Origin of the sequence: Nocardia sp. NPDC052316, from assembly GCF_044547795.1 — a bacterium.
Classification (GTDB): Bacteria; Actinomycetota; Actinomycetes; order Mycobacteriales; family Mycobacteriaceae; genus Nocardia.
On record NZ_JBIUBB010000008.1, the window covers coordinates 56758 to 114050 of the forward strand.

The following is a 57293-nucleotide window of genomic DNA, read 5'->3' on the forward strand; positions in this document are numbered from 1 at the left end:
GGATCCGGCGCATCGAGGTAGGCGGCGGCCAGCTTCGCCAACCGATCGACCCGCTGCTGCATAACCGCTTCCAGCAGATCGAATTTCGTCGGAAAGTGCCGATAAACCGTGCCCGCCCCGACGCCGGCCCGCCGAGCCACCTCGGCCAGCGACACCGACGGGCCGTGTTCGGCGAACGCTCGCTGCGCGGCTGCCAGCACCAGCGCCCGGTTTCGCCTGGCGTCGGCCCGCGCGGCAGGGCTCGGCGCAGCGGGGCTCGACGCTGCGGGGTTCGGCGCTGCGGGGTTCGACGCGGCAGGGTTCGACGCGGCAGGGTTCGACGCGGCAGGGTTCGACGCGGCAGGACTCAGCGCGGCAGGGCTCGACACCCCAGGAGTCGACACCGCGCGACTCAACACGGCTGGACTCGACACCCCAGGAGTCGACGCCGCAGAGTCGATGCCACAGGGCTCGACGCGGCTGGACTCGACGCCGCACGACTCCACTCCGCTCGACTCAACGCCACAGGACCCGACACCGCTCGACTCACCGCCGCTCGACTCGACGCTACGGGACCCGACACCGCTCGACTCACCGCCGCCGGAGTCGACGCCACAGGACTCAACGCGGCAATACTGGCCGCCGCAGGGGTCGACGCCGCACGACTCCACGCGGCTGGCCTCGATACCGCCGGAGTCGACGCCGCCGGGCTCGGCGCAGCAGTGCTAGGCGCAGCAGGGCTCGGCGCAGGACGCGCGACCGCTCGGCTCGCCGTCACACGACTCGCCGCATCCTCGACGCGGGCACTCATTTCGTTACGCCCTTCCCTTGTCTGACCTGGCGAACCGGGTCTCAGCGCCCGTATGGTCCGAAATGCGGGTCGCTCGACCCGATTCTATCGACAGAGAAGGCACGCATGTCCCCTCAGCACAACCTCGTCCTGGTCACCGGAGCCACCGGAAAGCAGGGTGGCGCGACCGCCCACAGGCTGCTTGCCGACGGCACGGCGGTGCGGGCGCTGGTCCGCGACCCGCACGCCCCCGCCGCCGAGGCCCTGGCCGCGGCCGGTGCGGAGCTCGCGGTCGGCGACTTCGACACCCCCGACACGCTGGCCGCCGCGCTCGCCGGTGCCACAGCACTTTTCGCGGTGCCGCCCGCCGTTTACGACCCGCAGGGCTGGGATGTCGACCGTGAAGCGCGGCGCGGCATCGCACTGGTCGACGCGGCGCGCCGGGCCGGGGTCGAGCAGATCGTGTTCACCGGCATCGCCTCGTTCAACTCCGACGATTCCTGGGGTGCGGACGGCAAGTCCCGCATCGAGGAGGCCGTCGCAGCCTCCGGCACCCGCTACACGCTGCTGCGCCCGGTCCGCTTCATGGAGAACTACCTCATGCGCGGTATGCCGATCGACGGCATCGTCGACGGCGTCCACCGGCACCTGTTCCCGGCGGACCGACCGCTGAAAGTCATTGCGCTGGCGGACATCGCCGACATTGCCGCCCTGGCGTTCGCCGACCCCGACCGCTTCCACGGCCGAACACTCGAGCTCGCGGGCGACGCCCTCACCCCACCGGACGCCGCCGCAGCGATCGCCGAGGCGACCGGCTACCCCGTCCGCTATCAGGAACTCGACGAATCAGCCGCCGCCGAGCTCGGTCCGATGATCGCGCACACCTGGCGTCTCGTGCGCGCCACCGGCGGCTGGCACGCGGACATCGCGGCCACCCGCGAAATCCACCCCGGCCTGCGCACGTTCGACACTTGGCTCGCCGAAACCGGTGCCGCGCAGATCAAATCCCTCCTGGACCAGGTGGGCGCATCGCGTTGACCGCAGGCCGCCGACGTACCACCGATCGGCCGAAAAGGCGGAACGCTGGGGCTACGCCGCACCCACCGGCGCGAGGTTCTCCCCGCGCATCCGCTGCGAGATGACCTGGGTGATGCCGTCGCCGCGCATGCTGACACCGTAGAGCGCGTCGGCGATCTCCATGGTCGGCTTCTGGTGGGTGATGACGATCAGCTGGCTCTTCTCCCGCAGCTGCTCGAACAGCCCGATGAGGCGGCGCAGGTTGGTGTCGTCCAGCGCGGCCTCGACCTCGTCCATCACATAGAACGGGGACGGCCGAGCCCGGAAGATGGCCACCAGCAAGGCGACTGCGGTGAGCGACTTCTCGCCGCCGGAGAGCAGCGAAAGCCGCTTGACCTTCTTGCCGGGCGGCCTGGCCTCCACTTCGATGCCGGTGGTGAGCATGTCGGACGGGTCGGTGAGCAGCAGCCTGCCCTCGCCGCCGGGGAACAGTTTCGAGAACACGCCGACGAACTCCCGCTCGACGTCCTCCCACGCCTCGGTGAACACCTGCAGGATCCGGGCGTCCACCTCGGCGACCACCTCGAGCAGGTCCTTGCGCGCGTTCTTGACGTCTTCGAGCTGGGTGGCCAGGAAGTTGTAGCGCTCCTCTAGTGCCGCGAATTCTTCCAGCGCAAGCGGATTCACTTTGCCGAGGGTCGCGAGGTCCTTCTCGGCGCGTTTGGCGCGACGCTCCTGGGTTGGCCGGTCGTAGGGCATCGGCGCGGGCGCGGTGACCTGTTCACCGCGCTCCTTGGCCTGCTCGTACTCCTGCCACTCCAGGTCCGACGGCGGCAGCGGCACGTCGGGGCCGTACTCGGCGATCAAATCGTTGAGCGCGATGCCGAACTGTTCGGAGATGGTCGTCTCGAGCTGTTCGATGCGCAGCGCCGCTTGGGCTTTCGCCACTTCGTCGCGGTGCACCGCGTCGGTGAGCTGGGCCAGCTGGGTGGACAGGGCGCGCACCCGCTCCTTGACCTGCTCGACCTGAGCGGCGGCTTCGCCACGGCGGCGGACCAGGTCGTCGCGCCGGGTACCCGCCTCGGCGACCACTTTCTCCAGTTCCGCGGCGACCCGAGCGCCGGACTCCGCAACCGCGGCGGCGACCTCGGCGGCTTTCTTGCGCGAGGCCTGGGCACGTTCGGCGCGGGCCCGTGTCTCGCGCTCGGCGCGGGCCGCCCGGCGCAGCGAATCCGCCTTGCCGCGAACCGATTCCGCGCGCTCCTCCGCGGTGCGCACGGAAAGACGCGCCTCCACCTCCATCGACCGCGCCTCGGCCAGCGCGGCGGCGGCCTCCTCGCGTTCGCGGCCCGCCGACTCGGTGCCCGCGGTGGCGCCGTCGGAGTCGATCTCGGATTGCTCGAGCTCGGCATTGCGCAGCCGGTCCTCGAGCTCGGCGAGCGAGGCGAGCGCTTCCTCCCGGTTGGTCTCGGTCTCCGTGCGTTGCGCGAGCAGCCGTTCGCTGTCGGCCTGCGCGGTGCGGGCCGCGTGGCCGAGCCTGCCGAGTCGGTCGTAGATGGCGACCAGCGACTGGTCGGATTCGTGCAAGGCGAGCAGCGCCTGGTCGACGGCGTCCTTGCGATCGGCCTGTTCGGCGAGCGCGCCGGACAGCGCCGCCTCGAGCTCCTCGGCGCGCCGCTGTGCCGCGACGAGATCGGCTTTGGCGTTGTCGATGTCGGCCTGGATCTCCAGCTGACTCGGTGCGCGGTCGGATCCGCCGAGCAGCCAACCGGTTCCGGTGAGGTCGCCGTCGCGGGTGACCACCCGCACGTCCGGTCGAGCCGCGACCACGGCCCTTGCGGTGGCCAGGTCGTCGGCGACGGCGATCCCGGCGGTCAATGCCGTGATCGCGCCGCGCACGCTGTCCGGGCACTCCACCACGTCGGTGAGCCAGCGCGCCGCACCCGGCAGCGGACCGAGCTGCGGTCGAGAAACATTGTCGGCACCGAATACGAGTGCGGCGCGCCCACCGTCGGCGTCCTTCAACGCGCGGATGGCGTCGTGCGCCGACTCGCCGGTGTCCGCGGCGACGGCATCCGCGAGCGGGCCGAGCGCGGCGGCGACCGCGGCCTCGAACCCGCCGTGCACCCGCAGCAGTCCGGACAGCGGCCCGAGCAGACCCTGCGACCGATGCTCCACCAGCCAGGCGGCACCGTCGCGGCGGGCCAGCCCCATGCCGAGCGCCTCGATCCGCGCCGTCAGCGACGCGACCCGCTTGCTCGCCTCTCGGTCCTGTTCACGCAGTTCGGTCACGCGCTGATCGGCCAGCGCGAGCGCCTGCACCGCGTGCTCGTGCTGAGCGTCCAGGCCTGCCTCGCCGGCATCCAGTTCGCTGAGTTCGGCCTGCACCGCATCGAATTCGGTCTGCGCGGCCTCGCCGCGGTTCCTGGCGTCGCCGATCGCCGTCGTCAGCCGGGCGATCTCGCCGTCGAAGGACTGTGCCCTGGTGCGCAACGTGTCGACCTTGCCGACCAGCCGCGCGACACCTTCGCGCCGGTCCGCGATGGCCCGCACCGCGGCCAGGTGCGCCTGCTCGGCGGCCTTGGCGGAGTGCTCGCGTTCGGCCAGCGCGTCGCGGGCCGCCTCCAGCGTCTCGGTCGCGATCTCGACCGCCTCGCGCAGCTCGGCCTCCTCGGCCTCCACCCGCTCGGCTTCGGCCTCCAGCTGCTCCGGGTCGCGCCCGCTGCCGACCGGGGTCTCGGTGTCGAGGTGGCGGGCGCGGTCCTGCGCGATCCGGATGGTCGCGTTGACCCGCTCGGCCAGCGCGGAGAGCTGGAACCAGATCTGGGCGGCGGCCTCGGCGCTCGGCGTCAGCCGGGACAGCTGGAATTCCTGCTGCGCCAGTGCGGCATTGGCGGCGTCGAGTTCGCTCTGCACGTTGATGTGCTGCTCGCGCGCGTAGGCCTCCTTGCTCTGCTGGCTCTCCAGCTCGCCGCGGCGGGTCACCAGGTCGTCGGCGGCCAGGCGCAGGCGCGCGTCGCGCAGGTCGGCCTGCACGGTCTGCGCGCGCCGGGCCACCTCGGCCTGCCTGCCGAGCGGTTTGAGTTGGCGGCGCAGTTCGGTGGTGAGGTCGGTGAGGCGGGCCAGGTTGGCCTGCATGGCCTCGAGCTTGCGGACGGCCTTCTCTTTGCGCTTGCGGTGCTTGAGCACGCCCGCGGCCTCTTCGATGAACGCGCGCCGGTCTTCCGGGCGCGACTCCAGAATGGCCGAGAGCTGCCCTTGCCCGACGATGACGTGCATCTCGCGGCCGATGCCGGAGTCGCTGAGCAGTTCCTGCACATCCATCAGCCGGCAGGAGCTGCCGTTGATCTCGTATTCGCCGGCGCCGTCGCGGAACATCCGCCGGGTGATGGACACCTCGGCGTAGTCGATGGGCAGCGCGCCGTCGGAGTTGTCGATGGTGAGGGTGACCTCGGCGCGGCCGAGCGGCGCCCGTCCCGCGGTGCCCGCGAAGATCACGTCCTGCATCTTGCCGCCGCGCAGGGCCTTCGCACCCTGCTCACCCATGACCCAGGTCAACGCGTCGACCACATTGGACTTGCCGGAGCCGTTCGGACCGACCACGCAGGTGATCCCCGGCTCCAACCGCAGCGTCGTCGCGGACGCGAAGGACTTGAAGCCCTTCAACGTCAGGCTCTTGAGATGCAAGTTCGACGACCTTTCCGTTTTCGTCGGTTCCGCAAGCTGCCCGTTGCCGGGCCCGTCGCGCACGCCGCCCCGTTCCGCCTGATCAACAGCGGCGGGCGACCAGTCATGGTATCCATCGAGTGCCGAGCACCGCGGACGCGGGACGGCCCCCGTGGCCGCGCGGCGGTTCGGCGACCCACGTAGGTTATCGAGTCATCGCGCGATATCCCGTATTTCAATGTGCCCGAAGTTTGCCGAGGCGCCGCCCCTAGTGTCTACCGCACCCGATCCGATGCCGCGACCGACGCGCCCACCACATGCGGGACCATAGCGCGCGCGGGCAGCGCCCGTGCCGCCGACAGGTAACGAATGCGGGCACGTTGTTCGACCTCAGCGGAACCTTTACACCAATAGACCGACCGACTCGCCGCACGCCCTGCCGCGCGGCGGCGTCGCCGCATACGATCCAGTCTGATTCGCCAGCGGGAATGTTTGGAGCGCCTCACCGATGCCAGCCCCAGCCGGGACCAGTACGGCGTTCCGGCTTGCCCGCATCGCGCTGCTGCTGCTCGGTAGCCTGCTGTTCCTCTATGCGTGTGAGAACAGCAAGAGCGCGCTGCTGGCGGACAAGTGGGTTGAGGTCGCTATCGCGGGCACGCTGTTGGCCGCCGGGCTGGGGGTGGCGTGGTTCGAGGTCAAGTTGACCGACTATCTCGATGAGGATGCGGACGAGATTCGACCGGTGCGGGCCGAAAGCCGTACGGGGCGGGCGGAGGTACGTGGGGGGCGCGCCAATGATCGTGCGGTGACCAAAGATCGTGCGGGGACCAAACGCCGTACGGGGGCGCACGGTCGCGCGGGGGCGAAGGGGCGCTCCGTGGCGGGCAAGGATCGCGCTGAAAACCGGGAGTTCCTTGTCGAATCCGAGGGGTGGTCGATGCGCGCCAAGATCGCTCGTTCCGGTGATCTCATCTTCCACGGTCATGATCTGGGCGGCACCTATTCCGCCTACGAGTGGATGTGGATCTTCCACCCCGATACCTTTTCCGAGATCCGGGCCGCCCTCGGCGACGACGAAGGGGAAATCCTGGAACTCCTCGAAGAGGTTGTCCCGCAGCTGGATCGGCACGGCAGACACGACCCCGGCGCTTGGCTGCGCGCACACGACATTCCGGCTACCTATCGCGAGAAGGGTGTCAGCGCCACTCAGGAGACCCGGGAACTCCCGATCCTGCAGCCCGGTCTCCCCCAACCGGCGCCCCGGCGCGACGCGCCTATCTCCGCGCGAGGGAACCGCAACGACGTGCCGCCCAGTCGCGAGTACCGCCATGTCGCACCGGTATTCGACGAAGATTCCGTCGCGCCGGGCGTACCGGCGCGCGCAGGGCGAGACGCTTTCGCACCCGCCGGATTTCAGGATGAAGACGCCGGACCCGGCTGGCCACAGCGATATCCGGAGCCCGCGCACTCGCGGTGGCAGGTCGAGGCAAGCGCACCGTATGACGACATTGCGCCCACACCCAGTGCGGAACCCGCACGGTGGCGTTCCTCGGCTCCCACTCCACGCGAAGACTTCGAGTCGGTCCGGCCGCTGTACGAGGACCCGGAACCAGCGCGCGCACCGTGGAATTCCGGGGCCGCCGCATATTCGCCCAGAGAAGACCACGCGCCCGCCAGGACGCCTTATGGGCTGCCGGAACCAGCTGGCACCCAGCGGAATTCCGGTGTCGACCCGTATTCGCCTCGCGAAGGCTACGAGCCCGTGCGGTCACGGCACGGGCAGTCGGAACCTGCACGCGCGCAGTGGAATTCCAGCCTCGCGGCGTATCCGTCTCAAGAAGATTTCCAAGCCGCCCGGTCACCTTACGGGGAACCAGAACCCGCCCGCACACAATGGCATTCCGCCGCACCGACATATTCGCCGCGTGAAGACTTCGCGCCCGCGGCATCTCCGTACGCGGCTGCGGCACGGTGGCAGGAGGATCCCGCACCGTCCTACGACAATCCGGCGCTGCCCTACGAGAATCTTGCACCGTCCTACCGTGATCCCGCGCCGTCTTATGGCAATTCCGCGTTGCCCCCTGAGAGCCCAGCATCGCCTTACGCGGATCCCACATCGCTTTACGCGAACTCCGCAGCGCCTTACGCGGATCCCGCATCGCTTTACGAGAATTCCGCAGTGCCTTACCAGAATTCCGCAGTGTCTTACGACGACCCCGCACCGCACTGGCCGACCCGGGAAGCTACGGCGCGCCCCCCACTCGAGCGGCGCAACTCCAAACGCCATCAGCATGCGCAGCCGGACAACGAATGGCCGCGCCACGACGCCGAACCCGCGCGGTCGCCGTATGAGGACCCGGCTGCTGCCCGGGCGCGGCGGGAACGTCTCGACGCGATCCAGGCGCAACTGGAGCAACCCTCGTTCGCGCCGGCGGAGCGGCCGTATCCCAGGGAAACCGCTCAGCCCCACTATGATTCGCGGCACAGGGCAGCGGACAACCCACTGCCGCTGCAGCGCAGAGGCAGTTCGCCCCTGCCGGACGATTACCCGGCCGCCCCGCGGTACGAGCCGCTTTCGCCGTCCCGGCAACGGCCTGCGGCGGATGCCGAGCCGTCCTGGCCCGCGCGATCCATGCCCCGTCAGCGGCAGGCGCCGCCCGAGCCGCGGCCGCGCGACGACTACTCCCACTGGGCGGATCAGTCGCCCGCCGAGTACGACGAGCCGCCCGCGCGCCGACACCGCCGGTCGAGCCAGTCACCGGATTCCGCGGGCACCGGTCGTCACGCGCAATCGCACAGCGCAACGCCGCGTTGGCCGTAGGCGCGACGACCCAACCGACCTGGCCACAACTCGGGCGGCTCCGATCAACTCACCTAACCAGGCTCAGGTGGGCCGACGGCACGCATCTCAGATGACCAGACTCGGCTCGGCCGACCGCGCTCACCTCAGGCGACCAGGCTCAGTTCGGATGACCGCACTCACCTCAGATGACCCCGCCCAACTGAGGTGAGCACAGTCGATTCGAGCGATCGCGCTCAGCGCAGGGAACGCGAGCACCGACCCGACTCGAACCCGGTCAGCATGCGGAACACCAGAACCGCGCCCCACGGCCCGATCACCCAGATCGGCCACGGGTAGGTGAATTCGCCAACGCTCAGCGAGATAGCACCCCAGATAAGCAGGACGAGCACGCTGACGCCGAGCCAGCTGCTGCCTTCGATCTTCTGCCAGATAGGGATGCGAGACCTCGAATCCGCTTTCCCCGCAGTCTCTCTCGGCAGCTTGGGCAGATCCGACAGCACCAGCTGCAGATCGTCCGTGGTCGTGGTCGCATAGACCTTCGCCGCGCGCTCGTCGTACTCGGCGAGGTCGATCCTGCCGTCCTCCAGGTGCCTGGCGAGCAAGCGCACCACCTTCTCACGTTCGGCGTTCGAGGCGCGAGTGCTGGGCGAGATGTCCATACCGAAGTTCCTTATCGACGGTTCCACCCTCCACAGTGGAATATATTCAAGCATGAACCCTCCACTGTGGAATGTCAACCCTTCGGGCGTTCGAGGCCACCCGGCGGTGGTGCCGCTGTGCCGAGCGCGGCAGTATGGACGGTGCTCAGCTCGCGGGCGCACAAGGTCCGCGTCGACGAAATCTCCTAGGAGGCATAGGTGTCGGAAACCGTGCGCGGTGTCATCGCCCGCAGCAAAGGCGCGCCGGTCGAGATCGTCGACGTGGTGGTCCCCGATCCCGGCCCGCACGACGTGGTGGTGCGGGTGCAGGCCTGCGGCGTCTGCCACACCGACCTGCATTACCGCGAGGGCGGCATCAACGACGAGTTCCCGTTCCTGCTCGGGCACGAGGCCGCGGGCCTCGTCGAAACCGTCGGCGAGGCGGTCACCCACGTCGAGGTCGGCGACTACGTGGTCCTGAACTGGCGTGCCGTCTGCGGCGAGTGTCGCGCCTGTAAGCGCGGCCGTCCCTGGTACTGCTTCGCGAGCAACAACGCGAGCAAGAAGATGACCCTCACCGACGGCACCGAACTGAGCCCCGCGCTCGGCATCGGCGCCTTCGTCGACAAGACGCTGGTGCACGAAGGACAGTGCACCAAGGTCGATCCCGCCGCCGACCCCGCGGTCGCCGGCCTGCTCGGCTGCGGCGTGATGGCCGGCATCGGCGCGGCGATGAACACCGGCAACGTGTCCCGCGGCGACACCGTCGCGGTGATCGGCTGCGGCGGTGTCGGCGATGCCGCCATCGCCGGCGCGCGGCTGGCCGGCGCGAAGACCATCATCGCGGTCGACCGGGACAAGCAGAAGCTGGACTGGGCCACCGATTTCGGCGCCACCCACACCGTCGACGCGACCAGCGAGGACGTGGTCGAGAAGATCCAGGAGTACACCGACGGCTTCGGCGCCGACGTCGTCATCGAGGCGGTCGGCCGCCCGGAAACCTGGAAGCAGGCGTTCTACGCCCGCGATCTCGCGGGCACCGTGGTACTGGTCGGCGTCCCCACGCCGGACATGACGCTCGACCTGCCGCTCATCGACCTGTTCTCCCGCGGCGGCGCGCTGAAGTCCTCCTGGTACGGCGACTGCCTGCCCGAGCGCGACTTCCCCACCCTGGTCGACCTGCACCTGCAAGGCCGCCTGCCGCTGGAACGCTTTGTCACCGAACGCATCTCCCTCGACCAGGTGGAGGCGGCGTTCGCCGCGATGCACTCCGGCGATGTGCTCCGCTCGGTGGTGGTCCTGTGACGAACATCGACCGCGTCGTCACCTCCGGCACCTTCTCCCTCGACGGCGGCACCTGGGATGTGGACAACAACGTCTGGCTCATCGGCGACGAGCACGACGTCCTCGTCATCGACGCCGCGCACAATGCGGACGCGATCGCCGAGGCGGTCGGCAGCCGCAACGTCGTCGCCATCCTGTGCACGCACGGCCACAACGACCACGTCACCGTCGCACCGGAATTGAGCACCCGGCTCGACGCCCCCATCCTGCTGCACCCCGCCGACGACCCGCTGTGGCGGATGACCCACCCCGACGTCGACTACCGCTCGCTGGCCGACACCCCTCGAATCACCGTGGGCGACACCGACATCGACATCCTGCACACCCCCGGCCACTCCCCCGGCTCGGTCTCCCTGCACCTCCCCGAGGCCGCCGCCCTCTTCACCGGCGACACCCTGTTCTCCGGCGGCCCCGGCGCCACCGGCCGCTCCTACTCCGACTTCGACACCATCATCGCCTCGATCCGCGACCGCCTGCTCACCCTCCCCGACGAAACCACCGTCCACACCGGCCACGGCGACACCACCACCATCGGCGCCGAAAAGCCTTCGCTCGCCGACTGGATCGCCCGCGGCCACTAATTCCCTTGCCGTCACCCACCGTGCCGTTGCTATGGTGCCCGGCGTGACTTCTCCCGAGGCGTCCAGACGCTAGCCACCTGTCGAACGACCAGGTGGCGTCCCTCGCCATGCGCGAATCGACCTGCCGACCCGGTCGTTCGGCCCTGAGCGTCGTCCCACTGGGGCGACTTCTGCTCTGCCTCCCTCCGTTGCCGCCGCGCGCGCCGGAGGGCGGCGTGGTGTCGAACAGAGTCTGGGAGTCTTTGCATGCCTGTTGTCATTTTCGTCTTGGGTGTCGCCGTATTCGCGCAGGGGACATCGGAATTCATGTTGTCGGGGCTGCTCGAGCCCGTCGCCGCGGATGTCGGAGTGTCGCTCGGCTCGGCCGGGTTACTGACGTCGCTGTTCGCCGTCGGCATGATCGTCGGCGCGCCGCTGATGGCGATGGTCGCGGGGCGTTGGCCGACCCGGTACGCGCTGACCGGATGCTTGTCGTTGTTCATTGCCGCGCACATCGTCGGCGCGCTCACCAGCACCTTCGGCGTGCTGCTCGCCACCCGCGTAGTCGCGGCGCTGGCGAACGCCGGGTTCCTCGCGGTCGCGCTCGCCGCGCTACCCGCCCTCGCCGGCCCCCATCGGGTCGGTCGCGCGACCTCCATCATCCTGTCCGGAGTGACGCTGGCCTGCATTGCCGGCGTCCCCGGCGGCGCGGTCCTCGGTCAGGTACTCGGCTGGCGATCGGCCTTCTGGGCAGTCGTCGTCGTGAGCGTGCCCGCCCTGATAGGCACGTGGGCGCTGGTTCGCACGGAATCCGGTAAATCGGAAGCGGCCGAGGGGATTTCGCTCTGGGGCGAGTGGCGCACGCTAGGCCTGCCGCAGGTGCGGGTCGTGCTGATGCTCGGCGCCGTGGTGAACGCGGCGACCTTCGCCGCTTTCACCTATCTCGCGGTGATCACGACCAATGTCAGCGAAGCAGGACCGGGGTGGGTGCCGATTATGCTCGCGCTCTTCGGAATCGGATCTTTCGCCGGTGTCACACTCGCCGGTACCTATGCCGATCGATCCGCGCACGTCATCCTCACAACCGGATCGGTTGCGCTGCTGATCATCTGGACCACCACCGCACTGCTCGCCGCCTACCTACCCGCCCTGCTGGTCATGGCAACAATCAGCGGTGCCACATCCTTCGCCGTCGGTTCCACCGTGATCGGCCGCATCATCACCACCGCAACACCAACCGCCCCCCACCTGAGCGGCGCCTTCGCCACCGCCGCCTTCAACATCGGTGCCGCCCTCGGCCCGGCCATCGCAGGCCTAGCCATCAGCACAACGGGCACAACCACATCCGCCCTATGGACCAGCGCAGCACTCGCCGCAGCCGCCACCACACTCACCCTCTTCACCCCGACACGACAGCCCAGCACACCCTGACCGCACCAGTGAGCGGCACATGACGGCGGCAAACGTCGAGCGGCCCCATCGTCATGTGCCACCCACGGCGCCCCAACGGGTCTCGGTCACCCCACCCGAAGTTGCTCGTCGCCGAAGTCGGCGACGAGCTTCAGCACACCGCCGAGCGCGGATACATACCGATCCAGCACGTCCCGAGTGGACACCTCACCCTGCTCGATCTGCGACACCCTGACCACGGACACACCCATCTGTTCCGCCACCTGCTTCTGGCTGAGGCCACGATGCTTGCGCAGTTCCGCAAGCGGCCAGCCCCGCGCGCGATCTTGCAGGTGCTCGACACCTTCTTCGAAACCTTCGGGCCCAGCCGCTGCGTCGATTGCGCGTTCGAGGTGTCCGGTGTCGCGCCAGCGACGCTGTGTAGTCATTGGTGCGACTCCTCAGCTCGCAGAATGGCCGATCTCCAGGGGTCGAAGACGAACAGTATCCGGATCTCGCTCTTCCCCGTAGACCCTGGCCGCAGCTCCTTCATGTTCGCGATCCGCGATCCGGCGATGCTGTCCACGAGCGGCCGCCCTTGCGCGGGACCGCATCGCTCCAGCAGCAGATTCGCGGCAACCGTCGAGTGGGCCACACCATGGAGTGGGCCACTCGTGGCGGGGTCAGAGGATGGCGAAGGCTACTACGAGGCCGAGGGCGAAGTGGGCGGCGGCTACTACCAGGACTTCGGTGGTGTAGGTGTCGGCGTGCAGGGCGGTGCCGATGTCGATGCCGAGGGCCTTTTCGATGACGCGGACCGAGATCACCTGGGCGATGATGCCGACGAGGCCGTAGACGAGGGCGGCGATGAGGCCTTCGGAGAGTTTGCCGCCGCTGCCGACCGCGAGGATGGCGAGCACGACGATGAAGGCCATGCTGATCATGCCCGCGGCGGTGACGATGATCGCGTTGGGCTTGCCCGCGACGACCAGCTTGCGCAGGTGACCGGGGGTGGTCAGGTCGATGGCGTAGAACCCGACGAGCATCAGGACCAGACCGATGAGGGCGTAGAGGATGATGGCTCCTACGCCCTCGCCGAGCGAGCTCCAGTACCCCGATTCGAGGGCGACTGCGGTCATCATGATCCTTCCGGAAGTGGTGGCTACGAAGAGTGTGTGCGGGCTACGAGGTGACGATGCGGTGCGGGACGAAGGCCGAGCCGTCGTCGGTGATGAGTCCGGCGGTCTCCCGGATGCCGAGCCCCGCCGCGGTGTCGCCGACCATCCAGGCACCCAGTACCGGACGCATGTCGTCGAACTCCGGTAGCGGGTCCAGCAATTGGTAGACGTAGCCTTCTTCGCCGTAGATACCGCCGGTGGCGGTCTCCAGGCCGGCGCCGACGATGGTCATGTTGGCGCCTTCGCGACCCAGCTTCGGCTTACGGATGTACTCGGTGAGCTCGTTGGGCTGATCTAGGTAGGCGGGCAACAGATTCGGATGCCCGGGATACATCTCCCACAGGATCGCGAGGATCGCCTTGTTGCTGAGCAACGTCTTCCACAGCGGTTCGATCCACATGGTCTGCGGCAGACTGCCGACGACCCGCTGACCGAAGTCGTCGTCGAGGGCCCACTCCCACGGGTAGAGCTTGAAGATCGCCTCGATCGGCGCCTCCGCCAGATCGACGAAACGGTCCAGCTCCGTGTCGAATCCGACTTCTTCGATGGGTAGCGCGATGGTGTCGAACCCGGCCTCGGCGGCGGTCTCCTGCATATACGCAGTGGTGACGTTGTCCTCGCCGGTGGCGTCGGCCCCGGACCAGCTGAAGTGCAGCTGGGCGGTCGGCAGGGTGTCGCGCAGCTCGGTCCAGCGCTCGACGAGCTTCTCGTGCAACGAATTCCATTGATCGCCGCCGGGGTAGAGCGCGGTCAGCCAGTGCCACTGCACGATCGCCGCCTCGAGCAGCGAGGTCGGCGTATCCGCGTTGTACTCCAGCAGTTTCGCCGGACGACGCGCGTCGTAGCGCAGGTCGAACCGCCCGTACACGTAAGGGTCGTTGCGCCGCCAGGATTCGGCGATCGGTGCCCAACTCCATTCGGGCAGACCGAAATCCTTGAACCGCTCGGTGAGCACGACGTGTTCGACCGCGTTGAGGCACATCGAGTGCAGCAGCTCGACATCGGCTTCGAGCGCGAGGATCTCGTCCATCTCGAACTCGTAGTGCACCGACTCGTCCCAGTACGGCCGCGGCTGACCGCTGGCATCGCGACCGGGCACACCGTAGACCAGGCCCTGGCTCTCGGTGATCTGCTGCCAGTCCGGTCGGGGCGTACTGCGTATCCGCCGCACTACGATCCTCCGCCGGTGCTCTTGCTGCCGAGCCCGCCGCGCTGAATGGTGGTGCCGCTCTTCGTCTTTATCTCGGCGCTCTTGGGTTTCACGGTGGTACCGCCCGTGGGCGGCTTGCCGATGGTGGGGGTGCCGCCGTAGTAGTAGCGGTACTGCGGCCCGCCGCCGAGGATGATCAGACCGGGGTTGATGACGCCGTCGCCGACGAAGCCGGGGCGTCCGTCGCCGCAGTAGCGGTCCTCGACCACGATCTCCTGACCGTTCTCGACCTTCACGCACGACGCGGTGACCTTGTCCGGCGCGGAGATCGCCCGGTAGGCGAGGTACCCGCCGCCGACCAGCGCGGCGACGCCGACGATCGCGACACCGCCGATCATTACCCGCTTGCGCGTGCGCTTCTTCGCTTCCTCCGCCGCGGCGGCGGCCCGCTGTGCTTCGGCGGCCCGCTTACGCGCCTTGTCCCTGGCCCGCGCCTCGGCCACCGTCGGCGGGCGCGGCTGGGTGACGCCGGGTTCTTGGCGCTGCACGCTGCCCGGCCGTGGCGGTGCAGGCGTCTCCGGAAGGTCGGTGGGCCGGCCGGGGGTGGGGCCGGGCGGATTCGGGTCGCCGGTAGCGGATTCGCCGGGCCCGGACGGGGTCGCGTCGTGCGCCCCCGACGGCTGCGCCGCGGACTCGTCCGGCTGGCTCCCCGGATGCTCGTCGCCAGGATTGTGCGTGCTCACTGTCGAGTCCTCGTCCTATCCCGGCCCACCACTACCGCTCCTCGAATCCGGTCATATCACCCCGCGCGGGCTCCCAGCTTTCCACAACCAAGGTCACCCGACCAGGTGTATCTCCGGAACGTAGCAGTTCGAGCAACCGCGCGCAGTCGTCGCGCCGCCCCTCCGCGACCACGTGCACCCGGCCGTCGCGCGCGTTGGTCGCGTGGCCGGTCAACCCGAGTTCCAGTGCGCGCGACCGCGTCCACCAGCGGAAACCCACCCCTTGGACGCGGCCGTGCACCCACGCGCTCAGCCGGACGAGCTCGTCGGATTCGCCCATCAGGCTTCGACGTCGAAGGACAACGTCACCTTCGTCCCCGCCTGCAACGTCCGGCCGACGGTGCACGCCTTGTCGATGGCGCGCTGCACGGTGACGAGCAACCGCTCCCGCGCCTCCTGGTCCAACTCGCTGAGGTCGAGCTCGAAGGTCTCCTCCAACTGCGGGTAGAGCTCGTTCTCCCGATCCGCGTCACCGGACACCCGGATGGTCGCGTCGAAGGAGTCGCCGAGTTTGCGGGAGAGCGAGAAATCCGCGCTGAGGCCCGAGCAACCGGCCAGTGCGATCTTCAGCAACTCACCGGGGGTAAAAGCTCCTGGCACGCCCTGCGAAGCGATCAGCACCTCGGCGCCGCGCGAGCTGCGCCCGGTGTAGGCCCGCGTACCGGTGCGCTCGACCCATAGCTCGGTCGGTGCCTGTGCGGGAGTCTGTTCAACCATGGGTTCGATCCTGCCATTGTCGTCGGAGTTCGCTCACGCCTGGCAACGCGACGAGGCCGATCCCGCATTCCGACGGTCGGCCCGGTGCCGACACTCGAACACAGCCGGACCGGCAGACCCGCGCCGTCCACCGCTGGCCGGACGGCGGGCCCGCGCGCGGCCGGTCAGCACGCCGGATGGCAGGCCCACGCCGCGGCCGGACCACATCCACGCCCCGCCGAGCGTCGGCCGCAGCCGTACCTACTCCTGGAACCGGTACCCCATCCCCGCCTCGGTCAGCAGATGCTTGGGGTGCGAGGGATCATCCTCGAGCTTGCGCCGCAACTGGGCCAAATACACTCGCAGGTAATGGGTTTCGGTCGCATACGCCGGTCCCCACACCTCACGCAGCAGCTCCTTGCGCCCCACCAGCTTCCCCTTGTTGCGCACCAGCATCTCGAGCATCCCCCACTCGGTCGGCGTGAGATGCACGGTCTGGTCGTTCTTGGTCACCTTCTTGGCGGCGAGATCGACGGTGAACGACGAGGTCACCACCACCGGATCGGCGGAGTCGGTGTCGGCGGCCCCGCGCCGGACCGCGGCCCGCAACCTGGCGAGCAGCTCGTCCATCCCGAACGGCTTGGTGACGTAGTCGTCGGCGCCCGCGTCGAGCGCCTCGACCTTGTCCGCCGAGTCGGTGCGCGCCGACAGCACGATCACCGGCGCGGAGGTCCAGCCGCGCAGGCCGGCCAGCACCTCGATGCCGTCGATGTCGGGCAGGCCGAGGTCGAGAATCACCACGTCGGGGTGTTTGTCCGCGGCCGCCCGCAGCGCGCCCGCGCCGGTCTCCGCGGTGATCACCTCGTAGCCGCGGACCGACAGGTTGATCCGCAACGCACGCACGATCTGTGGTTCGTCGTCGACCACCAGCACCTTGATCGCCGGGGCTTGCTGTTTCTTGTCGGTCATCACGGCTTCCTGTGTGGTCCGGTTCTGCGCGGCTCCGACTGTCGATGTATCCATCTTCAACTGCTCGCTCCCGTTTCGTCGGCAGGCAGGTCCACGATCATGGTCAATCCTGTGCCGGGGGTCGGTTCGGCGTGCACGGTGCCGCCCATCGCCTCGACGAATCCGCGCACCACCGACAGGCCGAGCCCGACGCCGGTGGTGTTGTCGCGGTCGCCGAGCCGCTGGAACGGCTCGAAGAGTTGCTCCTCGGTGCCCGGCGGGATCCCGGGGCCGACATCGACCACCGCGATCGACACGCGGTCGCCGTCGCGTTCGGCGGTCACCCGTACTGGTGTGTCGCGCGGCGCGTGCCGCAGGGCGTTGTCGATCAGGTTGGCGACCACGCGTTCCAGCAGCCCGGCGTCGGCGCGGACCGAGACATCGCCGACCTCCACCTTTACCCGATCCATCGCGGCGCGCCGCAGCCCGCGCGCGCCCATCCCGACGCTGACCAGTGCCCGGTGCACCACCTCGTCCATGTACACCCGTTGCAGCTGCGGCTTCACCACCCCGACGGCCAGCCGGGACGAGTCGAGCAGGTTGCCGACGAGCGCGGTGAGCTGGTCGACCGATTCCTCGATGGTTTCCAGCAGTTCGGTGGTGTCCTCGGCGGAGAACTCGATGTCGTCGCTGCGCAGGCTGGACACGGCGGCCTTGGCCCCGGCCAGCGGCGTGCGCAGGTCGTGGCTGACCGCGGAAAGCAGCGCGCGGCGCAACCGGTCGGCCTCGAGCAGGGCCGCTGCGGCGCTGGCCTCCTCGGCGAGTCGCGATTGACGGACCAGCCCGGCCGCCTGATTGGCGACGGCGTTGAGTACGGGCCGGTCGGCCGAGGCCAGCGGGCGTCCGGCCAGCAGCAGCCAGCTGGACGCGTCGCCTGCTTGAATGGCGGTTTCGGCGTCGGCGGCGCGCTGCGGCGAATTCTGGCCGACCGCGGCGATCACCTGCTCGCCGCACAGCATGCTGACCGCACGCAAACCGTAGGTCTCCCTGACCTGTTCGAGCAGGTTGGGCAGGTCCGCGCCGTGCAGAACGGCACCGGCGAACAAGGTCAGCAGTTCGGCCTCCTGCGAGGCCCGCCGCGCCTGGCGGGTCTGCTTGGCCGCCGTATCGACCAGCGCCGCCACCGCGACCGCGACGAACAGCAACACCACCACCGTGACGAAGCTGTCCGGCTCGGCGATGGTCAGGCTGTAGCGCGGAACGGCGAAGAACCAGTTCAGCAGCAGCCCGGACAGCAGCGCCGAAAAGGCCGCAGGGACAACGCCGCCCAGCAGCGCGACGGCGACGACGCCGATGAAGAACACCGCGCTGAGACCGCCGAGCTGGAGGTAGCCGTCGAGGAACACCGCACAGACCGCGCACACCACCAGCGGCACGAGCACCGCGGCGAGCCAGGCGCGGATCGGCTGGCGCGGCATGAGCGAACCGCGGCGCAGACCACGGTGTGCTTCCTCGTGGGTGACCATGTGCACGTCGATCTTGCCCGACTGCTGCACCACCGCCGACCCGATGCCCTCGTCGACCATGCGCGCCCATCGGGACCGCCGCGAGGTACCGAGAACCAGCTGGGTCGCGTTCACCTCGCGCGCGAACTCCAGCAGCGTGGCGGGCACGTCGTCACCGGTGACCGTGTGCAGGGAGGCGTCCAGGCTGGCGGCCAATTCGCGCAGCCGAGCCAGCCGTTCGGTGGAGACGCCGGCCAGCCCGTCGCCGCGCACCACATGCACCAGCACGAGCTCGGCACTGGCCTTTGTCGCGATGCGACTGGCGCGGCGCACCACGGTCTCGGACTCCGGGCCGCCGGTCACCGCGACCACCACCCGCTCCCGCGCCTCCCACAGATCGGTGATCTTGTGGTCGGCCCGGTACTTCGCCAGCGCCGCGTCGACCTGGTCGGCGAGCCACAGCAGCGCCAATTCCCTTAGCGCGGTGAGATTTCCGGGGCGGAAGTAGTTACGCAGCGCCGCGTCGACCTTGTCGGCGGCGTAGACGTTTCCGTGAGACAGCCTGCGGCGCAGGGCCTCCGGGGTGATGTCGACGAGCTCGACCTGATCCGCACCGCGCACCACCGCGTCCGGCACGGTCTCCTGCTGCTGAATGCCGGTGATCTGCTCGACCACGTCGTTGAGGCTCTCCAGGTGCTGCACGTTCACCGTGGAGACCACATCGATCCCCGCCGCGAGCAGCTCTTCGACGTCCTGCCAACGCTTTTCGTGCTTGCTACCGGGAACGTTGGTGTGCGCGAGCTCGTCGACCAGCGCCACCGCGGGCGCGCGCTGCAGCACCGCCGCGAGATCGAGCTCGGGCAGCAGCGTGCCGCGATACTCGAGCATCTTGGGCGGTATCCGCTCGATCCCCTGCAACAGTTCGGCGGTCTTGGCTCGACCGTGCGTCTCGACCACCGCAGCCACCACGTCGCGGCCGCGCTCGAGCCGCCGGTGCGCCTCGCCGAGCATGGCGTAGGTCTTACCGACTCCCGGCGCGGCGCCGAGGTAGATGCGTAGTTGGCCGCGTTTCACTCGTCCATCATTGCGTGTCGCGGCCCCGGCGCGGCGCACCTGCGGGACAGATCGGCGCGCTGCGTCCGATCACCGGACATCGAAGGCACCGGGTTCCCCGACGCGGGTCCGGTCCCCGTCCACGACCAGGCCGGGCACCTGCCGCTCGTCGCGGCGGGCGCCCAGCGCGCGGATCAACAGCGCACAACACACGAACCCGATGATGACGGCGACGGTGACGGCCGACATGACTTTCCTCTCTGGGTGACCACTGCGAACAACCGGTTGCGCTGGAGGAGTCCGCCTGGCCGGCTCTCCACTACTACCTCCACGCGGGGAGATCGGACCGATCTTTACGGTGTGTTGACGGTATCGCCGCACTCTTTGACGGCATCCTTTCAGCTATCCCTGGCCGGGGTGTAAACGAAACGCAAAGGCAACCGTTTCGCGCGCAAAGGAGTCGTAAGGAACCTCGGCACGCGCCTGATCGAAGACTTGACTCGCCAAGGCGCGCTCCACAACACGAGCGCTTGATGGAGGTTGGTCAACATGTCTGTCGTGGTGTTCACGGTGCTCACCGTGGCGATCTTCGCCCTGCTGGGCCTGATCCAGCGTGGGGTGGAAAAGCTGTGATAGCGAACCTGATCGGTCTGGTTCTCGCCATCGCCGTCGCGGTCTACATGGTCGCGGCGCTGCTTTTTCCCGAGAGGTTCTAGGTGAACACGACAACGGCGGGGATCGCCTTCGCGGCGTCTCTGGTCATCGCGCTCGCCCTGGTCCATGTACCGCTCGGCGACTACATGTACCGGGTCTACAACAACACCGAGCACTCTCGTGCCGAGCGCGTTATCTACAAGACCATCGGGGTCCAGCCCGAGGTCGAGCAAACCTGGGGCGTCTACGCCCGCAGCGTGCTGGCTTTCTCCGCGGTCAGCATCCTGTTCCTCTTCTTCTTGCAGCTGCTGCAAGGCAGGCTGCCGCTGCACCTGAACGACCCCGGCACCGAGATGACGCCCGCGCTGGCCTGGAACACCGCGGTCAGCTTCGTGACGAACACGAACTGGCAGAACTACTCCGGTGAGTCCACCCAGGGGCACCTGGTGCAGATGGCCGGGCTCGCGGTGCAGAACTTCGTCTCCGCGGCCGTCGGCATGGCCGTCGCGGTCGCGCTGGTGCGCGGCTTCGCCCGCAGGCACACCGGCGATCTCGGCAACTTCTGGGTGGACCTGGTGCGTGGCACCCTGCGCATCCTGCTGCCGATCGCCTTCGTGTTCGCGATCGTGCTGGTGGCCGGTGGCGTGATCCAGAACTTCCACCTGCACGACCAGGTCGCGCAGACGCTGAACGGCACCGAGCAGACCGTCCCCGGCGGGCCGGTGGCCAGCCAGGAGGTCATCAAGGAACTCGGCACCAACGGCGGCGGCTTCTACAACGCGAACTCCGCGCACCCGTTCGAGAACCCCACCACCTGGACGAACTGGCTCGAGATCTTCCTCATCCTGCTGATCAGCTTCTCGCTGCCGCGCACGTTCGGCCGGATGGTGGGCAGCAAGAAGCAGGGCGTCGCCATCGTCGCGGTGATGGGCACGATCGCGATCGTCAGCGTGACGCTGAGCAATGTCTTCCAGCTGGCCCATCACGGCACCGTGCCCACCGCCATCGGCGCCTCGATGGAGGGCGTGGAAACCCGGTTCGGCGTGGCGAATTCGGCGATCTTCTCGGGCGCGACCACGCTGACGTCCACCGGCGCGGTCGACTCGTTCCACGACTCCTACACCAGCCTCGGCGGCATGATGACGATGTTCAACATGCAACTCGGCGAGGTCGCGCCGGGCGGCGTCGGCTCCGGGCTCTACGGCATGCTGATCCTGGCGGTGATCACCGTCTTCATCGCGGGCCTGATGGTCGGGCGCACACCGGAGTACCTCGGCAAGAAGATCACCCCGCGCGAAATCAAGCTCGCCGCTTCGTATTTCCTGGTGAGCCCGCTGATCGTGTTGGTAGGCACCGCGATCGCCATGGCGCTGCCCGGTCAACGCGCGGGCATGCTGAACTCCGGGCCGCACGGACTCTCGGAAGTGTTGTACGCGTTCACCTCCGCGGCGAACAACAACGGCTCGGCGTTCGCCGGCCTCACCGGCAACACCGAGTGGTACAACACCGCACTGGGTCTGGCCATGGTGTTCGGCCGGTTCCTGCCGATCATCTTCGTGCTCGCGCTCGCCGGGTCGCTGGCCAAGCAGGGCAATACTCCCGAGTCGATCGGCACGCTGCCGACGCACCGGCCACAGTTCGTCGGCATGGTCGTCGGTGTGACGGTGATCCTGGTCGCGCTCACCTTCCTGCCCGCACTCGCGCTCGGGCCGCTCGCTGAAGGGATTCACCTATGACAACCGCATCGCATCGCGATTCCGTGGGGGGTGGTGGTCGGGCGACGGGTGGGCCCACACCAACGACCGAAATAACCGGCACCCCAGACGAATTCACCGATTCGAGGAAGCAGCCCGAACACAAGCGCGTCGCGCGCGGTGCGCTCGACCCGACGATGCTGCTCACCTCGTTGCCCGAGGCGGTACGCAAGCTCGACCCGCGCACCATGTGGCGCAACCCGGTGATGTTCATTGTCGAGATCGGCGCGGTCTGGGCGACCGTGCTCGCGATCGCCGACCCCACCTTCTTCGCCTGGGCCATCGTGGTGTGGCTCTGGCTCACCGTCATCTTCGCCAATCTCGCCGAAGCGGTGGCCGAGGGGCGCGGAAAGGCGCAGGCCGACACACTGCGCAAAGCCAAGACCGACACCGTCGCACGACGTTTGGTCGACTGGACGCCAGGCGGGCCGATCGTCGAGGAGGGCGTCACCGCGCCGGAGTTGCAGCGTGGTGACCACGTCGTCGTCGAGGCGGGGCAGGTCATCCCCGGCGATGGTGACGTGGTGGAAGGCATTGCGTCGGTGGACGAATCGGCCATCACCGGGGAGTCCGCGCCGGTGATCCGGGAATCCGGCGGCGACCGTTCCGCGGTCACCGGCGGCACCACCGTGCTGTCCGACCGGATCGTCGTCAAGATCACCCAGGAGCCGGGCAAGAGCTTCATCGACAAGATGATCGCCCTGGTCGAGGGCGCGAGCAGGCAGAAGACGCCCAATGAGATCGCGCTGAACATCCTGCTTTCCTCGCTCACCATCATCTTCGTCTTCGCTGTGGTGACCCTGCAGCCGCTGGCGATCTTCTCGAAGGCGAACAACCCTGGCGTGCCGGACACGTCGGCGCTGGACGGCAACGGCATCACCGGCATCGTCATGGTCTCGCTGCTGGTCTGCCTGATCCCGACCACCATCGGCGCGCTGCTCTCGGCCATCGGCATCGCGGGCATGGACCGGCTGGTGCAGCGCAATGTGCTCGCCATGTCCGGCCGCGCGGTCGAGGCGGCCGGCGATGTGAACACGCTGCTGCTGGACAAGACCGGCACCATCACCCTCGGTAACCGGCAGGCCTCGGAGTTCGTTCCGGTGCCCGGTATTTCGGCCGACGAGCTGGCCGACGCGGCCCAGCTGTCCAGCCTCGCCGACGAGACACCCGAGGGCCGCTCGATCGTCGTCTACGCCAAGCAGGCGTACAACAAACGCGAGCGCACCGCAGGCGAGCTGACCGGTGCGACCTGGGTGGAGTTCACCGCGCAGACCCGCATGTCGGGCGTCGACCTGGCCGACGGGCACCAGCTGCGCAAGGGCGCGGCCAGTGCGGTCATCGAATGGGTTCGCGCACAAGGGAGCACGGTGCCCAGCGAGGCCGGTGCGATCGTCGACGGCGTCTCGGCCTCCGGTGGCACACCGCTGGTCGTCGGCGAGCTCAGGGACGGCACCGCCCGGCTGCTCGGCGTCATCCACCTCAAGGACGTCGTCAAGCAGGGCATGCGGGAGCGCTTCGACGAGATGCGCAGGATGGGCATCCGCACCGTCATGATCACCGGCGACAACCCGTTGACCGCCAAGGCGATCGCCGACGAAGCGGGCGTGGACGACTTCCTCGCCGAGGCGACGCCGGAGGACAAGCTGGCGCTGATCAAGCAGGAGCAGGACGGCGGGCGGCTGGTCGCGATGACCGGCGACGGCACCAACGACGCGCCCGCCCTGGCCCAGGCCGATGTGGGCGTCGCCATGAACACCGGCACCTCGGCGGCCAAAGAAGCGGGCAATATGGTCGATCTGGACTCCGATCCGACCAAGCTGATCGAGATCGTCGAGATCGGCAAGCAGCTGCTCATCACCCGCGGCGCGCTGACCACCTTCTCCATCGCCAACGACATCGCCAAGTACTTCGCGATCCTGCCCGCGTTGTTCATCGCGCTGTTCCCCGGCCTGGACGCGCTGAACATCATGCGGCTGCACAGCCCGCAGTCGGCGATCCTGTCCGCGGTCATCTTCAACGCGATCATCATCGTGGCGTTGATCCCGCTCTCGCTGCGCGGGGTGAACTACACGCCGAGCAACGCGTCGAAGTTGTTGAGCCGCAACCTGACGATCTACGGCCTCGGCGGCATCATCGCGCCGTTCATCGGCATCAAGCTCATCGACCTAGTCGTCCAACTCCTCCCTGGGATGTCCTGACATGCGCCTGTCCACTTGGGTCCGGCAGCACCTGGCCGCGTTGCGTGCGCTGCTCGTGCTCACCGCGATCACCGGAATCATCTACCCCCTGGCGGTTTTCGCGGTCGCGCAGCTACCCGGGCTGCACGACAAGTCCGACGGGTCGTTGCTGTCGGTCGACGGCAAGCTTGTCGGCTCCAGCCTGATCGGCCAGTCGTTCACCGATGCCGACGGCAAGGCGCTGGTGCAGTACTTCCAGAGCCGTCCGTCCGCGGCGGGCGAGAACGGGTACGACCCGATGGCCACCTCCGCGTCGAACCTCGGCCCGGAGAGCATCGTGGACGCCCTCGACGCCGATCCGGACAAGGTGAAGCTGAGCCTGCTGTCCACCGTGTGCGCGCGCAGCAAGGAGGTCGGCGACCGTGAGGGGGTCGACGGCGCCCGGCCGTTCTGCACGAAAGACGGTGTCGGGGCGGTGCTCTCGGTGATCGGGCCGCGCGACGCCGACGGTGAGGTCGCCAACCCCACCCAGGTGGTGAGCGTCAACGAGGCGTGCCCGGCGACGCCGTTCCTGGCCACCTACCACGGCGTGCGGGTCGAATGCGCCGAGCCCGGTGTGGATTACGCGGCCGGTCGGATCGTCCCGATCTTCGGCGACGCCCCCGTCGACACTCCCGTCCCCACCGACGCGGTCACCGCAAGCGGCAGCGGACTGGATCCGCACATCTCGCCCCGGTACGCGGACCTCCAGGTCTCCCGAATCGCCAAGGCCCGCAACATCTCCGAGGATAAAGTGCGCCAACTGGTAGACGCGCACACGTCCGGCCGGACCCTCGGCTTCCTCGGAGAACCCCGCGTCAACGTGGTCGAACTGAACCTCGACCTCGACCAGCGGTACCCGTTCCGCGCCTGATCTGACGCGCGAAGGCACGGCGAACTGCTCTCCGGCAGTTGGGACATCAGAAATCAGTTCCGACTTCCGGGGAGCATGTTTGTGTCCGAGATGCCACCGACCGCGAATTCAGCCCTCTTCTCGGATGTTCGGACGAGGACCGAGAGGAAGCAGCGGTGCGCGGGAGGTCAGGCAGAACGGGTGACCGGCCGGATCGAGCAGTACCCGCCAAAGCTCCGGTCCCGGTTGCACTTCGGCCACCCGCGCGCCCAACCGGACGGCCTCGGCTTGCGCGTTGTCCAGATCATCCACCCTGAGATCGAGATGGATGTGACTCGGCGTCTCCCCCGCAGGCCAGGTCGGCGGCTGGTAGTCGGGCACCGTCAGCGCGCACAGCGACCCGCGCTCGGTGTGCACCACGGCCAACTCCGCTGTCCGATAAACGATCTCACCGTCGAGCAGCGCGGCCCAGAACCCCGCGAGTTCCTCTTTGTCGGAGCAGTTCAAGGTGATCAAACTCAGCTGAGCGATAGCCACCCTTCGATCCTACGGCCGGGCAGCGAGCCGGACTGCCGCGCGAACCGGTTCGGCCCAGCCGGCTCAGGGGTGGCCTGAGCGGGCTGGGCCGAGCAGCGCCGGTGGGCGCGAGAACCTCAGCGGTCAGCCGACTTCGGCGTGATCGAAGTAGTAGGCCGCGGCCGCCAGGTATTGGCAGCAGTCGGGGCCGTGACCCGCGTGGGTACTGCGGACGAACTGGGCGAGCTCCATGTCCAGATCCATGGGCTCGATCGTGCAGTCGCGGTGCTGTGTACTCCACAGGTCCCGCATATCCCGCGATGTCTGCATAGTGCACCTCCAGCCTGCGTTGTCTACCAGCCTGAAATGCTTACACCCGGGGGGTACCCCGATGCGGGGCGGTTCATACCAAGATCGGGAATTCATCGGGTGACCAGTTGCCAATCGTCGGGCAGGCGCGCGGCGGTCACCTGGGCGCCCTCCACCTCCAGATCGATGGTGATCGGGCCGAGGCGCAACGCGGCCAACGTGATTCGGCCCCACTCCGGCGGCACCAGCGGCCGCACGGTGATGGTGCGGTTGGGCACGTCGGGGTCCAGACCGAGGAACGAGCGCACCAGCAGCAGCGGGGCGGCACTCGCCCAGGCCTGCGGCGAGCAGGAGGTCGGGTACGGCACCGGGGCCGGGAACCGCGAGCGCGGGAACCCGCAGTAGAGCTCGGGTAGCCTACCGTCGAAAGCCATTGCGGCGTCGAGCAATCCGGTCGCCAAACGAGTCGCCAGGTCGACCGCGCCCGGCACGTGCCGGTAGCGCAGCAAACCGGCCACCGCGATGGCGGTGTCGTGCGGCCACACCGACCCGCAGTGGTAGCTCATCGGGTTGTAGGCGCCCATCTTCGTGGACAGCGTGCGCAGCCCGAAACCGCTGTCCATCTCCGGTCCGGACAGCCGACGCACCAACTCGGCGGCGTGCGCGTCGCTGGCGATGCCGGACCAAAGACAGTGCGCCGCATTGCTTGTCAGCGCGTCGACGCGGCGCTTGGCCTTGTCGAGCGCGACGGCGTACCAGCCGCGTTCGGGCAGCCAGAACTCCTCGGCGAACTTGCCGCGCAGCTCCGCCGCCTGATCACGCAGCTCCGTCGCCCGGCGCGCTTCGTCGAAGGCCTCGGCCAGCTCGGCGCGGGCAAGCAGCGCGGCGTGCACATACCCCTGCACCTCACACAGCGCGATCGGCGCCTCGGCGATATGGCCCTGCAGATCGTTGACGCCGTCCCAGCTGTCCTTCCACCCCTGGTTGACCAGGCCGCGGTCGGTGGCCCGCCGGTATTCGACGAACCCGTCACCGTCCCGGTCGCCGTAGTCCTCGATCCAGTTCAGTGCCGCGTCGGCGGCGGGCAGCAGCTGCCTGATCGCCTCGGCATCCGCGCCCCAGCGATAGCATTCGGCCAGCAGCATCACGAAAAGCGGTGTGGCGTCGACGGTTCCGTAGTAGATGTTGCCGCCGAGCACCAGCCCACCGGCCGGGCCGCGGCGCATCTCGTGCATGATCCGCCCCGGCTCCTCCTCGGTGAGCGGATTCACCGTCTGCCCTTGCAGTTCGGCGAGCTGCTGCAGCGTGCCGAGCGCCAGGTCGACCTCCAGCGGCAGCGCCATCCAGGCGGTCAGCAGACTGTCGCGGCCGAACAGGGTCATGAACCAGGGCGCGCCCGCCGCGACGAACGGCCTGCTGTCGCCGGAGTCGTCGTGAATCTGCAAGGCGCCCAAGTCACTTTCGGTGCGCCGGAGCACCCGGGTGAGTTCCGGGTGCGAGGCGGCGATGTCGGTGGCGGTGTGCCGCCACGCCTCGATCTTGCGCCCGGGAGCGCTGACCCCGTAGTGCTCGCCGGGAGCCAGCGGCGCCTGGAACCGCTGGTTGCCCAACGTGGGCTGGGCGGTGATCTCGGTCTGCCAGCTCGCGCCGACGGGTACGACGACCTTCCACACCAAAGTGCCGGGCAGGACCGTGGGTTCGACGCTCGCGGACACCGAGAGCCCGCGCATGCGATCGGCCCGATCGTGGAACAGGAGCTCCCCCTCGGCCACCGTCACCTCGGCTCTGCCGTGTCCGGCGCGGCCCTCCTTGACCGCGAAGAGGTCCACGAAATCGGCGTCGACATGCAATTCCAGCGTGACCGCTGTCGGCTCACGCCCCATGTTCTCCAGCGTGAGCACCTCGTGCATGCCGTCGGCGACGATCCGCTCGCGCACCACCAGCAACGTACTATCGGCCAGCCCGGCCGTCGGCGGTCTTCGCAGCACGAACCGCGCGGCGAACGCCTCCGGACTGAGTACCGAAAGCGGTTCGGGCAGTTGGCCGTCCACCAGCAGCTCCCACCGGGACACGACACGCGCGTCCCGGAAGAAGAGCCCGTGCGGGCGGCCCGGCTCGACATCGCCGAGCCGGTTCGACAGACAGAAGGTGCCGCCCTCGACCAGCGTGACCGAACCCGCTCCACCGAAACCCGTCGGCTCACCGGAGTTCAGTGGAGCGGGGCTGAGCGCGGCGGTCGGATCCGCCGTCACGCGAGTCCGCTCGCCGCGACGGACACCGGCACCATCTCGTCCTTGCGCCATCGGTAGTCGATCCGTTTCCGCGGCCGCATCAGCTTGCGATAGACCTGCTCGTAGCCGCGCCCGAGCGTATCCGACCCGAAATTCTCCTCGACGTGCTTGCGGCACGTCGCCGGATCCATTGTCTGCACCTCGGCGATGGCGGTGGTGAGCTCGGCGGGGTCGTCACAGATGCGGCCGGTGACCCCATCGACGATCACCTCGGCTACCGCGCCGCCGCGTAGCGCGACGACCGGTGTGCCACACACCATGGACTCGATCATCACCATGCCGAAGGGTTCCTCCCAACGGATCGGGAACAACAGACACTTGGCTCCTGCCAACAGTTTCCGCTTCGCGGCGGCGTCGGCGAGGCCGAATACGTGATCCTGGTCGGTCAGCAATGGGCGTACCTGCTCTTCGAAGTATTTGAGCTCGGGCGGTTCGCTGCACTTGCCCGCCAACACGAGTGGCATGCCCGCGGCGTGCGCGGCCTCCAGCGCCAGATGCGGCGCCTTGCACTCGTTGAAGCGGCCGAGGAACAGCGCGTAGTCGTCCTTGTCGGCACGGAACGGCCACTCCTCAGGATGCAGAGCATTATGCACTCGCCCAGCCCAATTCAAATCGGGGGCCAGCTCTTGCTGCCGGTCGCTGATCGCGACGAGCGACACGTCGTCGCCCATTTCCCGGTAGTACTCATAGCATTCGCCCTCGACGGGACCGTGCACCGTGACCACGGTCGGCAGATCAAGTTCCCTATACGCGGGGGCGTTCAGCGGGCCTGCGAAGGTGTGCTCGTGCACCAGGTCGATGGCGCCGTCCGCGGCGAGCTTCTCGATCGCCCGCCGGGCGCGCAGCGCGTGCAGCACCTCGGGGAAGGGTTCGCCCAGTCGCTCGGGGCAGATGCGGTCCCACAGCGGAATGAATTTCGCCTTGGTTCCCGGTTCGCCCGCGCCGAGCAGGGTCACGTCGTGGCCTCTGGCCACCAGCGAGTCGACCAGATCGGCGACGACGGCTTCCACGCCTCCGTAGGCCTTGGGCGGCACATCGAAGTACGGGGGGACAACCATCGCGATACGGAATCGGGTTCCGGCGTGGTCGATCGACAGCAGATCGGAGGACGCCGTCTGCGCCGACATCGGCAGGTGGCCGACGCCACCGTGCTCCGCACCAGCACCGGCCAGGGGTACCGCATCGAGGATTCGACCGCTCCGCTGGCTCATGACCGCACCTCATCGGTGCTCGACTCCGCCAGGACACTGATGGCGGCTGGGTTCGTTTTTCGCTCGCTAAGCGCGCTCATCGACCCTCCTTCCAAAGGGGCACAACCGTTAGCTCTCGCATCCACCCAGTGCTTCGGAGCACCGGGCGCCGAACTCGAACTGGTGGCCGCCTCAGCGGAGGTGAAGCTCAGCCGCACCGCCGTCCACAGGGCTTGGTTGGCCTGATCGCCGATTACTCGACCAGGGGGGCCGCCAGTGATGTACCTCACCACGGCACTCTCAAACCATGCAGTCGGATACGTTGCTGATCGATTGCCGAGATCGGCAGGTGGGAGCAGTCTTTGCCGATTGCCGCCAGCATGTCCACCGGGGTGGACAGCGGGCTCAGCCCTCGATGACGATCTTTCCGTCCTGCCCGGGCACCACGAAAGCCAGCAGCCGCTCAGCCTCGGCGCGCAACGCCTCCTCATCGCTGGCAGACAGCGGATGCCACGGCGTGACCCGAATGGTGGTGTCGTCCAATACCCACCGACCGTGCACGAAACCGTCGACCAGGTACATCGGCACGCCGCCGGACGCCTCCTTGGCGATGCGCTGCCGGTCTTCCTCGCTGATGATCCTGCGCCGGTCCTTGTGGCCGAGCAGGGCGTTGTCGAAGGCGGGCAGGAAGCGCACCGGCACCGGCAGATTCGGGTCGGCCAGCGGTGCCTCCGGCAGGTCGAACAGCACCCGGTGCTGGTCGTCGGTGAAAACGCGTAGCCGGGTGCGCATCTCGTCGACCACCTCGGCCAGCCGGGTGACCCCCGCCCACGCCTGCATATCGGCGACGGTGGCGGGGCCGAACGCGGCCAGATAGCGCAGAATCATGGTCTGCGCCTGCGGCTCCGACGCCATCGGCGCACCGATCCATTCGTCGGCGAGCGCGACGGTAACCGAACGGTTGCGCCACTTCCCCCAGGCGCCGGTCACCGGGCTGTGCACCATGGGCACCAGGAGCTCGGCCGACTCGGCGAGCCTGCGGGGGTTTCGGTCCGGAAACCGCTCGCCGAGTAGCTGTCCGAGGTCCGATCGGGACCGGATGCTGCCGGACAGCAGCTCCCGTCCCGCGGCGGCGAGCTCGTCCAGGTCCAGGCCCTCGATCTCGTCGCGGTAGTAGGGCGCCTGCAGCGCGGCGTGCACCACCGGGCGCACCGTGGGGCGCAGCCAGCGGAAGTCGTCCGCGTCGGCGAGGTGCACCGTGCGGCGGATCATGGCGGAGCGCACCAGCTTTCGCTCCCGCAGCAACGCGGCCAGGTCGTCGTGCCGGAACTCCGCGAGCCGGGTCCACAGCCCGACATAGGGCCAGTTCGGTTCCTGCCCCTGTACCGCGACCAGATGCCGCACCAACTCCAACGGTGTCATCGCGACCCGCTGCGCCAACATCTGACGCACCAGCAGGGTTCGGTTCAGCTCACGCAGCGATAGTTCCGTCATGAGGCCATCTTCGCCGATACCACCGACAGAACGGGGCCTTCCGCCGGTAACCGCGCATACGTATACGTACAATCAACCCATGTTCGATCCTCTCACCCTGGCCGTCGGCGCAGGCATCCTCGGCCTCGGCTGGGCCCTCGGACGGTACGGCCACCTCGGGCCGGTGGGCGGCAAGGCGCGGCGCAGCGCCGCCAAGTGCGGCTGCGGCCACGACCTCGCCATCCACGATCCGCAGGCCGGGGAGTGCCACGCGGAGGAGCGGCGATCGGTCGCGCCCGCGACGTGGCAGTGGGTGCGCTGCCCGTGCCGGCGCTACACCGGGCCGCTGCCGGTCGAGGACTACTTCACCCGGCCGTTCCTGCCGCCGACGGACTGAGGTCGAGCAGGCGAGCGGCAGGCGCGAACGCACGGGAAGCCCGTCCGGACAGCATCGAGGCTGGTCTGCCGAGCCGGGCGGGCCCGCGCTGCGGTCCGCGGGGTACCGCACGACGAGCGCGCGGTACCGCAAGCGGCGTCAGTCGGCGTCGGGCTGCATCCGCAGCGGCACGCCGATCCGGTTCCACAGGTTGATCATCGCGGTCACCGCCACCAATCCGGCCCTGGACCCCTCGTCGAAATGCTTCTCCACATCGGCCCATACCGCATCGCTGACCCCGTGCTCGCCGAGCTTGGTCACCGCTTCGGCGTAGGCGAGGGCGGCGCGCTCGGCCTCGGTGTAGAGCGCCGACTCCCGCCAGGCATCGAGCTGGAAGATGCGCTTTTCGGTCTCCCCGGCCAGCCTGGCGTCGGTGGTGTGCAGGTCGATGCAGTACACGCAGCCGTTGATCTGCGAGGCGCGGATCTTGACCAGCTCACGGACCACCGGGTCCAGCGGGCCACGGCGGATGACCCCCTCGGCGGCGAACCACGCCTGGTACAACTCCGGCGCAACCTGGGCGAGCTTCATTCGTGACACGGTGTCGTCCTTTCCTCGGTGTGCTGTCCTACACCAGAGAGACGAGACAGGCCCCGACACTGTGACGCGCGGTCACCGATCGGGCAGGCACCTGGCCGGATCGGGCAGCTCGCCGCACGGCGCGTTGCCGTGTGCCCGCAGCACCTCCTTGCCCGTCTGATCGACCAGGTAGTGCAGGAAGGCCGCCGCCAGCGAGTCACCGGGCAGTTCGCCGTGGCTGTAGGCGTACTCCACACCCCAGAACGGGTACGTGCGCGCGATCGCCGCGTCGCGGCCCGCGGTGACGCCGTTGATCGCGACGGTCGCCAGGTCGGCCTGTACCGCCTCGGAGTACTCCGAATAGCCGATGGCGCCGGGTATTTCACCGACCGCCTTCTGCATGTCCTTGGTCACCTGGACCTCGCAGTGCGTCGCGGCGGACAGCACTGTGCCCTTGATCGCGACGCAACTCACGTGCGGGCGATCGGGTTGGCTCCCGCCGAGTAGCCTGCGCTCGAACGTATTCCGTGAACCGGAGCCCGCGATCCGATTCACCAGCACCACCGGCAGATCCGGGCCGCCCACCTCGCGCCAGTTACCGATCCGGCCCTGATAGAGGTCTCGGATCTGTGCCTCGGTGAGACTCGGTACGCCGACGCCCTTGTTGACGATCATGCTGAACAGCGACAGCGCCAGCGGGCGATGCACCAGGGCGGGGTATCCACTGCCCTTCGGACCGTCGCTGATGGCGAGCAGTCCCGCGTTGCCCTTGCCTTCCTCGGCCAGCCGGTCCAGCCCGCGTTCGGTGCCTTCGAAGGCGAAAGCGAATTGTGCTCCGGGACAACGCTTACCGTACTGTTCGGCGGCTGCTCGGACGACCGGTGCGAAGGCCGACGAGCCGACCACCGTGAGCTTGCCTTCGGCGCACTCCAGCGGCGTCGGTGCCGGCTCCAGTGCGGTGACGATCAATTGGACGATGATCACCAGCACCAGAAAGATCGTCAGCCCCACCATCATTCGGGGAATGCCGGTGCGGCTTCGGGTCTCCAGGACGCGCCCGCCCTTGATGCCGCCGGTCAGCACCGGCACCGGGTACTCTCCGGCGCCCTCGGAGCGTTGCAGGATGGCCAGGATCTTGTAGTGCTCGCCGCGGTCCAGCGGCACCTTCGGCAGGTCGATGACGCCGATGTGCCCGGCCATGTCCTCGCGCACCGCGATACCGGAGTCCCGGTCCAGACTGTCCGCCAAGCCGGGATCACTGAGTTCGGTCACCGCCATGCCGATGACCGAGCGCTGCGGGAACCGCAGATGCAGGCCGATCCGCGCCGGATCGGGGGCTTTGTAGTCGTGGGTGTCGATGTCGGTGGCACCGCTGTTCTCGATGCGTACCAAGACAACCGAGAGATCTTTCAGGTCCGGACTCGCGCCGTCGAGCGAGGGACGCAGCTGCGGCAGCACGCCGGGGAACACCGAGGCGACCTCACCGGTGACGGGCGTGTCCATCTGCACGCGGTAGCCGAGCCGTTTGCGCCCGACGAGCACGAACTCGTACAGGAACGCGCCGATCGGCACCGCGATACCGAGGACCGCCAACACGATCTCGACCGGAAACTCGCCCAACGGCTCGCCACCCCCACCCACTCTGTCCGGCAACCATTCTCAGTGGCGATCGGGGCAGATCTCCCGCCCGGCACGACTATTCGGCAACAGTTAACCCGACGGCCATCAGGCTTCGTGCACCTCGGTCCAGGCAAGCAGGTCGGCCAGCGGCCAGGTGTTGATGATCCGCTCGGCCGCAACACCATTCGCGACGGCGCGCTCGCAACCGTAGCCCTGCCAGTCCAGTTGTCCCGGTGCGTGCGCGTCGGTGTCGATGGCGAAGTGGCAGCCCATCTCCACCGCGAGCTGGATCAGCCGCGACGGCGGGTCGCGGCGCTCCGGCCTGCTGTTGATCTCGACGGCGGTGCTGTAGGTCCGGCACGCCTCGAACACCATCTCGGCGTCGAAGCTCGACTCGGGGCGGGTGCCTCGACCACCGGTGACCAGTCGGCCCGTGCAGTGGCCGAGCACGTCGACGTTGGGGTTGGCCACCGCGTAGACCATCCGCTTGGTCATCGTCGCGCTGTCCGCGCGCAGGTGCGAGTGCACGCTCGCCACCACGATGTCGAGTTCGGCGAGCAGATCGGCCTGCTGGTCGAGGGTGCCGTCGTCGAGGATGTCGACCTCGATGCCGGTGAGGATGCGGAACGGCGCCAACCGGTCGTTGAGTTCGGCGACCACGTCGAGTTGCTTGCGCAGCCGGTCGGCGGAGAGGCCGTTCGCGACGGTCAGGCGCGGCGAATGATCGGTCAGCGCACAGTATTCGTGCCCGAGCGCCGCCGCGACACCCATCATCTCCGCGATCGGGCTACCGCCGTCGGACCAGTCCGAATGGGTGTGCAGATCGCCGCGCAGTTGCGTGCGCAGCGGTTTACCGGGCGCGCCGATCGGCTGGGCCGCGTTGCGCAGGTCGAGCAGGTACTGCGGCACCCGGCCCGCGTACGCCTCCTCGATCACGGCGGCGGTCTTCGGCCCGATTCCGGCGATGTCGCGCCAGCTGTGCGCGGCGCGGTGCATTGCGCGCTCCTCGTCGGGCAGCTCCGCCACGATATCGGCGGCCCGGCGGTAGGCCTTGACCCGATACGTCTCGGCCCGCGAGCGTTCCAGCCAGAAGCCGATCTCCCGCAGCACCTCCACCGGGCCCGGCGTGGCCGCCGGGTCCGCTGCGTTCGAATCGTCTTCCGCCACAGCGGTTAACGCATCCTGCTGTACTTCATGAAGGCCACTCCGTCCTCGAACACCCGACTGGTGATCACCCGGAACTTGGCCGCATCGGGCAGCCTGGGGCCGGACCCGAACAGCGACCGGCCGCGGCCGAGCAGGACCGGGTACAGCTTGAGGAAGATCTGGTCGATCTCGGGCAGCAATTCCTGGGCGAGCTCCCCGCCACCACACAACCAGATCCCGAGCCCCTCGGCGCGCTTGAGTTCGCGCACCTTGCCGAGCGGGTCGCTCGCGATCAGTTCGACGTCGGGATCCGGATTCTCCGGCAGCGTCGTCGACACCACGTACTGCTTCAGATGCGCGTACGGACTCGACGTCCCGGTACGCACCCCGAAGTCGTGCGTCTTGCGCCCCATCAGCACGGTATCGAAGTAGCGGTTGCGCTTGTCGATACCGAGCGCCTCACGCACCTTGGTCGGCAGCGTCTCCGGGTATTGCGCCGTGATCGCAGGCCCGTGGTCGCCGCCGACCGGGAAGAAATCGACCGATCCGTCATCGGTGGCGATGTAACCGTCGATGGTCGAGGCTACGTAGTAGGTGAGCTTGCGCATATGTCCTTCCTCCACGGCCGGACCGACTTCCCGAACCGCCTACAAGAAAGGTAACTCGCGCCCGCTAACGACCGCGAGGCTTCGGTTGGCACCGCGGGCAAGAATACGAGGAACGATTCATGAATTTTTCCCGCTGAACAGGCGCTCCGCAGCGACGGCACGGCTCGTCCTCGCGGCCGTAGACGGCCAGGGAACGCTCGAAATAGCCGGATTGGCCGTTGACGTTCACGTAGAGCGCGTCGAAGGAGGTACCGCCGGCCAGCAGCGCCTCCCCCATCACCGCGCCGACATCGGCGAGCAGGGCGCGCACGGCGGGGCGGGACAGGCCCGAGGCGAGCCTGCTGCCGTGAATCTTCGCGCGCCACAACGATTCGTCGGCGTAGATGTTGCCGATGCCGGAGATCACGCTCTGATCGAGCAGCACGCGTTTGATCTCGGTCTGTTTGGCGCGCACCGCGGCCACCACGGCATCGGGGTCGAAGCGCGGATCCAGCGGGTCGCGGGCGATGTGCGCCACCGGCTCCGGTACCAGGGTGCCGTCCACCTCTACCAACGGTGCGAGCGCCCACCCGCCGAAGGTGCGCTGGTCGACGAAGCGCAGCTGGGTGCCGTCGCCGAGGGTGGCGCGGATGTGCGCGTGCTTCTCCAGCGGCGCGTCCGCGGGCTGTACGAGCATCTGGCCGCTCATGCCGAGATGCACGACGAGCGAGGTGTCCGGCTCGTCGAAGGTGAGCCAGAGATATTTCCCGCGCCGCTCGGCCGAAGCGACCTTCAATCCGGTCAACCGCGCGGCGAGATCGGCGGCACCCTCCAGGTGCCTGCGCACCGAGCGGGGATGGGTGATCGCGACCGACTCGATGACGCGACCGACCACGTGTTCGGCGACGCCGCGCCGGACCACCTCTACCTCGGGGAGTTCGGGCACGTCAGGCTTCGGCGGTCAGCGCCTGGTAGGCGGTGCCCGCGGCCTTCTGCTCGGCTTCCTTCTTGGAGCGGCCGACACCCTGGCCGTAGGCCCGGCCACCGATCACGGTGGTCGCGGTGAATTCCTTGTCGTGATCGGGGCCCGTCGAGGTGATCTCGTAGCTGGGCACGCCGAGGCCACGCTCGGCGGTGAGCTCCTGCAGGCTGGTCTTCCAGTCGAGGCCTGCCCCCATCCGGGGACCGCGCTCGAGCAGGTCGGCGAACAGCCGCAGCACCACCTCGCGCGCGACGTCGATGCCGTGCTCCAAATGCACCGCGCCGAGCAGCGACTCCATGCCGTCGGCGAGGATGCTCGGCTTGTCCCTGCCGCCGGTGAGCTCTTCGCCCTTGCCGAGCAGCAGGTGCACGCCGAGGCCGCCCTCGCCGAGCTGGCGCGCCACCTCGGCGAGCGCATGCATGTTCACCACGCTCGCGCGCAGCTTCGCCAGCTCGCCCTCGGACTTGTCCGGGTGCTCGTGGTAGAGCCGCTCGGTGATGCTCAGTCCGAGGACGGAGTCACCGAGGAACTCCAGGCGCTCGTTGGTCGGCAGCCCGCCGTTTTCGTATGCGTACGACCGGTGCGTCAGCGCCAGGCGCAGCAACTCCGGCTGCACCTCGACGCCGAGCGCCGCGAGCAGGCTCGCATGTCCACCGGACGAATCGGGTTCATCGCTCACGTCGATACGACAGGTCGAACTACTAGACAGCCGCCGTGACCTGACGGCCCTTGTACGTGCCGCAGGACGGGCACGCGATGTGCGGCAGGGTCTTCTCGCCGCAGGCGCGGTTCGGGCAGGTGATCAGGGTCGGCGCGGTGGCCTTCCACTGGCTGCGCCGCGACCTGGTGTTGGAACGGGACATCCGGCGCTTGGGAACGGCCACGACTACTTCTCCTCTGTCATATTGCTTGCCATTTCGGCTGACTGGTCTGCTGCGGTGGCCGCACCCTCGTCGGGGCTGCCGTTGCCGGGCGATGCGGTGGCAAATTTCGCCAACCCGGCCCAGCGAGGGTCAAGTATCTCATGCGAGTGCTCAGAACCCGCAATCGCCATCCGCACGCCGCATTCCGCGCACAGGCCCGCGCAGTCCGGCGTGCACAGCGGCTGCAGCGGCAGCTCGATGCCGATCGCGTCGATGATCACCGGTTCGAGGTCGATCGTGTCGTCGACCATGCGGTAGGCATCGTCGTCGTCGGTGGTCTGCTCGGTGGTGCTGTCCGGGTAGGCGAACAGCTCGGTGAGGTAGACGTCGACGTGGTCGGTGAACGGCTCGAGGCAGCGCGAGCACTCGCCCTCGATCGGCGCGGACACCGTTCCGGTGACGAGCACACCTTCGGACACCGCCTGCTGCTGCAGATCGAGCACGACCTCGGCGCCGACCGGGACGCCGATCAGGTCGAGCCCGATCCGCTCGACGGTGGTGACCGTGCGATGGAGCTCGCGCATCGTCCCGGCCCTGCGGCCGAGGCTGCGGACGTCCAGCACGAAGGCCGCGTCGGGCTCTCGGCGCTCGACCGAGCCCTTGCGCGGGGCGGAACCGGAACCGGCGGGCATCACGAACTCACTTCACTATCGGGGGAATGGGCAACCACACCACGATACGCGAGACGCACAGCCGACCTCAAACGGGCCTAGGCCGGCGGAGGCGCCGGATAAGACTCGCCACAGGGCCTAGCGGCGGTAGTCGGCGGCGTAGTCGGGTGCGCCCGCACCGGAGCGGAGCTGGTGGCGGCCGCGGCCGACGGTGCGCAGGGTGTTGCTCAGCGTCTCCTCGAAGTCGGCGAGTTTGGAGTCGACGTAGACGTCGCATTCCTCACGCATCCGATCGGACTCGGCGTGTGCCGCGTCGATCACCCGCGCGGATTCGGCGTGCGCGGCACGCACCACCTCGGTCTGCGCGACCAGACGGTCGCGCTCGGCCTCGCCCTCCGCGACGGAGCGGTCGTAGGAAGCCTTGCCCGCGTCGATCATTCGCTCGGATTCCAGCCGGGCACGGGCGGTGACCGCCTCGAATTCGGCGTTGCCGTCGGCGACGACGCGGTCGGCTTCGGCCTGCGCGGTGGCGACGAGATGATCGGCGTGCGCGCTGGCCTCGGCGACCATCCGGTCGGCGTGCGCCTTGGCGTCGGCGAGGATGCGGTCGGCCTCCTCGCGGGCCGAGCCGATGGTGTGCGCGGCCTGTTCATTGGCGCTGGTGACGGTGACCTCGGCGGCCGATCGGGCGTCCGAGACGATCTTGTCTCGGATGTCGAGCACGTCTTGGGCGTCGTCGAGCTCGCCCGGCAGTGCGTCGCGCACGTCGTCGAGCAGTTCGAGCACGTCGCCGCGCGGCACGATGCAGCTGCGGGTCGGCGGGATGCCGCGCGCCTCCTCGACGATGGCGACCAGCTCGTCGAGGGCTTCGAATACGCGATACATGCTGACTGACCCCACTCTCCTACGACTCTTCGGCGAACTGTCCGCCGAGCCCCAGTGTGCCCCTCATCACGGCCTGTGCCGAGTCACCCTCCGGTGTGTCGTCGCAGTGTCTTGCACGCCACACAAATCAAGTGGAGGATCTGTCTCCGCTTCGTGTTATCGTCGATACGAAGATCGACAAGGTCTTCGACGAGCGCAGTCCCCACCGGGATTGCGGGATTGCGGAAGCCAGAGGGAAGGGCCGAATCGATCCACCGACTGTTGACAGGTTCCGACTGTTCAGTACATGCTGAACACATCGCACAAGCGGTGCCTGTCAAGAGTCGGTGGGAAGTAAGCGACAACCGTCGCTGTTGTCCCCATCGAAGGCTCATGTTCGATCGGAAAGCCCATGACTGTTCTGGATCTACAGAGATCGGCGGGAGTTAGCACCAGCAGCTACTTCATGCCGTGGGTAGGCCCATACCCCGCGCTCCAGGTGGCGCCGACGTCGGCGCGGTTCGAGCAGATGATGGCGTACCTGCGCGGCGACCGGGCTATCGCCCAGCTGATCCGCTTCGCGCTGGTCGGTGGGTTCAGCAATATCGCCTACGTACTGCTGTTCTTCGCGATGCACGGCGTCGGCTCGCTGCTCGCCAACGTGGTCGGCTCGATCGTCAGCACCGTGATCGCCAACGAGTTGCACCGGCAACTCACCTTCCACGCCAGCGGCCGAGTCGGCTGGTTCACCGCACAGTGGGAAGGCGGCGGTCTGGCACTCGTCGGACTCGCCATCACCACCGCGTGCCTGGCCGCACTGGACGTCTGGGCGCCTACCATCGGCGGACCGGCAGAGGCCACCGCCATCCTCGGCATCACCGCAGCCGTCGGCGGCATGCGCTTCCTGGCCCTACGCGGTTTGGTCTTCTGAACCTCGTCGAGTGAGGGGAATCAGCCCCGGTTCCGAACTATTCGGAGCCGGGGCTGATTTGTCTGTCCGGCGCTAGCCCGAGTTCTCGGCGAGGCGGGCCAGCAGGCGCTTGTGCACCGACGGCGGCAGCATGTCGACCACGTCGCCGCCGAAGGACGCCACCTCCTTGACCAGCGAGCTGGACAGGAAGCTGAAGGTGGGGTTGGTCGCGATGAAGAAGGTGTCGACGCCGGAGAGCTTCCGGTTCATCTGGGCCATCTGCAGCTCGTAGCCGAAGTCGGTCGCGTCGCGCAGGCCCTTCACGATGGCTGTGACGCCCTGCTGTTTGGCGAAGTCCACCAGCAGGCCGTACCACGACTCCACGCGGACATTGGGCAGATGAGCGGTCGCCTCGCGCAGCATCTCCATGCGCTCGTCGACGCTGAACATGCCCTGCTTGTTCTTGTTGATCATGACGGTGACAACGACCTCGTCGAACTGGGCCGCGGCCCGGTTGAAGACGTCGATGTGACCGTGGGTCACGGGGTCGAAGGACCCGGGGCACAATGCTCCTGCCATGGTCAGACGCTATCGTGCGGCACCGGCGGGCACCACAGAGGGTGCACAAGACCACATCGCTAGTCGAAAGTCGCCATCTCGATGCGCGTTTCGCCGTACTTGCGCGGCTTCATCGCCGAATAGCCAACGGGCCATTCGATTTCCGGCGATCGGCTGGACCGCTCCACCACGACGAGGGCGTCCGGCCGCAGCCAGCCACCGGCCAGCGCCCGCAGGTCGGCGAGCACGGCGTCGGCGTCGACCGCATAGGGCGGATCGGACAGCACCAGATCGAACTCGCCCGCACCGCCCAGTTGGAGCACGCTCGCCACCGTGCCGACGCGCAGCTCGGCGCCGGGCAGCCCGAGGTCGGCGATGTTGCCGCGCAGCACCGCGGCCGCCTTGCGATCGGACTCGACCAGCAGTGCGTGCGCCGCACCACGGGACAACGCCTCCAGTCCGAGCGCGCCCGACCCGGCGTACAGGTCGAGCACTCGGACGCCGTCGAAATCGATCCGCGCGTCGAGCGCGCTGAACAGCGCCTCCCGCACCCGGTCGGAGGTCGGGCGGGTGCCGGCCGGCGGCACCCGCAGCCGCCGCCCGCCCGCCGTTCCGGCGACGATCCGCGTCATTCGACCGAGGACTCGCGCACGGCCAGCTCGATCAGCAGATCGCCACCCTCGACCTGCTGCACCGGGCCGATCGCAACCCGGCCGACGGTGCCTGCCCGCGGCGCGGTGATCGCGGCCTCCATCTTCATGGCCTCGATGGTGCCGACGGTGTCCCCGGCCGCGATCGCGTCGCCTTCGGACACCGCCAAGGTCACCACGCCGGCGAACGGCGCGGCGATATGACCCGCGTTGCCCTTGTCGGCCTTCTCCGCGGCCGGGACCTCGCTGGCGATCGACCGGTCACGCACGGCGACGGGCCGCAACTGACCGTTGAGGATGCACATGACCGTGCGGATGCCGCGCTCGTCCGGCTCGGAGATGGCCTCCAAGCCGATGAGCAGGGTGACACCCTTCTCCAGCTGCACCCGGTGTTCCTCTCCTTGGCGCAGCCCGTAGAAGAACTGGTTCGCCGACAGACCCATGGTGTCGCCGTACTTTTCCCGGTGCGCGTTGAACTCGGCGGTGGGCCCGGGGAAGAGCAGCCGGTTCAGCGTCGAACGGCGCTGGTCCGAGCTGCCCGCCAGCCCGGCCTCGTCCTCGGCGGTGAGCGGAGTCTCCGGCTTCGCCTCGCCGCGCCCGGCCAGCGCCCGGCTGCGGAACGGTTCCGGCCAGCCGCCCGCCGGGGTACCGAGTTCGCCACGCAGGAAACCGATTACCGAGTCGGGGATGTCGTAGCGGCCGGGGTCGGCGGCGAAATCCTCGATGTCGACGCCGGTGCCGACCAGGGCCAATGCCAAGTCGCCGACCACCTTCGACGAGGGGGTCACCTTCACCAGGCGGCCCAGCAGCCGGTCCGCCGCCGCGTACTTCGCTTCTACTTCCTCGAACCGATCACCGAGGCCGAGGGCGATGGCCTGCTGGCGCAGGTTCGACAGCTGACCGCCGGGGATCTCGTGGGTGTAGACCCGGCCGGTCGGGGCGGGCAGCCCGGACTCGAAGGGCGCGTACACCTTTCGCAGCGCTTCCCAGTAAGGCTCCAGATCGCACACGTGCTGCAGGTTCAGGCCGGTGTCGTACTCGCTGTGCGCCGCGGCCGCGACGATCGCGGAAAGCGCAGGCTGACTGGTGGTTCCGGCCATCGCGGCGCTGGCGCCGTCCACCGCGTCCGCGCCCGCCTGCCAGGCGGCCAGGTAGGTGGCCAGCTGCCCGCCGGGGGTGTCGTGGGTGTGCACGTGCACCGGCAGGTCGAAGTTGCTGCGCAGCGCGGTGACCAGGGTGGCGGCCGCGGGGGCGCGCAGCAGCCCGGCCATGTCCTTGATCGCGAGCACGTGTGCGCCCGCGTCCACCATCTGCTCGGCCAGCTTGAGGTAGTAGTCCAGGGTGTAGAGCGTTTCGTCCGGGTTGGACAGGTCGCCGGTGTAGCTCATCGCGACTTCCGCGATGGCCGTGCCGGTTTCGCGCACCGCGTCGATGGCCGGGCGCATCTGGTCGACATTGTTGAGCGCGTCGAAGATGCGGAAGATGTCGATGCCGGTGGCGGTCGCCTCGGAGACGAACGCGCGGGTCACCTTTTCCGGGTAGGGCGTGTAGCCGACGGTGTTGCGACCGCGCAGCAGCATCTGCAGGCAGATGTTCGGCACCGCCTCGCGCAGCGCGGCGAGGCGCTCCCACGGGTCCTCGTACAGAAAGCGCAGCGCCACATCGTAAGTCGCGCCGCCCCAGGCCTCGATGGACAGCAGCTGCGGGGTCAGCCTGGCCACGTGCCCGGCGACGCCGAGCAGGCCGTTGGTGCGCACCCGGGTGGCCAGCAGGGACTGGTGCGCATCACGGAAGGTGGTATCGGTGACGCCGACCGCCTTCTGCGCGCGCAGATCCTGCGCGAACCCCTCCGGGCCGAGGCGGAGCAGGCGCTGCCGGGAGCCGTCCGGCGGCGCGACGGTCAGGTCGATCGGGGGCAGCTTGTCGTGCGGATACACCGTCGTCGGCCGCTCGCCGTGCGGCTTGTTGACGGTGATGTCGGCCAGGTAGGTGAGGATCTTGGTGCCGCGGTCGGCCGAGCCACGCTGGTTGAGCAGCTGCGGGCGCTCGTCGATGAACGAGGTGGTGACCCGGCCCGCCTGGAAGTCCGGGTCGTCGAGCACCGCGAGCAGGAACGGAATGTTGGTGGTGACGCCGCGAATTCGGAATTCGGCCAGCGCACGCTGGGCCCGCGACACCGCGGCGCCGAAGTCGCGGCCGCGGCAGGTGAGCTTCACCAGCATCGAGTCGAAGTAGGCGCCGATCTCGGCGCCGAGGTTGGCACCGCCGTCGAGCCGGATGCCCGCGCCGCCCGGGGTCCGGTAGGCGGTGATCCGGCCGGTGTCGGGGCGGAAGCCGTTGGCCGGGTCCTCGGTGGTGATCCGGCACTGCATCGCGGCGCCGCGGATGCTGACGGTCTCCTGGCTGAGGCCGAGCTGTTCGAGGGTCTCGCCCGCCGCGATGCGCAGCTGCGCCTGCACCAGGTCGACGTCGGTGATCTCTTCGGTCACCGTGTGCTCGACCTGGATGCGCGGGTTCATCTCGATGAAGACGTGGTTGCCGCGCTCGTCGAGCAGGAACTCGACGGTGCCTGCACAGCTGTAGCCGATCTCCTTGGCGAAGGCCACCGCGTCGGCGCAGATGCGGTCGCGCAGTGCGGGATCCAGGTTCGGCGCGGGCGCAAGCTCGATCACCTTCTGGTGCCTGCGCTGCACCGAACAGTCGCGCTCGAACAGGTGCATCACATTGCCCTGCTGGTCGGCCAGGATCTGCACCTCGATGTGGCGCGGGTTCACCACGGCCTGCTCGAGGAAGACGGTGGGATCGCCGAACGCCGACTCGGCCTCGCGCGACGCGGCCTCGATGGACTCGCGCAAGTGCTCGGCGTCGGCGACCCGGCGCATGCCGCGACCGCCGCCACCGGCTACCGCCTTGACGAAGATCGGGTAGTCCAATTCCGCTGCCGCGGCGAGCAACTCGTCCACATCGGCGGACGGCGCGCTGGACCGCAGCACCGGCAGCCCGGCGGCCTTGGCCGCCGCGATGGCCCGCGCCTTGTTGCCCGCGAGCTCGAGCACCTCGGCGGACGGGCCGATGAAGGTGATGCCCTCGCGGGCGCAGGCCGCCGCCAGGTCCGGGTTCTCGGACAGGAAGCCGTAGCCCGGGTAGACGGCGTCGGCGCCCGCCGACTTGGCCGCATCGACGATCGCGTCGATCGAGAGGTACGCCCGGACCGGGTGCCCCTGTTCACCGATCTGGTAGGACTCGGCCGCCTTCGTTCGATGGACCGAGTTGCGGTCCTCGTACGGGAAGACGGCCACCGTCCCAACGCCGAGCTCGTAGGCCGCGCGGAAGGCCCTGATGGCGATCTCGCCCCGATTGGCAACCAAGACTTTCGTGAACATTGGCCTAAGGTACCCGGACCGACCCGCCGCACAGACACGGAAGGGCACTTCGCAAGCATCTTCACAACGCCGTCCGGCGGCGTTGCGAAGATGCGTTCATCCGCGCGTCACACTGTCAGATCCAGTGCATCGTGCGATGGCGCAGCCCACCGCGGAACTGGCCGACGGCGAGGCCGATCATCAGTCCGCGCTCCTCGGCGACCAATCCGCGAGTGAATGGCAGACGAATCATGCGTAACAAGACTTCGGGCAGGTGAATTTCCGGCAACCCATTGTTCGGAAATTCCGCATTCAGCCGGGCGAGGCCGATGCCGCGGCTGCGTCCCTGCCGATATCCGGGACGGAAGCCCTGCCGGTATCGATAGGCGACGAGCGCCTCCGGCAGATATCCGAGACGGTATCCCTCGCGATGCGCGCGCCAGCCGAATTCGAGATCCTCGTTGGCGGCGTAACTGATGTCCTGGCCGCCCAGCTTCCGATACACCTGTGCCTGGCAGGCCATGCTGGTCCCGATGATCACAGGTGCATAAACGCCGGTCGGCTGGAATTTGTCGGGTGTCGGGATGTTGGCGACCTGGCGCGGGTTGGCCGCGTTGAGCGAATCACCTTCGACCGCAGAGCAAATGAGGTCGTAGCCCTCGTCCAGGAACTCGACCATGCGGCTGACCCAATTGGGATGCGCCTGGTCGTCGTGGTCGCAGAACAACAGGATCGTGCCGCTGGCGTTCGCCGCACCGACATTGCGGGCAAATGCCGCACCGGAGGTCCCCGACGCGTCCACATGCCGTAGTTCGAGGCGTCCTTGTAGCGGATGAGTTTCGATATGGAGTTTCACATCGATCGGGGATCCGTTGTCGGCTATCACGACATCGAATTCCCCCCTATAATCTTGACGCGTCAAGGCGCCCAGTTGGACATCGAGTAGATCCAGGCCGTCGGCCGTCCCGATGTAGGTTGGAATGACGATCGATACCGACCGTTCAGTCACCACGCGTACTCCTGCAATCGTTTTCCCCACGCGGGAGCCCTCCCCCCGAGGGGACAACCTTAAACGCATTCCGGAAAGGGCGGCTACACCCAAGTTTCGTGGGCTTCCTCACAGACTTGGTCAAATGACCAAACGGTGATGGGCAAATGATGGACGACCGCCGCGCCCCCGCCCGCCCGTCCACCACCCCGCCACGCACCCTATGCTCGTAGGTGCAGCTGGTTCACTGCGGCGCGTACGAGATGGAGCCCCGTCGTCGCGCAGCGGAGTCGAGTTCGACCGCCCGACAGGGTGGCCGGGCGAGAGGGAACCCGGTGGAAATCCGGGACTGTCCCGCAGCGGTGAGCAGGAACGACCGCCGTCACACGCACTGGGCACGACGCCCGGGAAGCGACGGCCAGTAGGTCGGCCGAGAGGCCGGTGCCTGTGAGTCCGAAGACCTGCCAGCCGTGTCGGATACGCCGTATCCGGCGGCCACCGCCTCGTGGATCTGGGCGCGCGGTTCTACCAGTACTGATATGTCGGGCTCTAGTTTGTCGAATCTCCCGGCGTATCCCGGTAACCGCGCAGCCCGTATGGCGTTGGCTTACGACTTCGTCGTTCGCCAAAGGGCGCTGCGTGCATGATCGCTCGCTGCGCTCGCGAATGGCACCAGCACTGGAGAGACAACGTGACTGTTGTAAATCAGACACCGTTCACCGCAACGGTTCTCGGGCTACCTAGGGTCGGACCGCGGCGAGAGCTCAAGCGGGCCACCGAGGCCTACTGGGCGGGCAAGATCGACGCCGACCAGCTGCACGCCGTCGCGCGCGAGCTGCGCCACGCCCAACTCACCGAATTACAAGCGGCAGGCCTGGATTCGATCCCGGTGGGCACCTTCTCGTACTACGACCAGGTGCTCGACACCGCACAGCTGCTCGGCGCACTGCCGCAGCGGGTCGCCGGGATCGCCGATCCGCTGGATCGGTACTTCGCCGCCGCCCGCGGCACCGACACGGTGGAACCACTGGAGATGACCAAGTGGTTCGACACCAACTACCACTATCTGGTGCCGGAAATCGGCCAGGACACCGTGTTTTCGCTGAACCCGGCCAAACTGCTGGACGAGGTGCGTGAGGCGGTCGAGCTCGGCGCGAACGCGCGCCCGGTGGTGGTCGGGCCGATCACCTTCCTGAAGCTGGCCAAGGCCACCGGCGGTGCGCCATTGGACCGGCTAGCCGAGCTCGTCCCGCTGTACCGCGAGTTGCTGCGACTGCTGGCCGAGGCAGGGGCCGGCTGGGTGCAGATCGATGAGCCGGTGCTGGTCACCGACCTCACCGAGGACGAAATCGACCTGGTGCGTAGCACTTACACCGAACTGTCCGCGGCCGCGCAGCGACCCGCGATCCTGGTGGCGACCTACTTCGGTCATCCCGACGCGGCACTGACCGCGCTGGCCGGCACCGACATCGAGGGCATCGCGCTCGACTTCACCGCAGGCACCAGCGTCGCCGATGTGGCGGGCGTCACCGCCCTGGCGGGCAAGCTGCTGGTGGCCGGGGTGGTCGACGGCCGCAACGTGTGGCGGGCCGATCTCGACCAGGCACTGTCCACCCTGGGCACCCTGCTGGGAAGCGCGGCGGCGGTGGCTGTTTCGACCTCGTGCTCGCTGCTGCACGTGCCCTACACGCTCGCCGCGGAAACCGGGCTGGACGACCGGCTGCGGTCCTGGCTGGCGTTCGGCACGGAGAAGGTGGCCGAGGTCCGGCTGCTGGCGACCGCGCTGACCGAAGGCACCGAGGCGATCAGCGCCGAATTGGCCGACGTGCGTGCGGCATTGGCGACGCGCCGGTCCGATCCCCGGCTGAACGACGCACAGGTTCGAGCCAGGCTGGCGGCGCTCGGACCGGACGCGAGCAGGCGCGCGCCCGCGGAGGAGCGTCGTGCGCTGCAACAGCAACGGCTGCAACTGCCGCCGCTGCCGACCACGACCATCGGCTCGTACCCGCAGACCTCGGCGATCCGGTTGGCCAGGGCCGCGTTCCGCAAGGGCGAGATCGACGAGGCCGAGTACATCCGCCGGATGCGCGCCGAGGTCGCCGATGTGATTGCGCTGCAAGAGCAGCTGGGCCTGGACGTGCTGGTGCACGGCGAGCCGGAGCGCAACGACATGGTGCAGTACTTCGCCGAACAGCTCGACGGCTTCGCCGCCACCGAGCAGGGCTGGGTGCAGTCCTACGGTTCGCGCTGCGTGCGACCGCCGATCCTGTTCGGCGACGTGACGCGGCCCGCGCCGATGACCGTCGACTGGATCAGCTACGCGCAGTCGCTCACCGACAAGCCGGTGAAGGGCATGCTCACCGGCCCGGTCACCATCCTCGCCTGGTCGTTCGTGCGCGACGATCAGCCGCTCGGTGATTCGGCGCGGCAGGTGGCGCTGGCCATCCGGGACGAGACGGTGGATCTGCAGTCCGCGGGTATCCGCATCATCCAGGTCGACGAGCCCGCGCTGCGCGAGTTGCTGCCGCTGCGCAAGGTCGACCAGCAGGCCTACCTCGACTGGTCGGTGCAGGCCTTCCGGATCGCCACCTCCGGCGTCTCGGACGCCACCCAGGTGCACACCCACCTGTGCTACTCGGAGTTCGGCGAGGTGATCGACGCGATCGCCGGGCTGGACGCCGACGTGACCTCGATCGAGGCGGCGCGCTCGCGGATGGAGGTGCTCGACGACCTCAACGCGGCGGGCTTCGATCTGGGTGTCGGGCCAGGTGTGTACGACATCCACTCGCCCCGGGTGCCGAGCGTGGAAGAGATCACCACCTCGTTGCGCGCGGCGCTGAAAGCGGTTCCCGCCGAGCGGCTGTGGGTGAATCCCGACTGCGGATTGAAGACCCGCGGGCAGGCCGAGGTGGCGGCGTCACTGCGGAACATGGTGGCCGCCGCGACGGCTGTGCGCTGATCGTCCCGGCTCATTGAGGTTCGGCCCCCTTCGTGTTGCGCGGAGGGGGCCGAACCGAGACCTTGTTTATGACTGACCGGTCATTCATAATCGGATCATGCCCAAGAAAGTCGACCGCGTCGCCCGTCGAGCCGAGATTCTCGACGCCGCGGTGCGCGTGTTCGCCCGCAAGGGCTTCGCCACCTCGCGCATCGAGGATGTCGCCGCCGAGGCGGGTATCGCCAAGGGCAGCGTGTATCTGTACTTCGACAGTCGAGATGCGTTGCTGGCCGGGGTTTTCCAGAGCTACGCCGAGAGCAGCGGGCAGGTGCTTGCCGAGCTCGGCGACGGCGCCGCGCTGGATCGGCTGACCGGACTCATCCGCGGGACGGTCGAGATGCTCGCCGCGCACCCCGACCATGCACGCGTTCTGCTGGACGTCTGGGCGTCGAATCCACCGCTCGATATGGCGGCGGTGTATCGCGAATATCGCTCGGCCATCGCGGATCTGCTGCGGCAGGCACAGGCCGATGGCGAGCTGCGACCCGGCATCGGCGAGCGGCATGCCGCCGTCGTCGTCGGCGCCATCGAGGGATGTCTCGTCCAGGCCTTGGTCGATCCGCAGTTGCCGCTGCGCGAACTGGCCGACCCGATAGTGCAGATCTGCGTGGAAGGTATCCGTCGATGAATCTTACGGATCGTTTGATCGCCCCGAACGCTACGCGCGGCGAAGTCGCCGTGGGCTTCGGCGCGGCATTCGGCGGTGCCGCACTGGCTTTCGGGTTGGCACGGCACGCCGAGCTGTCGTGGCTCGGCGTCGCCGTCGTCACGCTGGTCGCCTTCGACCTGTTCGGCGGCGCGGTCGTCAACGCCACCGATTCGGCGAAACGCTGGTATCACCGACCGGACCGAACCAGCCTGCACCATCTCGGCTTCGTCGCCATCCACGTCCAGCCGTTCCTGCTCGCCCTGGTGGTTCCCGGCTTCACCTGGCTCGCCGCCACCATCATCTACGCCTCGGCCCTCACCGGAGCCGTCCTCGTCACGGCCGCCCCGCGCGAGTTACGCCGCCCCATCGCCTTCGGCACCACCGCCGCCGCGCTCACCATCACCACCGCCATGCTCACCATCCCGCACGTCTTGGCCTGGTTCGCGCCGCTCCTGTTGATCAAACTGCTGCTCGCACACCTACTTCCGGAAAACTCCGCCCGCTGACGGTCGGTGCCCCCACCCGGAGGCACCGACCTACCACCTCACTCGAATTCGGTCTCCGGCCGCAGCCGCTGCCGCCGCCGTGACGTGTACCGCTCACACGGTTCCGCGGCCCGCTTGACCGGTTGCTGCCGTGACCTGGCACTCATCCCCCGCCGCCACGCCGTATGACACCCCGGACATCGGTCCATACCAACCCCTTTTCACCCGTCGTCAACCACTCCATGAATCGCCCCTAACCACCTTCGACGCGCGAACTCACCCGCCGGTTCCGGGTAGCTACCAGGAATTTTCCAGAACGGTCCGACTGGTTCGACCGGGTTCAACCCGCCAGGTTGAAGGCCCGGTTGATGACGCCCATGTCGAAGTAGTCGCGCCAGGCGACGATGGCGTCGTCGGCCACCTCGAAGACCCCGGTGACCGGGAGCGGGATGGCTTGGCCCGCGCTGCGGAGGGTGTCGGTGCGTTCGTTCATCACCAGGTTGCCCGAGGCGATCTGGTGGTGAATGTCGAAGTCGATGGCTTCGAAGGTGGTGAGGAAGCCCGCGATGAACTCGCGGATGGCGGCGCGGCCGACCACCGGCTCCATCGGGATGTTGTGGTACACAGCGTCTTCGGCGAAGAAGGCCGCGATGCGGTCCGGATCGGGCTCGGACCAGCTGCGGCACATGTCGCGGACGAGTTCGTCGGGGCTTGGCATGGGCTTGGCTCACTTTCAGACGCCGGAGGGCGGCCGAACCGCGTTGTTCGCACCGCCTCCTCGATTCAACCAAGCAAGTGCTCGGTTTCCAAGCCTCTGTCTCAGCTGAGCCCGGCGAGCTCGCGTTGCGGCACGCCGACGTACTCCGACAGCGGCCGAATCAACGCGTTCGAGGCCGCCTGCTCCGCGATGTGCGCGGTCCACCCGGTGATCCGGCTCATCACGAAGATGGGCGTGAACATCTCGATATCGAAGCCCATCAGGTAGTAGGCGGGGCCCGCCGGGAAGTCGAGATTCGGCTTGATCCCGGTGGCCTCGGCCATCGCCCGCTCCAGTTCGGTATACATCCGCAACCACCGGTGCCCACCGGTCACCTCGACGACCTCCGCCAGCGCGGCGCGCATGGTCGGCACCCTGGAGTCGCCGTTCTTGTAGACGCGATGCCCGAACCCCATCACCTTCCGCTTGCTGTCGAGCTCGGCGCGCAACCATTGCGCGGCCAGCTCGGGTTCACCGATCGCCAGCATGGTGCGCATGACGGCTTCGTTCGCGCCGCCGTGCAGCGGGCCCTTCAGCGCGCCGATGGCGGCGGTGATCGCGCTGTACATGTCCGACCCGGTCGAGGTGACCACCCGCGCCGCGAAGGTCGAGGCGTTGAAACTGTGCTCCGCGTAGAGGATCAGCGAGATCTCGAAGGCGCGGACGATACGCGGGTCGGGCACCGTGCCGAAGCACATGTTCAGGAAGTTCTCCGCGAAACCCAGATGGGAGTGCGGCGCAATGGGATCGAGGCCGCGCCTGCGGCGCATATCGGCGGCGATGATCGTCGGCAGCGCAGCGGTCAGCCGTAAAGCCTTGGCCGGCAACGCACGCGGGGCGGTACCCAGCTCCTCCTCGGGATCCTCGGCACCGAGGAAACTCACCACCGTCCGGACCACATCCATCGGGTGACCGGAGGTGGGCATCTTCTCGATCAACGACAGGATCGAGCGGTCGACCCGGCGCTGCGCCCGCTCCCGCTGGCACAGCAGCGCCAGCTGGGCCGCGTCCGGCAGCTCGCCGTACCAGAGCAGGTAGGCGACCTCTTCGAAGGAGCAGTGGGCCGCGAGATCCTGCACCGCGTAGCCACGGTAGGTCAGTGAGTTGGTCTCGGGCACCACCTTCGAGATGGTCGTGGTATCGACCACCACCCCGGCCAGACCCTTCTTGATCTCAGTCATGTCACTCACTCGCTAGGGGTGTAGGTGAAGATTCCGGAATCGAAGTCGTTGTACTGCTGGTACTTCAGGAGTTCGTAGAGTCGTGACCGGTGCTGCATCGCCGGGACGAGACCGGATTGGGTTCCGGTCGAGGCGATTTCGCGCAGTCCGTGTTCCACGGCATACATGGCCAGCCGCAGCGTCGTCACCGGATAGATCACGGCGTTGTAGCCGAGGTCGGCCAGGGTCTCGGCCGAGAGCAGCTCGGATTTGCCGAACTCGGTCATGTTGGCGAGCAGCGGAACATCTACCGCGGCGCGGAATTTCGCGAACTCCGCCGCGTCGGTCAGTGCCTCGGTGAAGATGAGATCAGCGCCCGCGTCGGCGTAGGCCTTGGCCCGATCGATGGCCGCCGCGAGCCCCTCGGTGCCGCGGGCATCGGTCCTGGCGCAGAGCACGAAGTTCGGGTCACGCCGCGCCGACACGGCGGCGCGCAGGCGGCGGATCATCTCCGCAACGGGCACCACGGCCTTGCCGTCGAGGTGGCCGCAGCGTTTCGGGTTCACCTGATCTTCGAGATGGCAGCCGGCCAGGCCCGCGTCCTCCAGGAGCGTCACGGTGCGTGCCGCATTCATCGGCTCACCGAACCCGGTGTCGGCGTCGATCAGCACCGGCAGGTCGGTGACCCGCGCGATCTGCTGACCCCGCGCGGTGATCTCGGTGAGCGTGGTCAGGCCGATATCGGGCAGGGCGAGCTCGGCCGCCATCACCGCACCCGAGACGTAGACACCCTCGAAGCCGACTTCCTGAACGAGCTTGGCCACCAACGGATTGAACGCGCCAGGCAGCCGCTGGATCCGCCCCGACGCCAACCCGGCCCGCAACGCCACCCGCTTGTCCGCCGCGCTCGTCGCGGCCGCCAGCAATCCCGTCATCGGTGCCACCGTTCTAAGCTCGGGGCATGAACGATCGTCCCCTGCGCTACCGCTTGATCACCGGCGTCGACGACGCCTCGTTCTGCGAGCGGATCAGCGGCCTGCTCGATCAGGGCTACCGGCTGCACGGCTCCCCCTCGGTGACCTTCAACGGCGTCGCGGTGATCGCCGCGCAGGCGCTGATCTGGGATGGCGAGTAGCTCGACCCCGCGCATCAGAAGATTCCTTCCGAAGTCTTGGGCGCCCGGTCCAGCACGGCGTCGGACACGGTGAACGTGAGCTGATCCAGTTCGCCTGCGGCGAGTTCCGGGGTGCGCTGGGCCGCGTCGAGGAAACGATCCTGCTCGGCCGGGTCGAGCACGCCCTCGGCGAGCGTGCGGAACTTGGCGATGTACTGCTCCCGCGCGAACGGTCGCGCGCCGAGCGGGTGCGCGTCGGCGACGGCGAGCTCGTCGACGATGGTCTCCCCGCTGCGCAGCGTCACCACCGCCCGTGCGCCGAACGCCTTTTCACTCGGGTCGGTGGCGTGATAGCGCCGCGTCCACTCCGGGTCCTCGGTGGTGGAGATCTTGCGCCACAGCGCGACGGTGTCCGGGCGCCGCGCGCGCTCCGGCGCGTAGGACCGCTCGTGATGCCAGGTTCCGTCCTGGAGCGCGACCGCGAAAATGTAAGGCACGGAGTGGTCCAGGGTTTCGCGGCTGGCCTGCGGGTCGAACTTCTGCGGGTCGCCCGACCCGGTGCCGATCACCACGTGCGTGTGGTGGCTGGTGTGCAGCACGATCGAGGCGACCTGGTCGAGATCGCCGATGCGCGAACGCATCCGGCGGGCCAGGTCGATCGGCGCCTGGCTCTGGTACTCGGCCGAGTGCTCCTTGGTGTAGCTGTCGAGGATCGCGCGCTTGGCCTCGCCGGGGCCAGGCAGCGGCACTCGATACTCCGCCTCGGTCCCGCCGAGCAGCCAGGCGATCACCCCGTCGGCGCCCTCCCAGATCGGCGCGGGCGCGCCCTCGCCGCGCATGGCCCGGTCCACCGCCTCGACCGCCATCTTTCCGGCGAACGCGGGTGCGTAGGCCTTCCAGCTGGAGATCTCGCCCTTGCGCGACTGCCTGGTCGCGGTGGTGGTGTGCAGCGCCTGCCCGATCGCCTGATAGATCGTCTCGGGGTCGAGCCCGAGCAGCGTGCCGATGCCCGCGGCGGCGGACGGCCCGAGGTGCGCGACATGGTCGATCTTGTACTCGTGCAGGCAGATTCCGCGCACCAGATCGATCTGGATCTCGTAACCCGTTGCCAGGCCACGGATCAGGTCGCTGCCGCTGCGGCCGAGATGCTGGGCCACCGCGAGGATCGGCGGGATGTTGTCGCCGGGATGCGAGTACTCCGCCGCCAGGAAGGTGTCGTGAAAGTCGAGCTCGCGCACCGCGACTCCGTTGGCCCAGGCGGCCCACTCCGGCGATACCCAGCGCGGTGCGGGCAGGCCGAACACCGTCGCACCCGACCGGCCGGGGCCGGGCCGATACGGCTGCGCGAGCGCCTGAGCCCGGGCACTGGTCACCGGGCGCCGGGTCAGCGCCGCGGCCGCGACCGCCGCGTTGTCGATGATCCGGTTCACGATCATCTCGGCGACCTCCGCCGAAACCTCGACCGGGTCGGCGGCTACCTCGGCGATCTTGGTAGCCAGATGTTCCGCGCGCGGGAAATCGGCGTCGGCGGGGCGGGCGCGTACGATGTGTGTCTTCAATGCGTCCTCCAAGGGGTGGTGAAAGAACCTCTCTTCGCACGCTACGCAGCCGACATCTCGCGCAAAATACCTCGCAGCGGCATATTTCTGCGGAAAAGAAGTGCCGATATTGCGATGATTGCGAAGACCCGGGGCTACGATCTTGCAGGTGCGGAAGATGTATGCGGGCGCCCGGCTCCGACGGTTGCGCGAAGAACGCAGACTCACCCAGGCGGCTCTCGCAAAGTCGCTGGATCTGTCGCCCAGCTATCTCAACCAGCTCGAACGTGATCAGCGACCGCTCACCATCCCGGTCCTGCTGAAACTCAACTCCACCTTCGATCTCGACGTGCAGTTCTTCGCCGCGGACTCCGACGCGCGGCTCGTCTCCGATCTGCACGAGGTGCTGATCGACGCCGCGGGCGGGCACACCGCGCCGCTGACCGAGGTGGAGGAGCTGGCGACCAGGCAGCCCGAGGTCGCCAGGATCGTCGTCGCGATGCACCGCAGGCTGCGCGCCGCGACCGATCAGCTCGACCTGCTCTCCGCCCGGGTGTCCGCACCCACCGGCGCGCCCGGCATGCCCATGCCCTACGAGGACGTCCGGGACTTCTTCTACGACCACCACAATCACATCCCGCAGCTCGACCTCGCCGCCGAGCACCTGTTCGAGCAGTCCGGCCTGACCATCGGCTCGCTGGATCGCCAGCTCGCCAGGGTGGCCGAGGAGCGGGCCGGGGTCACCGTGCTCGTCCGCGGCGACGGTGCCGATCCGTCCATCCCGAAGCGGCAATACGATCCCGACAGCCGCACACTGACTTTGGCCAGACGACTGCGGCCCGGCCAGCGCGCCTTCCAGATCGCGACCACCCTCGGATTCCTGCTGTACAGCACCGAGCTGGACGGCGTGCTCGCCGAAACCCCCTCGCTCACCGGCGAATCCCGCACGCTGGCGCGGATCGGGCTGGCCAACTACTTCGCGGGCGCACTGGTGCTGCCGTACGGCCGCTTCCTGCGCTCGGCCGAGGAATTGCACTACGACATCGACTTGCTCGCGCTGCGCTTCGAGGTCGGCTTCGAGACCATCTGCCACCGGCTCAGCACGCTGCAACGCCAAGGCCAGCGCGGGGTGCCGTTCTTCTTCGTCCGCACCGACCGCGCGGGCAATATCTCGAAACGCCAGTCCGCCACCGCCTTCCACTTCTCCCGGGTCGGCGGCAGCTGCCCGCTCTGGGTAGTGCACGAGGCGTTCGCCCATCCCGGCCGCATCCTCACCCAGGTCGCGGAGATGCCCGACGGCAGGCGCTACCTGTGGATCGCGCGCACCGCGATGACCGCGCCGCACGGATTCGGCACCGCGACAAAGAACTTCGCGATCGGACTCGGCTGCGACATCGAATACGCCGAGCGCCTGGTGTATTCGTCCGGCCTGCAGCTCGACGACCCCGCCGTCGCCGTGCAGATCGGCGCGGGCTGCAAGGTCTGCGAGCGCCCGTCGTGCCCGCAGCGCGCCTTCCCGCACATCGGCAGCCCGCTCGCCGTCAGCGAGCTCACCAGCACCGACCTGCCCTATCCGCGCGTCGGACGCTGATCGCCCGCGATCCTGGCGAGCTTGTCCGGGTTGGCCACCGCGTAGATGCCGCGGATCCGCTCGGTGCCCGGATCGATGTCGAGCACGACGACCGCGAACAGCGCGTCACCGGAGAAGACCACCGCCGACGGGTCACCGTTGACCCACCGGTGCCGGATGCGCAGGTTCGGCACATGGCCAAGCACAATCGGACTCGTGATCAGCCGGGCGACCTTGTCCACGCCGTTGATCGGGCGCAGCGCCGCCCGCTGCTTGCCGCCGCCGTCGGACCAGAACGTCACGTCCGGCGCCAGCAGTTCGAGCAGGCCCGCCATATCGCCGCCGAGCTGGGCGGCCAGGAACTTCTCGGTCACCTCCCGCTGCACCCTCGGATCGGCCTGGTGACGCGGCCTGCGGGCATGGACGTGTTCACGCGCCCGGTGCGCGAGCTGCCGGACGGCCGCGGCGTTGCGGCCGAGCATGTCGGCGATATCGGCGTGTGGATAGCCGAACACGTCGTGCAGCACGAACACCGCGCGCTCGAGGGGAGTGAGCGTCTCCAGCACCACCAGCATCGCCATCGAGACGGATTCGGCGCGCAGCGCGGGCTCGGCGCTGTCCTGGGCCGTCGGTTCGTCGGAGACCAGCGGCTCCGGTAGCCACGGGCCGACGTAGGTTTCCCGCCGCCGACTGATCGCGGCGCGCTTGGCCAGCGCGTGGTTGACCGCGATACGCACCAGGTAGGCGCGCGGGTGCTCGATCTCCGGGCTGTCCGCGCGAAGTCGCGCTACCCAGGCCAGCCAGGTGTCCTGCAGCACGTCTTCGGTGTCGGCGACACTGCCGAGCATGTTGTAGACGACCGAGAACAGCAGTTCCCGGTGGTCGGCGAACACATTCGTCGCATCCTCGTCCACGATTTCGATCATCGTCGCTCCTCACACCGGTGTCGCTACTAGGAGCGAGACAGCAGGGTGGAAAGTGACGCTCACACGGAAAATGTGATCCGGCTCTCCTCATGTCACGTACCGGCCCGGGCGGCGGCTCTCGGATGGCAACGGATGAAAACTCGTCCGCACCCGAGAGAGGACATCGGAGTGAGCGCACTCACCGAATCACCGTCGTTCCTGGCGACCCGCCGCGGCAAACTCATGCTGGCGCTGCTGTGCCTGGTCGCGTTCCTCGACTTCGTCGACGGCTCGATCGTCAATGTCGCGCTACCGACCATCCAGCACGAGCTGGGGCTGTCGGTGTCGACGCTGCAATGGGTCACCAGTGGTTATCTGCTGACCTACGGCGGTCTGATGCTGCTCGGCGGACGCCTGGCCGACCTGCTCGGCCGCCGCCGCGTGTTGATCGCCGGGACGATCCTGGTCGGCACCGCCTCGGCCGTCGGCGGCCTGGCCCAGTCCAGCGAGCTGCTGATCGGCGCCCGCTTCGCTCAAGGCGTGGGCGCCGCACTGATGCTGCCCGCGGCGCTGTCGATCCTCACCACCAACTTCCGGGAGGGCACCGATCGCACCACCGCGCTGAGCGTGTGGGGCGGCACCGCCGGACTCGCCTCCGCCGCAGGGGTTTTCCTCGGCGGGGTGCTGACCCAGGGTCCCGGCTGGCGCTGGGTCTTCTACGTCAACACACCCGTGTGCGTGCTGGTGCTCGCCGTGGTGCCGTTCCTGGTGCCCGACGACCGGCGCAACGAGATACGCGGCGGCTTCGACGTTTTCGGTACCGCGCTGGCGACCGGCGGGCTGATGCTGCTGGTCTACGGCTTGGTGCAGGCGCCGCAGCACGGGTGGGGCGACGCGCGGACCATACTGCAACTCGGCGTGGCGGTCGCGCTGCTGGCCGGCTTCGTGCTCAATGAGCGACGGACCGCGGATCCGCTTGTCCCGCTGTCGATCTTCCGGGTCAAGGGTCTCGCGGCGGCCAACCTGACCCACCTGACCCTGGCCGCGGGCATGCTCGCCATGTTCTTCTTCGTCACGCTCTACATGCAGGAAGTGCTTGGCTACGGGGAGTTCCAGGCGGGCAGCGCCTATCTGCCGATCAGCCTCACCATCGGCGCCGCCGCCGGGGTGACCGCGAAGTTCATCGCCAAAACCGGGACTCGCCCGC

General features: G+C 68.4%; 53 protein-coding genes, 1 pseudogene and 1 riboswitch (2 of these 55 only partly in view). Of the genes and pseudogenes, 19 read left to right on the forward strand and 35 right to left on the reverse strand.

The features are described from left to right. A protein-coding gene (locus ACIHA7_RS34890) for a TetR/AcrR family transcriptional regulator (protein WP_397295956.1) crosses the window boundary here: on the reverse strand, positions 1-200 show its beginning. 505 nt of this gene lie to the left of the window's left edge; 200 of the gene's 705 nt are visible here — the first part of the coding sequence; the start codon lies at positions 198-200; its stop codon lies beyond the left edge, outside the window. Between ACIHA7_RS34890 and ACIHA7_RS34895 the strand changes: the two genes are divergently transcribed. Both ACIHA7_RS34895 and ACIHA7_RS34900 read left to right on the forward strand, forming a co-directional pair. Beyond that, the gene (locus ACIHA7_RS34895) at positions 109-708 is read left to right on the forward strand and encodes a hypothetical protein (protein ID WP_397295977.1); all 600 of its coding nucleotides are present in this window, start codon (positions 109-111) and stop codon (positions 706-708) included. The genes ACIHA7_RS34890 and ACIHA7_RS34895 overlap by 92 nt on opposite strands. Positions 709-895: 187 nt before the next feature. Further along, positions 896-1807, forward strand: coding sequence for an NmrA family NAD(P)-binding protein (locus ACIHA7_RS34900; protein ID WP_397295639.1), 912 nt, complete (start codon positions 896-898; stop codon positions 1805-1807). 51 nt (positions 1808-1858) lie between these two features. Here ACIHA7_RS34900 and smc read toward each other — a convergent pair whose 3' ends face one another. After that, positions 1859-5473: a chromosome segregation protein SMC gene (gene smc, locus ACIHA7_RS34905; protein ID WP_397295640.1), complete on the reverse strand. Its 3615-nt coding sequence runs from the start codon at positions 5471-5473 to the stop codon at positions 1859-1861. A gap of 487 nt (positions 5474-5960) precedes the next feature. Between smc and ACIHA7_RS34910 the strand changes: the two genes are divergently transcribed. After that, positions 5961-8273, forward strand: a complete 2313-nt coding sequence (locus ACIHA7_RS34910; RefSeq protein WP_397295641.1) for a hypothetical protein — start codon at positions 5961-5963, stop codon at positions 8271-8273. A gap of 215 nt (positions 8274-8488) precedes the next feature. Here the strand turns inward: ACIHA7_RS34910 and ACIHA7_RS34915 are convergent, their stop codons facing one another. Continuing rightward, on the reverse strand, positions 8489-8914 hold the full coding sequence (locus ACIHA7_RS34915) for a DUF1707 domain-containing protein (RefSeq protein ID WP_397295643.1): 426 nt from the start codon (positions 8912-8914) through the stop codon (positions 8489-8491). 198 nt (positions 8915-9112) lie between these two features. On the opposite strand from ACIHA7_RS34915, the gene ACIHA7_RS34920 reads away from it, so the two are divergent. The 3 genes from ACIHA7_RS34920 to ACIHA7_RS34930 all read left to right on the forward strand — a co-directional run bounded on the left by ACIHA7_RS34920 (position 9113) and on the right by ACIHA7_RS34930 (position 12228). Then, a complete protein-coding gene (locus ACIHA7_RS34920; protein ID WP_397295644.1) occupies positions 9113-10198 on the forward strand; it encodes an S-(hydroxymethyl)mycothiol dehydrogenase in 1086 nt (361 codons plus the stop codon). Next, positions 10195-10818, forward strand: coding sequence for an MBL fold metallo-hydrolase (locus ACIHA7_RS34925; protein WP_397295646.1), 624 nt, complete (start codon positions 10195-10197; stop codon positions 10816-10818). The genes ACIHA7_RS34920 and ACIHA7_RS34925 overlap by 4 nt, the downstream gene beginning before the upstream one ends. A gap of 246 nt (positions 10819-11064) precedes the next feature. Further along, positions 11065-12228 carry a Cmx/CmrA family chloramphenicol efflux MFS transporter gene (locus ACIHA7_RS34930; RefSeq protein ID WP_397295648.1) on the forward strand — a complete coding sequence of 388 codons (1164 nt, stop codon included), beginning with the start codon at positions 11065-11067 and terminating at the stop codon, positions 12226-12228. 86 nt (positions 12229-12314) lie between these two features. Here ACIHA7_RS34930 and ACIHA7_RS34935 read toward each other — a convergent pair whose 3' ends face one another. From ACIHA7_RS34935 to ACIHA7_RS34980, 10 genes and pseudogenes are all read right to left on the reverse strand, one after another. Next, a complete protein-coding gene (locus tag ACIHA7_RS34935; protein WP_397295650.1) occupies positions 12315-12635 on the reverse strand; it encodes a helix-turn-helix domain-containing protein in 321 nt (106 codons plus the stop codon). 14 nt (positions 12636-12649) lie between these two features. After that, positions 12650-12841: pseudogene (locus ACIHA7_RS34940) on the reverse strand (type II toxin-antitoxin system RelE/ParE family toxin); the annotation flags it as partial. A gap of 28 nt (positions 12842-12869) precedes the next feature. Then, positions 12870-13325: a DUF350 domain-containing protein gene (locus ACIHA7_RS34945; RefSeq protein WP_397295652.1), complete on the reverse strand. Its 456-nt coding sequence runs from the start codon at positions 13323-13325 to the stop codon at positions 12870-12872. 43 nt (positions 13326-13368) lie between these two features. Then, a complete protein-coding gene (locus ACIHA7_RS34950; RefSeq protein ID WP_397295653.1) occupies positions 13369-14535 on the reverse strand; it encodes a glutathionylspermidine synthase family protein in 1167 nt (388 codons plus the stop codon). After that, positions 14535-15257, reverse strand: coding sequence for a hypothetical protein (locus ACIHA7_RS34955; RefSeq protein WP_397295655.1), 723 nt, complete (start codon positions 15255-15257; stop codon positions 14535-14537). The genes ACIHA7_RS34950 and ACIHA7_RS34955 overlap by 1 nt, the downstream gene beginning before the upstream one ends. A gap of 31 nt (positions 15258-15288) precedes the next feature. Continuing rightward, the gene (locus ACIHA7_RS34960; protein WP_397295657.1) at positions 15289-15576 is read right to left on the reverse strand and encodes an acylphosphatase; all 288 of its coding nucleotides are present in this window, start codon (positions 15574-15576) and stop codon (positions 15289-15291) included. Continuing rightward, entirely contained in the window at positions 15576-16013 is a 438-nt protein-coding gene (locus tag ACIHA7_RS34965; RefSeq protein WP_107658411.1) for an OsmC family protein, read from the reverse strand. Before ACIHA7_RS34965 ends, ACIHA7_RS34960 begins: the two co-directional genes overlap by 1 nt. Positions 16014-16253: 240 nt before the next feature. After that, positions 16254-16961 (reverse strand): response regulator, encoded by a 708-nt coding sequence (locus ACIHA7_RS34970; RefSeq protein WP_397295659.1) that lies wholly within the window; start codon positions 16959-16961, stop codon positions 16254-16256. Between the two features lie 56 nt (positions 16962-17017). Next, the gene (locus ACIHA7_RS34975) at positions 17018-19519 is read right to left on the reverse strand and encodes an ATP-binding protein (RefSeq protein ID WP_397295661.1); all 2502 of its coding nucleotides are present in this window, start codon (positions 19517-19519) and stop codon (positions 17018-17020) included. A 69-nt stretch (positions 19520-19588) separates the two neighbouring features. Continuing rightward, positions 19589-19747, reverse strand: coding sequence for a hypothetical protein (locus ACIHA7_RS34980; protein ID WP_397295662.1), 159 nt, complete (start codon positions 19745-19747; stop codon positions 19589-19591). Between the two features lie 300 nt (positions 19748-20047). Between ACIHA7_RS34980 and ACIHA7_RS34985 the strand changes: the two genes are divergently transcribed. The 5 genes from ACIHA7_RS34985 to ACIHA7_RS35005 all read left to right on the forward strand — a co-directional run bounded on the left by ACIHA7_RS34985 (position 20048) and on the right by ACIHA7_RS35005 (position 24996). Next, positions 20048-20131, forward strand: a complete 84-nt coding sequence (locus ACIHA7_RS34985; protein WP_067449012.1) for a potassium-transporting ATPase — start codon at positions 20048-20050, stop codon at positions 20129-20131. Further along, positions 20128-20214, forward strand: a complete 87-nt coding sequence (locus ACIHA7_RS34990; protein ID WP_234391429.1) for a potassium-transporting ATPase subunit F — start codon at positions 20128-20130, stop codon at positions 20212-20214. The genes ACIHA7_RS34985 and ACIHA7_RS34990 overlap by 4 nt, the downstream gene beginning before the upstream one ends. Continuing rightward, positions 20215-21888, forward strand: a complete 1674-nt coding sequence (kdpA, locus tag ACIHA7_RS34995) for a potassium-transporting ATPase subunit KdpA (protein WP_397295663.1) — start codon at positions 20215-20217, stop codon at positions 21886-21888. Between the two features lie 155 nt (positions 21889-22043). Next, positions 22044-24104, forward strand: coding sequence for a potassium-transporting ATPase subunit KdpB (kdpB, locus tag ACIHA7_RS35000; RefSeq protein WP_397295958.1), 2061 nt, complete (start codon positions 22044-22046; stop codon positions 24102-24104). A 1-nt stretch (position 24105) separates the two neighbouring features. After that, the gene (locus tag ACIHA7_RS35005) at positions 24106-24996 is read left to right on the forward strand and encodes a potassium-transporting ATPase subunit C (RefSeq protein ID WP_397295665.1); all 891 of its coding nucleotides are present in this window, start codon (positions 24106-24108) and stop codon (positions 24994-24996) included. A gap of 108 nt (positions 24997-25104) precedes the next feature. Here the strand turns inward: ACIHA7_RS35005 and ACIHA7_RS35010 are convergent, their stop codons facing one another. The 4 genes from ACIHA7_RS35010 to ACIHA7_RS35025 all read right to left on the reverse strand — a co-directional run bounded on the left by ACIHA7_RS35010 (position 25105) and on the right by ACIHA7_RS35025 (position 30775). Further along, complete coding sequence (locus ACIHA7_RS35010) at positions 25105-25512, reverse strand: VOC family protein (RefSeq protein ID WP_397295666.1); 408 nt, start codon at positions 25510-25512, stop codon at positions 25105-25107. Positions 25513-25913: 401 nt separating this feature from the next. Beyond that, a complete protein-coding gene (locus ACIHA7_RS35015; protein ID WP_397295668.1) occupies positions 25914-28052 on the reverse strand; it encodes a glycogen debranching N-terminal domain-containing protein in 2139 nt (712 codons plus the stop codon). Then, positions 28049-29218, reverse strand: coding sequence for a glycosyltransferase family 4 protein (locus tag ACIHA7_RS35020; RefSeq protein ID WP_397295960.1), 1170 nt, complete (start codon positions 29216-29218; stop codon positions 28049-28051). Before ACIHA7_RS35020 ends, ACIHA7_RS35015 begins: the two co-directional genes overlap by 4 nt. Positions 29219-29686: 468 nt before the next feature. Then, complete coding sequence (locus ACIHA7_RS35025) at positions 29687-30775, reverse strand: winged helix DNA-binding domain-containing protein (RefSeq protein ID WP_397295670.1); 1089 nt, start codon at positions 30773-30775, stop codon at positions 29687-29689. Positions 30776-30854: 79 nt separating this feature from the next. Here ACIHA7_RS35025 and ACIHA7_RS35030 point away from each other — a divergent pair, with 79 nt between their 5' ends. Beyond that, positions 30855-31151 carry a hypothetical protein gene (locus ACIHA7_RS35030; protein WP_397295673.1) on the forward strand — a complete coding sequence of 99 codons (297 nt, stop codon included), beginning with the start codon at positions 30855-30857 and terminating at the stop codon, positions 31149-31151. A 138-nt stretch (positions 31152-31289) separates the two neighbouring features. Here the strand turns inward: ACIHA7_RS35030 and ACIHA7_RS35035 are convergent, their stop codons facing one another. The 9 genes from ACIHA7_RS35035 to ACIHA7_RS35075 form a co-directional block, all read right to left on the reverse strand. Continuing rightward, positions 31290-31721 carry a carboxymuconolactone decarboxylase family protein gene (locus ACIHA7_RS35035; RefSeq protein ID WP_397295961.1) on the reverse strand — a complete coding sequence of 144 codons (432 nt, stop codon included), beginning with the start codon at positions 31719-31721 and terminating at the stop codon, positions 31290-31292. A gap of 81 nt (positions 31722-31802) precedes the next feature. Next, positions 31803-33329 (reverse strand): PstS family phosphate ABC transporter substrate-binding protein, encoded by a 1527-nt coding sequence (locus ACIHA7_RS35040; protein ID WP_397295674.1) that lies wholly within the window; start codon positions 33327-33329, stop codon positions 31803-31805. A gap of 105 nt (positions 33330-33434) precedes the next feature. Next, positions 33435-34496: a PHP domain-containing protein gene (locus ACIHA7_RS35045; protein ID WP_397295676.1), complete on the reverse strand. Its 1062-nt coding sequence runs from the start codon at positions 34494-34496 to the stop codon at positions 33435-33437. Between the two features lie 5 nt (positions 34497-34501). Continuing rightward, complete coding sequence (locus tag ACIHA7_RS35050) at positions 34502-35083, reverse strand: dihydrofolate reductase family protein (protein ID WP_397295679.1); 582 nt, start codon at positions 35081-35083, stop codon at positions 34502-34504. Between the two features lie 64 nt (positions 35084-35147). After that, positions 35148-36008, reverse strand: a complete 861-nt coding sequence (gene mutM, locus ACIHA7_RS35055) for a bifunctional DNA-formamidopyrimidine glycosylase/DNA-(apurinic or apyrimidinic site) lyase (protein WP_397295682.1) — start codon at positions 36006-36008, stop codon at positions 35148-35150. A 1-nt stretch (position 36009) separates the two neighbouring features. After that, complete coding sequence (rnc, locus tag ACIHA7_RS35060) at positions 36010-36723, reverse strand: ribonuclease III (protein WP_234391158.1); 714 nt, start codon at positions 36721-36723, stop codon at positions 36010-36012. Between the two features lie 22 nt (positions 36724-36745). Next, complete coding sequence (gene rpmF / locus ACIHA7_RS35065) at positions 36746-36928, reverse strand: 50S ribosomal protein L32 (RefSeq protein ID WP_014987105.1); 183 nt, start codon at positions 36926-36928, stop codon at positions 36746-36748. A gap of 2 nt (positions 36929-36930) precedes the next feature. Then, a complete protein-coding gene (locus ACIHA7_RS35070) occupies positions 36931-37599 on the reverse strand; it encodes a YceD family protein (RefSeq protein WP_397295684.1) in 669 nt (222 codons plus the stop codon). Positions 37600-37716: 117 nt separating this feature from the next. Further along, positions 37717-38463: a DivIVA domain-containing protein gene (locus tag ACIHA7_RS35075; RefSeq protein ID WP_107658440.1), complete on the reverse strand. Its 747-nt coding sequence runs from the start codon at positions 38461-38463 to the stop codon at positions 37717-37719. A 391-nt stretch (positions 38464-38854) separates the two neighbouring features. Between ACIHA7_RS35075 and ACIHA7_RS35080 the strand changes: the two genes are divergently transcribed. Continuing rightward, positions 38855-39373: a GtrA family protein gene (locus tag ACIHA7_RS35080; RefSeq protein ID WP_397295685.1), complete on the forward strand. Its 519-nt coding sequence runs from the start codon at positions 38855-38857 to the stop codon at positions 39371-39373. A gap of 72 nt (positions 39374-39445) precedes the next feature. On the opposite strand, the gene coaD is transcribed toward ACIHA7_RS35080, so the two are convergent. The 4 genes from coaD to ACIHA7_RS35100 form a co-directional block, all read right to left on the reverse strand. Further along, positions 39446-39931: a pantetheine-phosphate adenylyltransferase gene (coaD, locus tag ACIHA7_RS35085; protein WP_397295687.1), complete on the reverse strand. Its 486-nt coding sequence runs from the start codon at positions 39929-39931 to the stop codon at positions 39446-39448. 59 nt (positions 39932-39990) lie between these two features. Further along, positions 39991-40542, reverse strand: coding sequence for a 16S rRNA (guanine(966)-N(2))-methyltransferase RsmD (gene rsmD, locus ACIHA7_RS35090; protein WP_147144381.1), 552 nt, complete (start codon positions 40540-40542; stop codon positions 39991-39993). Beyond that, complete coding sequence (locus ACIHA7_RS35095) at positions 40539-43943, reverse strand: pyruvate carboxylase (RefSeq protein WP_397295690.1); 3405 nt, start codon at positions 43941-43943, stop codon at positions 40539-40541. The genes rsmD and ACIHA7_RS35095 overlap by 4 nt, the downstream gene beginning before the upstream one ends. Positions 43944-44058: 115 nt before the next feature. Further along, positions 44059-44934, reverse strand: coding sequence for a glycosyltransferase (locus tag ACIHA7_RS35100; protein WP_397295691.1), 876 nt, complete (start codon positions 44932-44934; stop codon positions 44059-44061). 299 nt (positions 44935-45233) lie between these two features. Next, positions 45234-45373, forward strand: a riboswitch (cobalamin riboswitch). 180 nt (positions 45374-45553) lie between these two features. On the opposite strand from ACIHA7_RS35100, the gene metE reads away from it, so the two are divergent. The 3 genes from metE to ACIHA7_RS35115 all read left to right on the forward strand — a co-directional run bounded on the left by metE (position 45554) and on the right by ACIHA7_RS35115 (position 49063). Continuing rightward, a complete protein-coding gene (metE, locus tag ACIHA7_RS35105) occupies positions 45554-47869 on the forward strand; it encodes a 5-methyltetrahydropteroyltriglutamate--homocysteine S-methyltransferase (RefSeq protein ID WP_397295693.1) in 2316 nt (771 codons plus the stop codon). A gap of 97 nt (positions 47870-47966) precedes the next feature. Next, complete coding sequence (locus ACIHA7_RS35110) at positions 47967-48536, forward strand: TetR/AcrR family transcriptional regulator (protein ID WP_397295694.1); 570 nt, start codon at positions 47967-47969, stop codon at positions 48534-48536. Then, positions 48533-49063: a hypothetical protein gene (locus ACIHA7_RS35115; RefSeq protein ID WP_397295696.1), complete on the forward strand. Its 531-nt coding sequence runs from the start codon at positions 48533-48535 to the stop codon at positions 49061-49063. The genes ACIHA7_RS35110 and ACIHA7_RS35115 overlap by 4 nt, the downstream gene beginning before the upstream one ends. Before the next feature lie 319 nt (positions 49064-49382). Here the strand turns inward: ACIHA7_RS35115 and ACIHA7_RS35120 are convergent, their stop codons facing one another. From ACIHA7_RS35120 to prpB, 3 genes are all read right to left on the reverse strand, one after another. Next, entirely contained in the window at positions 49383-49760 is a 378-nt protein-coding gene (locus tag ACIHA7_RS35120) for a nuclear transport factor 2 family protein (protein WP_397295698.1), read from the reverse strand. Positions 49761-49861: 101 nt separating this feature from the next. Then, positions 49862-50980, reverse strand: coding sequence for a bifunctional 2-methylcitrate synthase/citrate synthase (locus tag ACIHA7_RS35125; RefSeq protein ID WP_397295963.1), 1119 nt, complete (start codon positions 50978-50980; stop codon positions 49862-49864). 5 nt (positions 50981-50985) lie between these two features. Then, on the reverse strand, positions 50986-51894 hold the full coding sequence (prpB, locus tag ACIHA7_RS35130) for a methylisocitrate lyase (protein WP_397295699.1): 909 nt from the start codon (positions 51892-51894) through the stop codon (positions 50986-50988). A gap of 26 nt (positions 51895-51920) precedes the next feature. On the opposite strand from prpB, the gene ACIHA7_RS35135 reads away from it, so the two are divergent. Next, positions 51921-52094: a DUF1737 domain-containing protein gene (locus ACIHA7_RS35135; RefSeq protein ID WP_397295701.1), complete on the forward strand. Its 174-nt coding sequence runs from the start codon at positions 51921-51923 to the stop codon at positions 52092-52094. A 14-nt stretch (positions 52095-52108) separates the two neighbouring features. Here ACIHA7_RS35135 and prpD read toward each other — a convergent pair whose 3' ends face one another. Beyond that, a complete protein-coding gene (gene prpD, locus ACIHA7_RS35140; RefSeq protein WP_397295703.1) occupies positions 52109-53632 on the reverse strand; it encodes a 2-methylcitrate dehydratase PrpD in 1524 nt (507 codons plus the stop codon). A gap of 148 nt (positions 53633-53780) precedes the next feature. Between prpD and ACIHA7_RS35145 the strand changes: the two genes are divergently transcribed. Beyond that, positions 53781-55202 carry a short-chain fatty acyl-CoA regulator family protein gene (locus ACIHA7_RS35145; protein WP_397295705.1) on the forward strand — a complete coding sequence of 474 codons (1422 nt, stop codon included), beginning with the start codon at positions 53781-53783 and terminating at the stop codon, positions 55200-55202. On the opposite strand, the gene sigJ is transcribed toward ACIHA7_RS35145, so the two are convergent. Next, positions 55181-56107, reverse strand: a complete 927-nt coding sequence (sigJ, locus tag ACIHA7_RS35150) for an RNA polymerase sigma factor SigJ (RefSeq protein WP_397295707.1) — start codon at positions 56105-56107, stop codon at positions 55181-55183. The genes ACIHA7_RS35145 and sigJ overlap by 22 nt on opposite strands. Before the next feature lie 168 nt (positions 56108-56275). Here sigJ and ACIHA7_RS35155 point away from each other — a divergent pair, with 168 nt between their 5' ends. Then, on the forward strand, positions 56276-57293 hold the 5' portion of the coding sequence (locus tag ACIHA7_RS35155; protein ID WP_397295709.1) for an MFS transporter. It continues 434 nt past the right edge of the window; 1018 of the gene's 1452 nt are visible here — the first part of the coding sequence; the start codon lies at positions 56276-56278; its stop codon lies beyond the right edge, outside the window.

Coding starts and splice junctions, on each gene's coding strand:
- ACIHA7_RS34930 (WP_397295648.1), top strand. CDS start 11,065: ATGCCTGTTGTCATTTTCGTCTTGGGTGTCGCCGTATTCGCGCAGGGG.
- ACIHA7_RS35120 (WP_397295698.1), bottom strand. CDS start 49,760: ATGCCAAGCCCCGACGAACTCGTCCGCGACATGTGCCGCAGCTGGTCC.
- ACIHA7_RS35025 (WP_397295670.1), bottom strand. CDS start 30,775: ATGACGGAACTATCGCTGCGTGAGCTGAACCGAACCCTGCTGGTGCGT.
- ACIHA7_RS34970 (WP_397295659.1), bottom strand. CDS start 16,961: ATGACCGACAAGAAACAGCAAGCCCCGGCGATCAAGGTGCTGGTGGTC.
- ACIHA7_RS35115 (WP_397295696.1), top strand. CDS start 48,533: ATGAATCTTACGGATCGTTTGATCGCCCCGAACGCTACGCGCGGCGAA.
- coaD (WP_397295687.1), bottom strand. CDS start 39,931: ATGGCAGGAGCATTGTGCCCCGGGTCCTTCGACCCCGTGACCCACGGT.
- kdpB (WP_397295958.1), top strand. CDS start 22,044: ATGCTGCTCACCTCGTTGCCCGAGGCGGTACGCAAGCTCGACCCGCGC.
- ACIHA7_RS35020 (WP_397295960.1), bottom strand. CDS start 29,218: ATGTCGGCGCAGACGGCGTCCTCCGATCTGCTGTCGATCGACCACGCC.
- ACIHA7_RS34960 (WP_397295657.1), bottom strand. CDS start 15,576: ATGGGCGAATCCGACGAGCTCGTCCGGCTGAGCGCGTGGGTGCACGGC.
- ACIHA7_RS34935 (WP_397295650.1), bottom strand. CDS start 12,635: ATGACTACACAGCGTCGCTGGCGCGACACCGGACACCTCGAACGCGCA.
- ACIHA7_RS35135 (WP_397295701.1), top strand. CDS start 51,921: ATGAACGATCGTCCCCTGCGCTACCGCTTGATCACCGGCGTCGACGAC.
- ACIHA7_RS35005 (WP_397295665.1), top strand. CDS start 24,106: ATGCGCCTGTCCACTTGGGTCCGGCAGCACCTGGCCGCGTTGCGTGCG.
- ACIHA7_RS35050 (WP_397295679.1), bottom strand. CDS start 35,083: ATGCGCAAGCTCACCTACTACGTAGCCTCGACCATCGACGGTTACATC.
- ACIHA7_RS34985 (WP_067449012.1), top strand. CDS start 20,048: ATGTCTGTCGTGGTGTTCACGGTGCTCACCGTGGCGATCTTCGCCCTG.
- metE (WP_397295693.1), top strand. CDS start 45,554: ATGATCGCTCGCTGCGCTCGCGAATGGCACCAGCACTGGAGAGACAAC.
- ACIHA7_RS35070 (WP_397295684.1), bottom strand. CDS start 37,599: ATGCCCGCCGGTTCCGGTTCCGCCCCGCGCAAGGGCTCGGTCGAGCGC.
- ACIHA7_RS34980 (WP_397295662.1), bottom strand. CDS start 19,747: ATGTCGGCCGTCACCGTCGCCGTCATCATCGGGTTCGTGTGTTGTGCG.
- sigJ (WP_397295707.1), bottom strand. CDS start 56,107: ATGATCGAAATCGTGGACGAGGATGCGACGAATGTGTTCGCCGACCAC.
- rsmD (WP_147144381.1), bottom strand. CDS start 40,542: ATGACGCGGATCGTCGCCGGAACGGCGGGCGGGCGGCGGCTGCGGGTG.
- ACIHA7_RS35035 (WP_397295961.1), bottom strand. CDS start 31,721: ATGAAGCTCGCCCAGGTTGCGCCGGAGTTGTACCAGGCGTGGTTCGCC.
- ACIHA7_RS35030 (WP_397295673.1), top strand. CDS start 30,855: ATGTTCGATCCTCTCACCCTGGCCGTCGGCGCAGGCATCCTCGGCCTC.
- ACIHA7_RS34965 (WP_107658411.1), bottom strand. CDS start 16,013: ATGGTTGAACAGACTCCCGCACAGGCACCGACCGAGCTATGGGTCGAG.
- ACIHA7_RS34900 (WP_397295639.1), top strand. CDS start 896: ATGTCCCCTCAGCACAACCTCGTCCTGGTCACCGGAGCCACCGGAAAG.
- ACIHA7_RS34915 (WP_397295643.1), bottom strand. CDS start 8,914: ATGGACATCTCGCCCAGCACTCGCGCCTCGAACGCCGAACGTGAGAAG.
- ACIHA7_RS34910 (WP_397295641.1), top strand. CDS start 5,961: ATGCCAGCCCCAGCCGGGACCAGTACGGCGTTCCGGCTTGCCCGCATC.
- ACIHA7_RS34945 (WP_397295652.1), bottom strand. CDS start 13,325: ATGACCGCAGTCGCCCTCGAATCGGGGTACTGGAGCTCGCTCGGCGAG.
- prpB (WP_397295699.1), bottom strand. CDS start 51,894: ATGACGGGATTGCTGGCGGCCGCGACGAGCGCGGCGGACAAGCGGGTG.
- ACIHA7_RS35095 (WP_397295690.1), bottom strand. CDS start 43,943: ATGTTCACGAAAGTCTTGGTTGCCAATCGGGGCGAGATCGCCATCAGG.
- ACIHA7_RS35075 (WP_107658440.1), bottom strand. CDS start 38,463: ATGTATCGCGTATTCGAAGCCCTCGACGAGCTGGTCGCCATCGTCGAG.
- ACIHA7_RS35110 (WP_397295694.1), top strand. CDS start 47,967: ATGCCCAAGAAAGTCGACCGCGTCGCCCGTCGAGCCGAGATTCTCGAC.
- ACIHA7_RS35125 (WP_397295963.1), bottom strand. CDS start 50,980: ATGACTGAGATCAAGAAGGGTCTGGCCGGGGTGGTGGTCGATACCACG.
- ACIHA7_RS35080 (WP_397295685.1), top strand. CDS start 38,855: ATGACTGTTCTGGATCTACAGAGATCGGCGGGAGTTAGCACCAGCAGC.